The organism is Nocardia sp. NPDC088792, assembly GCF_044750615.1.
Lineage (GTDB): Bacteria > Actinomycetota > Actinomycetes > Mycobacteriales > Mycobacteriaceae > Nocardia.
The window spans coordinates 631,229-687,394 of sequence record NZ_JBIVKC010000002.1; the positions used below are offsets into that span (position 1 = coordinate 631,229).

The following is a 56,166-nucleotide window of genomic DNA, read 5'->3' on the forward strand; positions in this document are numbered from 1 at the left end:
CCGGCGTCAGCCACGCCGCCCCGAGCCGCCACTTCCGCGATAAGCAGGCGCTGCTCGACGCGCTGGCCGTCGCGGGTTTCGACCGGCTCGGCGGCGCCTTCGAAAAGGCCGCCGCCAGCGGCACTTTCCTGGAGCGGCTGCACGCCATGGCCCGCACCTACCTGCGCTTCGCCATCGACAATCCGGCGCTGCTGGCCCTCATGTTCGCGCGCAAGCACCGGCAGACCCCGGATATCGAGGCGGCCGCCGCCCGCACCCTGGCCACCCCGTTCGACATGATCGCCGACGGTCAGGAGCGCGGCGAAGTGGTGGACGGCGACCCGCGCACCATCTGCCTGTCGGCCATGGCGGCGTTGCAGGGCCTGGCCACCTTCGTCGGCTCGGGCTTCGTCCCGCCCGAGGAAGCGGACGTACTCTTCGAGGAGACCGTCCGCCATCTGCTCGACGGTTTACGTCCCCGGCGCTGATCCGCAGGCGGGTGCCGCTACCTTTGGGTGCGTGATGTTCGAGGGCCGACAGTGACGATCGAGGGCAGGCAGTACGGCGGACGGGCCGTCGCCGAACGGAAAGCCGAACGACGGCAGCGCTTCCTGGACGCCGCCATCCGGATCTTCGGCGAACGCGGCTACGCCGATTGTTCGCTCGCCGACGTATGCGCCGCCGCGGGACTGTCCAAGCGTCAGTTCTACGAGGAGTTCGAGACCCGCGAGGACGTCCTGGTCGCCGCCTACGACCAGATCCAGGACCAGGCCGCGCTCACCCTCGCCGCGGCGCTGGCCGAGCTGGGCCCCGATCCCGATCCGACCACGACGGTCACCCATGCGCTGACCGCCTACCTGGGCTCGCTCGGTTCCGATCCGCATCGGGCCAAGGTGGCCTTCGTCGAGGTGGTCGGCGTCAGCGAACGGATGGAACGGCATCGCCGGGCCCGCCGCCACGCCTGGGCCGACACCATCTCCTCGGCCATCGAACCGCTGGCCGGTCCGGGCGCCCACACCCGCGGCACCCCGGGCCTCGCCGGCAGCGCGCTGATCGGCGCGATCAACGGGCTGGCGCACGAGTGGCTGCTCTCCGATCCCCGGCCGCCGGTGGCGGACCTGGTGGATGTGCTCGTCCCCATGGCCGTTTCGCTGATCGTGCGGGACTGATTCGCCGAATCGATCCAGCCGTCGCCGCCTACATCAACTGTCGCATGAAGTAGGTGTACTCGAGGGCGCTGGTGTGCGCCTTCTCGTCATTGTTCGCACCCGAGCCGTGGCCGCCCTCCGTCTGCTCGTAGAAGTAGTAGGGATCGCCGTACTCCGCTAGTCGGGCGGCGAACTTGCGGGCATGCTGCGGGCCGACGCGATCGTCCTTGGTGGTGGTCCAGATGAACGGCTCCGGATACTTCCCGCCCTTCTTCAATTGCGCGTAGGGCGAGATGGATTCGAGGAAGGCCCGCTCGCCGGGATTCGACATCGACCCGTACTCGCCCACCCAGGACGCGCCCGCCTCGATCTGCTCGTACCGTTCCATGTCCAGCAGCGGTATCTGAATGTCCACGGCATTGAACAGTTCCGGATGCTGGGTGAACTGCACGCCCATGAGCAGACCGCCATTGGACCCGCCGGCAATGCCCAGATGCCGTGGCGTGGTGATATTGCGGTCGATCAGATCCTTCGCCACGGCGGTGAAGTCGTCGAACGCCCGCTGCCGCTCGGTCTTCAGTGCCGCGTCGTGCCAGGCCGGGCCGTACTCGCCGCCACCGCGGATATTCGCGATGACGTACACGCCGCCGTGTTCCAGCCAATCCTTACCGCGCAGCCCGTCGTAGCCGGGTGTGAGCGAGATGCCGAAGCCACCGTAGCCATTGACGATCGTTGGATTACTGCCGTCGTACTTCATATCCGCGGCATGGATGACGAAGTACGGCACCTTGGTACCGTCCGGCGAGGTGGCCTTCGCCTGCTCGACCACGAAGCGCGACGAATCGAAGCGTGCCGGTGCGGATTTCACCACGGCGAGCGCACCGGTCACCGCGTTCAGGCGCCAGAGGGTCGAGGGCGTGACCGGGGAGTTGACCGAGAGGTAGGCCGTATCCCCGTGGGAATCGGCGTCCACCGCGGCCACGGTCGCATTGTCGGGCAGCGGGACCGGTGTGCTCGACCAGCTCCCGTCGGGCTTCACGGTGTAGACCGCCGCGCGGCCGCGGACGTCGTACAGCGAGGTCACCACCACCCGGTCACGAGTGACCAGCACCTGCTGCAGGGTCTCCTGCGGCCCGGGGGCGTAGACCAGGGTGGGCTTCGGATGCGCGGGATCGGCGGTCAGTTCGTCGGCATTCAGCGAAACCAGCGCTCCCACTGGGAAAGTCGTGCCGCCGGCGGACCAGTCCTGCTGCAGCGACACCAGCACCTTGCCGCCGACCATCCCGTCCACTTCGGACTTCGCGGGCAAGGCCAGCGGGACCGGCTGCGCGCCGGTCAGCAGGCTGTACTCGGTATCGAAGAAGGACGGCTTGCGCGCCAGCACATTCAGCCGCCGGCCGGTGCCGTCATCGAGCAGGAAGGCCGCAGTGGCGAGCCCGTCGGACTGCCGGCCGCGCAGCACTTCCTGCGCCTGATCCAGCGGTTGCCCGCGATGCCAGCGCTTCACCACATACGGGTAGCCCGACGCGGTCTTCTCCCCCGGCTGCCATTCCCGCGAGACCAGCAGCGTATCGGCGTCCACCCAGGACACTTCCTGTTTGCCGCGGTCCAGCGTGAACCCGCCGTCCACGAACTTCCCCGTGGTGCGGTCGAATTCGCGCACGGTGACGGCATCCTCACCGCCGTCGGACAGCGATACCAGGCAGTGCCGGTACGTGACGGGATCGCAGTTCATGCCCTCCCACACCCAGTTCCGGCCCTCGGCCTTCGCGACCGCGTCCAGATCCAGCACGGTCCGCCACTGTGGTTGCGGTGCTTCGTAATCCGCGACCGTGGTCTCCCGCCAGATACCGCGCGGATGGTCGGCATCCTGCCAGAAGTTGCCGATCACGCCGTCGATAGAGGTCGGCACGGCCAGCCGATCCGGCGCATTCCCCAGCGCCGTCGCCTGGGCCAGATTGTCCGCGTAGCGCGGATCCTGCTGCAGCACGTTCAGTGTCTTGGTGTTCTCCGCCGACACCCAGGTCTGCACCCGTGGACTGTCGACCGTCTCGAGCCACAGATACGGATCACCCCCGCCGCTCGACCCGCCGCAGGCCGCGATCACCCCCGCCGCCAGCGTCAGCGCGGCCATCCGCAAGCCGATCCTGCTCCGACCCATGATTCCCCCGCTCGTGATCATTTCCCCGTGTTGATCAAGACCTCTCCAGCACATTACCGCCGGGCACCGACGAAATCCGCCGGAATATGTCGGTGCCCGGCGGCAAGATCGAAGCCATGACCGACGCGGACCCGCCACGACCGGTGAATCCCGATGCCACCGCGGCCTTGCGGGCCTTCCTGCGCCGCCGCAGGGCCGCCATCGAACCCGTGCTCATCGCCGCCGAGGTGGAGGGGCTGGGACCATTGGCCGCGGCCGCGCGGACATATCTCGACGCGCCGCAGGCGCCCGCCGTTCCCGAGGGCGCGGCGGCCGTCTACGCGCTCGCCCTGTTCACCAGCGCCACCGTCACTTTCGACACGGCCCGCGAGCGCGAGTTCGCCGAGCGGTTCGCGGACAGCTGGATTCTCGAGCACGGCCACGCCTTCGCCGCGGCGGCCACGGTGTGGCGGTACGCCATCCGGATCTCGCAGCACAATCCATTGCGTGGCCGCCGGACCGCCCGGCTCGAGGTCATCGCGCCCGGACACCCGGGTTCGCTCGCCGATGATCAGCTGGCACGACGGGTGCGAGCCCTGCTGGCGATCGCACCGTCCGACGATTATCAGGCGGCGGTGCAACAGCTTTCGGCCCTGTCCACCGATCCGGCGACGGCTTGGGCCGGACCGATCGTCGCGGCTCTACTGCCGCAACCGGGCGTCGCCGACTCCGCCGCGACCTCGGCGCAAGAGCCGAAATCCGTGACCACGGACCAGATTCGACGGCTCGAGGCGGCCATGGTGGACGGCCGCCGCTGGCGCGCCGATACCCACCGCACCCTGATCATCGAGCACCCGGGGCTCGGGGACCTCGCGCGGCAGCTGGTCTGGGCGATCTTCGAACCCGGCGGCAGCGTCACCGGTTCCTTCCAGGTGACGGCGGACGGCACGCTCACCGACGCCGGCGGCGCGCAGCTCGATCCAGTCGGCGACATGCTGATCGGCGTCGCCCATCCCCTGCACCTGGCCGATGATCTCGGCCGATGGCAGGACGTGTTCGCGGATCACGCACTGCGGCAGCCATTTCAGCAGCTGCGACGCAGCACGCACCGGTTCACGCCCGACGAGGCGGACTCGAATCGGTTGCCGCGCTTCACGGATCGGCAGGTGCGGACCGATCGGATCTTCGGCCTGCAGCAGCGCGGCTGGGAGATCGCGCACACCGTGCTGTCCCGCCGGGTCGGCGGCCGACACGAGGTGACCGTCACGCTGGATCCCGGCCTCGAGGGCGGCTACCGCTACCAGCCCGCCGAACAACGCATTGCCGCCGTCGAACTGCACGGCGGCACGTTCGGTGTCCTCGATCCGGTCACCGCCTCCGAACTACTACGTCAGCTGGAGCGGCTGGCCGCGTGATGCCCGGCCCGGCGGCCGAAGAACGAGCCCGCGCCGAGCTGGGTGCCGCTGGCATAGCCCTTGCCGTCCTGGGCCAGCGTGGACGAGGTCGCCCCGGCGGCATAGAGGCCCGGAATCGGTGACCCGTTGTCGCGCAGCACTTCTCCGTCGACGGAAGTCCGCAGTCCACCGAGGGTGAAGCCGGCGTAGAGCGCCTTGCCCAGCGTCAGATCGAACGCACCCCACGGGCCCTTGTCCTGCGGCGCCAGCCATTCCGCGCCCTTGTGGAAGTCCGGGTCCGTCCCCTGGGCGGCATTGGCGTTGTAGTTGTCGAGCGTGGATTGCAGTGTCTCGTAGGGAACTCCGAGCCCGGCAGCCATCTCCTCGACCGTCTCCCAGCCGTCGATGAAGGGCGCCAGCGGGAAGACGGGACGTTCCATATGCTCCGAGTCCACGATCAGGTACGCGGCCGCGCCGGGCTGATCGAGCACGAAGGCGGAGGTGCGTGCGTGATAGGAGTCCTCGGCGACGAACCGTTCCCCCTTGCGGTTCACCACGATTCCCGTCAGCAGCTGCGCGGGCGGATATACGGGCGCGGTCACGAAGGCCTGATCCATGTTCCGCGTGGCGCCGCCCGCCGAGACGCCGAGCCGGATGCCGAGCCCGTCGTCATAGGTGGTGCCGAGCACGAACGGCTTCTCGGCCAGCCACGGTACGTGCGCGGCGACCATCTCGGAGTTCATGACGAAACCACCGGCGGCGAGTACCACCGACTTCGCCTTGACGGCACCGGTTTCCCCGGGTTTGCGCCAGGTCACGCCCGCTACCGCGCCATCCGCGTCGAGCACGAGGTTGGTCACGCCGGTCTCGTAGCGGACCTCGACGCCGAGTGCGGCGGCCCGCTTCACCAGCAGTTCGATCACCAGCGCCGCGCCCTGCGTATCGCCGGGCACCGGCACCTTGTGCCCGCGCGGTGCGGGCACGGCCTGCTCGCGGTACGGCCACACCTTCTCGTTGCCGGTGTACATCAGCCCCTGGGTGCCGGGCTGGATGACGGCCTTCTCGGGGTAGTAGCTGCGTTCGAACTCGAAGCCGAGCTGTTCCAGCCAATCGAAGTGCGCGACACTGCCTTCGGCGTAGGCGCGAATCTTGTCCGGTTCCGGATCGCGCGACACCGAGAGCAGGTACTTGTACATCTCCTCGGCCGAATCGGTGTGCCCGGTCGCCTGCTGTACCGCGGTGCCGCCGCCGAGGTAGAAGTGCCCGCCGGCGAGTGCGGTGGTGCCGCCCGCCACCGCGGCCCGCTCCAGTACCAGGACGCGGGCGCCCCGGGTGGCGGCCGCCACGGCCGCGCAGCCGCCCGCGATGCCGAATCCGGCCACCACCACGTCGAATTCGGCATCCCACGCGGTAATGGCCGCCGCGGCAATGACTTCGGGTATGTCGGCTGTGCTCACTGCATATCCTTCTTCAACTGGTCGAAAAGCACTCGCATATGCGGTCCGATCTCCACCAGCTCGAGGAAGGGCACGCCCGCCGCCGCACCGTCCAGGTAGGCGAAGCGCAGCTGACCACCGATATTGCCGTCCTGCACGACGTCGATGCCCTGGGCCGCGGCCTCGCGCAGCGCGGCGTCGTAGTCGTCGGGCTCCAGGCAGATGTGATGCAACCCGGGTCCGCTGCGCTCCAGGAATTCGGTGTAGATCGAGACGCCGCTGACGGGCTGGATCAGTTCGAGCTGCATATCGCCGCGGTAGGACAAGGAGACGTGCGCGGTGTGATCCGCGGGTTCGCCTCGGTAGGTGGAGGTTTCGGGTCCGAAGTGGACGTCCGGCATGCGCGCCCATTTGCGCGCTCCGAGCAGGGTGCCCAGGAATTCCTCGGCTGCCGCGATGTCCTCGACTACCCAGGCGATCTGCATGACGGGCCCCTCGGTCACACTCATACCCGCAGTTAATCACACGTGCTTAATTTGGCAACCCCTCTTCGAGCCGCGCATTGCCCGCCAGGTTCAGCGACTTGCGGGCCCACCTGATGGTCCGGCCGGTGATCAGGAAGAGCACACCGAACGTACCGACCATGAGCACGGTGGACAGCCAGGCCATGGTGTGCACCGGCAGCTGGTAGGCCAGCACCACCCGGACCCCGGCCTCGGCCAGCAGACCGACACCCCAGACGGAGGCCAGCGCCAGGTGGATCTTCCGCACCGCGGGAACGGTCCGGTAGGACTCCGCCATGGCGGCCGCCTTGGCCGGATCCGAGCTCGCGAAGGCCTTGAGGGCCGCCGCGTAGGTCAGCGGCTTACCGATCAGCGCACTGCCCAGGAAGGCCAGGCCGATGGCCGCGGTGCTGATCGAATCACGGACGATCATCAGCCGCGCGTCCCCGCTGATGAACGAGGCGACCAGTCCGAATGCGAAGCCCACCAGGATAATCGCCGACAGCGCGTCGATGCGCCGCGCCTTGATCACCTGGTAGATCACCATCGCGCCGGAGACCAGCGCACCGGCCAGCAGGGCGGCAAAATCCGAGTACCCCGCCCAATGCAAGGCGAAGTAAGCGGCGAGCGGAACCGCGACATCCCGCGCCGTCGGGGCCAGCAGTCGCAGCATGTTCGTCCGCCCCGGTGCTGCGGCGGGAGTGCTCTGGCCGGTCGTGCCGGTGCTGTTGGCGGTCATTTCGGCAACTCCTGTTGGTTCGTGATCCGACTGTGCGCTACAGGAAATGACGTTACGGACGCGCAGACCGCACCGACTCTGCCAACCATCACCTCCTCGCCATGACAACTGTCATGCGGCGGCGGGTCGCCGCCGGCTCAGGCGACGCGCTCCACCGCCACATCGGTGGTCGCCATCTCGAAGACCGATTCGGCCAGCTCGTCCGGCGATACCCGCATGATAGGGCCGATCTCGACGTCGCCGAAGTGACCGGAATCGAAGAGCGCTGCGGCTGCACTGCGTTCGACCATGCGCGGCAGCATGGCGCGCAGTAGCCGAATCGGCGTGAGCAGATTGAGTGGCAGCCAGGTCGCCAAGGTGTCGGCATCGAGGGACAGCGCCCCGACGTGAATCCCACCGATATCGGCCTGCTGCTGTGGTCGGTGGTACGCGCCACCGAACCCATTCGCGCGACAGCACCGGGTGTCTGGCGCCGTCACCTCGCCATTCTGCTGGACGGCCTGCGCACCGAGGCGGCCCATCCACTGCCGGGCGCACCGCTCGACCCGGCGCAGGTGCGCGCGGCCATGACGCTCTGAGGCGCAATCATTGTCCGGCGGCTGCGATTACACGCGAACCGGGGCTGCGGCGGCGGCTTCCAGGTTGGCGCCCTTGGTTTCCGGTGCGCCCCAGAGGCAGATCAGGAAGCCGAGCGCGGTGAGCGCCGCCGCCGACAGGAAGGTCGGTCCCATGCCGAGGTGATCGAGCGACCACGGCAGCAGGTAGGTACCGAGCGCCGCGCCCACGCGGCTGATCGAGGTGGCGAAACCGACTGCGGTGGCCCGAATGTGGGTGGGGAACAACTCGTTCGGGTAGGTCCAGTCCAGCACATTGGGACCACCGCAGAAGAACGCGTACAGCAAAAGCATCAGGAAGGCGAGCAGTGCCGGCATGCTCGGCCAGATGCCGATGAACAGCACCGGCACGATCATCAGGCCGAAACACCAGACGATGGTGGGGCGGCGGCCGACGGTATCGATGAGCCGCATGGCCGGCAGGCAGCCGAGCAGGAACACCAGGCTGATGAGCGCGGTGCCGAGGGTGTCCATCCAGGTGCCCGCGGGCATGCCGAAGGCGGACAGGATCTGCGGGCCGAAGGTCAGCATGGCGAACAGCACCGCGACCTGGCACAGGAAGAAGCCGCTGCAGAACAAGGTCCGCTTGCGGTATTGCGGCCGGAACAACTCCCGCAATGAGCCGTGCCGCACCGGTTCCGCCGCCTCTCCGCCCTCGATCAGATCCGCCGGATCGACTCGTACGTGCAGATATTTCTCGATCATCCCGGCGGCCTTGTCGGCCTTGCCGTGCTGGGCCAGCCAGCGCGGCGATTCGGGGGCCGTGCTCTGCCGGATGATCAGGAAGAACGCGCACAACACCGCGCCGGAGGCCAATTGCCAGCGCCAGCTGCCGTTCCCGCCGAAATGCAGGAAGAGATAGCCGACCACGTACGCCAGCACCGAGCCCGCGTACCAGGCGACGATCTGGAATCCGAGTAGCTTGCCGCGCTGCTTGACCGGCAGCCACTCCCCCAGCAATGAAGTGGCGATCGGGTAGTCGGCGGAGACGGCCATGCCGAGCACGAACCGCAGAACCACGATGAGCCAGACGGATTCGGTCCAGAAGGACAGGATCGAGCACACCATCATGACCACCAGGTCGAGGGTGTACATGACCTCGCGCCCGATCTTGTCGGTGAGGACACCGAACAGCGCGCCGCCGACGAACATGCCGATCAGCGCGGAAGCGCCGATGAGCTGCTTGTCGCCGGTGCTGAGATTCAGTTCCGGAGTCATGCCGATCAGCGCGGTGCCGACGATGCTGAGGATGTAGCCGTCCAGCAAGGGCCCGCCGGAGCAGGCGATGGCGAGGCGTTTGTGGAACCCGGTGAAGGGTGCGTCGTCGATGACGGTGCTCAAACGGCCTCCTCGGCGATCCGGCAATGCACCGGATCTCTAAAACAGCGAATTCATGGCAAACAACGCGAAGGTACCCGGATCCGAGAATTCGAAACCCGGCCGACACGCACACCCGGCCGATTCGACACCGAATCCAGCCATGCAAAGAGTCTTTGCAAACACCCTTTGCACGCAGTAGGCTGGCCGACATGGCCGATCAGCCTGTCCCCCAGCCGATTACCGACGTGGCCGCCCTGCGGCTGCTCGCCCACCCCCTGCGCCGCCGCATCGAGGAACATCTGCGCGCGGGCCCCGTCACCGCGACCACCCTCGCGCAAGCACTCGGTGAGAGCACCGGGCTCACCAGCTACCACCTGCGGCACATGGCCAAACACGGCTTCATCGAAGAAGTTCCGGAGTTGGCCACCGGCAAGGAACGCTGGTGGCGGGCCGTGCCCGGCGACCGCCGCTTCCCGCCGTACAGCGAGCAGACCCCCGAGATGTGGGCGGCCAGCTCGGAAATGAACCGGAACAACCTCGCCGAACTGGTCGAACTCTACGAAGACTTCGAGCGGCACGCCCCCGAACTCGGCGAGTGGGCCGACGCATTCCTGTTCTCCCGCGCCACGATTCGCGTCGACCCGGCGCGGCTCCGGGAGTTCTTCGAGGAGTACATCCAGCTCATCTACCGCTACAGCCCCGCCGGCGACGACAGCGGTGACAACCGGAAAGCCGTGCTGCTGCGGCTTTTCGGCTTCCCCGAAACCTGATTCCGTCCCGAAAGACAACTGAACATGCACAACACTCGATCGCTGTCCCGGAAAACCCTCGGATGGCTACCGCGCCTTGCCCTCACACTCCTGCTGGCACTTCTGATACTCGCCCCGCCGTTCCTGCCTGCCGGATCAGCCGACGCCGCACCCGCGCCCGGCGCCACGGATGTCACCTTCACCGGCGGCAACGGTCTTACACTGCACGGCACCGTCATTGCCCCCGCCGCACCGCATTCCGATACGCCGGGCATCGTCCTGGTCGGCGGTTCCGGACCGGGACCGCGCGCCGAATACCGGGCAGAGGCCGACGCTTTCGCCGCGGCCGGCATCACCACATTGATCTACGACAAACGCACCACCGGCTATTCACACACGCACCGCGACTTCTCCCTGCTCGCCGACGACGCCCTCGGCGCGGTCGAAAACCTGCGCCGCACACCGGGAGTGCGGGCGGATCAGGTCGGGTTGTGGGGTTTCAGTGAGGGCGGCTGGGTCGCGCCGCTGGCCGCCTCGCGCTCGGGCGATGTCGCTTTCCTGGTGACGCTCGGCGCGCCCGGCTTCACGCCGCTGCGCACCCAGACCTGGAGTCTGGCCGAAACGCTGCGCCACCGAGGCGATACCGGTCCGCTCGCGGGAGATGTCGCCGGACCGGCGGCCCGGCTGATCGGTGAGACCGGAGTGTTCCCCGAGGCCGCCTTCGATCCGCTGCCCGCCTTGCGCGCGCTGCGCATTCCGGTCCTGGCGCTGTGGGGCGACCACGATGTGCAGGTACCGCCCGCGGAAAGCGCTGCGGTGCTGCGTAACACGCTGACGGCATCGCCCTCGGTCACCATCCGGTTCATTACGGGCGGCGCACACGGTGGCCGCATGACCGGCGACGGCTTCGATCGCCTCGGCGTCGCACCTGATCCGGGCGCGCCACCCGGGGCCTTCGCGCCCGGTTATCTCGACACCATGACCACGTGGGTGAACCAGGTCGCCGCGGGCGCGCCGCCCGCCTCCACGGCGGATCGGCCACCCGTGCAGCACGTGTCGAGTATCGATCCGGGACACGGCTGGTGGACCTCGGCGCGCACTCAGTCGATCGTGCTCGCGGCGCTGGTCCTGGCGTTCCTCGGCTACCTGCTGATGTCCTTCGGCGACCGCCGATCGCGTATTGCTCGCTGGTCCGCCCGGCTGCTCGCGGTATCCGGCCTGATCTCCCTGGTGGCGACCGTGGGGTACGTGGAGTCGATCCTCGCCACCGACGCGCAGACCGTCGGCCCGATGGCTGCTTCCCGGCCGGTGGTGTGGCTGATCCTGCAGTTACTCGCCCTGATCACCGTCGCATTGCTGGCCGTCACCGCGACGTCCGCCGTGCGCGGGCGGGGCAGCGCGGCTGCGGTACCTCGAATCAGACTGGGCGTCTTGCTGATTGCCGTATGCGCATGGGTCGCCTGGGCGATCACCTGGGGTCTGTTCGCACTCTGAACGACCGCGGCCCGCCCGGAACTATCGTGCGACGCTCTGTGCTGGTTCCTCCGCTGCCACCGCACCGGCCTGCGCCTGCGAACGCGACAGCCCGACCGCCGTGACACACATGATCAGTACCGCGATACCGGTGATCACCAGCCCGAATCCGTGCGCCTGTAGTCGTTCGTCGAGGACCGTGCGCCCGAGGAAGGCGGCCACGAGCGGCTCGGCGATCATCACCGTCGGCAATGAAGCCGACAGCGGTCCCGCCTGGAAGGCGAGCTGCTGCAGATAGACGCCCGTGATACCCGCCGCCACCAGGGTCCAGGTCTGCCAGCTGGTCAGCACGTGACCGAAGCCGTGCTCGAACAGTCCGGAAACATAGGAGGTGAGCGCCGCGGCGACACCGTAGAGGGAACCGCTCGCCACACCGAGCAGCAGCGCCCGCGGCGCGGGCCCGCTGCGCAGTCCGGCGATGACGGCGGCCACGATCAGCACCAGCAGCACGCCCATGGGCACGATCCAATCGTGCAGCGGCGCGGTCGATTTGCCCTCGGTCGGATCGCCGATCACCACGAAGCAGGCCAGTCCCGCCGTGAGCGCGACGGCCATCCCCATCTCGCGCCCGGTGACCCGCCGCCCGTTGAGCCGGGCCGCCAGCGGCAGGGCGAACACCAGCGAGCTGACCAGGATGGGCTGTACCAGCAGTACGGCTCCCAGAGCCAGCGCCGCGACCTGCATGCCGTAGCCGCCCGCATCACCCACCAGACCGGCCCACCACCGCGGGTTCCGGACCAGCGCCCCGATCAGCGCATCCCCTTCGGCTACGGCCGCCGCTGCTCGCTGTTGGGCCACTGCCGCCACGGCGAAGAGCAGGGCCGCGATCAACGCGCAGATGATGGATGCCACTGGATGGTTCGACACGTCCACCAGTCTGCCCCACGCCTCCGACTTCCGATCCTGGCAGTCCGTTCCCAGGGAAAGGAAAAACCGCCCCCGAGAGGGCGGTTTCCGTTCCGCTGAGACTTTCGCGACTCGCGCCGTGTCTACATGGTGGGCAATTGCTCGCCCTGCACCAGTTCCATATCGAGCTCGATCTTCACGGTGGTGCCGACGGCGGCGATCCCGGCCCGGACGACGGCGTTGTAGTCGATCGCGAAATCCTCGCGGTGCAGCAGGGTTTCGGCGTGGAAGGCGGCGCGCACGCCACCCCACGGGTCGGGGCCGTAGCCGCCGTAGGTGACCGTGAGTTCGACCGGGCGGGTCTGGCCGTGCAGCACCAGTTCGCCCGGCATCACCCAGGTGTCGCCGCCGGTGCGGCGGAAACCGTTGCCGGTGAAGGTGATCAGCGGAAATCGCTCGACGTCGAGGAAGTCCGAGGAGCGCAGGTGGTCGTCGCGCATGCCGATGCCGGTATCGACGGTGGCCGCCTTGATCTCGGCGAATCCGCTGGACCGCTCGAAGACTCCGGAGATGTCGAGGCGGCCGCTCACCTCCGCGAATCGCGCCTTGATCCCGGCGATGCCGAGATGCCGGGCGGTGGCCTGGACCGTGGAGTGCATCGGGTCGATGGTCCACGGTCCGGGCGGCGGTAGCGCTATCGCGTCCGCTTCCCGTTCCAGCCGGATCTCACCGAGTGCGCCCACACCCGCCGCGGAGATGCGGATGACCCGCGCGACGGGCTGATGCCCGGGCGCGGTCACCACCGCGGTGTGCATGCCCGGGGGCAGCGGCGCGGTGGCCGCCATCCCCGTTTCGCCGGCCGCCGCGCGGGCGAGCTGGCGGCCGGTCATATCGGTGACGGTGAGCACCGCCCCCGGGACCGGCCAGCCTTCCGCGCTGCGGATCTCCGCGGTCAGGCCGTTCATGGCCGGTCCGTGAACTGTTCCACGCCGGTCGGTTCGGCGCCGGCCGCGTCCAGGTCGTAGCCGAGCTCGACGCTGTGCTCGACCTGGCCGCCGCTGACGGTCACCCGGCTGGCCACCGGCGGATATCCGCGAGCGACCACCGTGTAGCCGCCCTCGACGAGGTCGGTCAGCGTGTAGCGGCCGTCTTCGTCGGTGCGGGCGGTCCCGATCGGCGTCCCGGCCGCGTCGAGCACGGTGACGAGAGCGTCGGGCACCACCCGGCCGCCGGCGACGACCGTGCCGGACAGCATGGCCATGGCGGTCAGTTCGACGTCGTAGTGCAGCAGTCCGCTGTCCGGCACGACCAGCGTGGTGGCGAACGGCCGCATGTGCTCGGCCACCGCGACCAGCGTGTAGACCCCCGACACCACGCCGTTGCACACGTAGCCGCCGTCCACTCCGGTGACGGCCGCCCCGACGACCTCGCCGCGCGGATCGGTCAGTGTGATGGTGGCGCCCGGCAGCGGTTCCCCGTGCCCGGCGGTGCGCACGGTGCCGGACAGTTCACCCGAACCCTGCAGTGTGAGGTCCAGCTGCTGGGCGTGCCCGTCGACCTTGACGTTCACCGCGGACGGCATATGCCCGCCCGCCGACGCGATCAGCACATAGTGTCCGGCGGAAGGGGTCTCGATGCGGTATGCGCCACCGCCGTCACCGAGGGCGCGCGAAACCTGATGTCCGCGTTGATCGATGAGGGTCAGTGCGACACCGGAAACCGGCCGGCCGTCCTCCCGGCGGACATATCCGCCGATCGAGGGCCCGCCCAGCGCGCCGTCCAGCGCCGCGACGATCGCGCCCGGCTGGGCGGTAGTGCGTTGTGTGCCCTGGCCATTGGCGTGCTGCCCTTCGGCCACCGCGAACTGCGTGGTCTCGGCCGCACCGTTGGTCTCGGCGGCCCCGAGGTGACCGTTGGCGGCCGCATGCTGTCCGTTGCCGGCGTACCGCCCATTGGCAACCGCGACATGACCATTGGCCTCGTGGCGTCCCATCGCGGCGGCCGCCAAGACCGGTTCGGGCTGCGAGATCACCTGTGCGGCACCCTCCCACACCTGCTCGGCGCCCCATTCGGGATCGTCGGCCGGCTCATCGGTGAGGTCGACGGGCGCGCCTTCGGCGGCAGCAGCGGCGGCGGCAGCGGCGCCCGGGTCCTGCAACGGAATCTCCTTCATGAACGCGAGCACGATGCACGCCAGCAGCGCCACGCCTGCCGCGGCCCAGAACACGCCGTGCATGGAGTTGGTGAAGCCGATCAGGATGGGATCCCGCACCTGCGCCGGAAGCGCCTGGATACCAGCGGTATTGGATTGGATGCTGTCGAGCTTTCCGGCGCTGAATCCGGGCGGCAGATGACCGCCGAAGGCGTCGGTGATCTTGTGCGGCAGCAGGTTGAACAGGATGGTCAGGAAGACCGCGACACCCAGGGTGCCGCCGACCTGCCGGAAGAAGGTCGCCGCGGCGGTCGAGACACCCATATCCGAACGGGGACCGGCATTCTGGACCGCGATGATCAGGGTCTGCATGCAGCAACCCAGGCCGAGGCCGATGATGGCGCCCCAGACCAGCGGCTGCCACAGCGGGCTGTCGTAGTGCACGGTCGCGTACAGCGCACCACCGCAGGCGATGATGAAGGTGCCGATGACCGGCAGGATCTTGTACCGTCCGGTCCGCTTGGTGACCTGACCCGAGATCAGCGATCCGGCCATCAGGCCCGCCATCAGCGGCACCATCAGCAGACCCGCCTTGGTGGGCGAGAAGCCGCGCACGACCTGCATGTACAGCGGGACCATGGAGATCGCGCCGAACATGGCGATACCGACGATGAAGCCGCCGACGATGCAGACGGTGAAGGTCGAATTCCGGAACAGCCGCAAGGGAATCAGCGCGGCTTCCTTCATCAGGTATTCGATGAGGATGAACAGCCCGAGGCCGATGAGCCCGATGAGGTAGCAGAGGATCGCCTTGCCGGAGCCCCAGCCCCAGGTGCGGCCCTGTTCGGCGACGATCAGCAGCGGCACCACGCAGATGGCGAGTGCCACCGCGCCGCCCCAGTCGACCCGGACGTTCTGCCGCTGATGCGGCATGTTCAGCACCTTGGCGACGACGACCAGCGCGAGGATGCCGATCGGCACGTTGACCAGGAACACCCAGCGCCAGCCCTCGATACCCCACAGGTGGTCGAAGCCGGAGAACCAGCCGCCGAGGACCGGGCCGGCGACGGTGGCGATACCGAACACCATCATGAAGTAGCCCTGGTACCGCGAGCGTTCCCGCGGCGGGACGATGTCACCGATGATGGTCATGGCCAGCGACATCAGACCGCCCGCACCGAGACCCTGGAAGGCGCGGAACCCGGCCAGCTCGTACATCGAGGTGGAGAAGGTGCACGCCGCCGAGCCGATCACGAAGAGCGCGATGGCGGTGAGGTAGAAGTACTTTCGCCCGTAGATGTCGGCGAGTTTGCCGTACAGCGGGGTGCTGATCGTGGCGGTGATGAGGTAAGCCGTAGTGGCCCAGGCCTGCTGGTCGAAGCCGTGCAGGCTGTTGGCGATCTTCACGATCGCGACGCTCACGATGTTCTGGTCCAGCGCCGCGAGGAACATGCCGAGCAGCAGGCCGGACAGGATGGTGAGGATCTGCCGATGGGACAATCTCGGCGGTGCACCCGCCGCCGTGATCGGCGGCGCCTCGTTGGTCGCAGTTGTCATGTCTCGAAGCCTTATTTCGAATCGGTTGAAGCGGTGGTTCTTTCCATGCCGCTGACGAATCGGTCCAGCAGGCGGATGAGGTCCGCGCGATCGGCCGGTGGCCAGTCGGCGAACAGTTCCGCGAGCCAGAGAGTGCGTTGCCTCCGGTTCTCCGTGAAGATCCGCTCACCCTCCGCGGTTGCACGCAATACGCACGCGCGGCCGTCGATGGGGTCGGCGCCGCGTTCCACGAGACCGTGGCTCACCAGGCTGCGACTCTGCCGGCTGATGGTCGAGATCTCGGCGTGCAATGTTTCCGCGAGCTTCCCCGTGCGCTGCGGTCCGTCGTGGACCAGGCAGAAGAGCATGGAGTAGGCAAGCTGCTCGAGGCCTTCCGGCCCGTGCTTGATTACCCGATGCTTCGCCCGGCCGACGGCACGCAACAGCCGAACCAGTTGAGTACCGAACAGGTCGGCATCTTCGAGTTCGGTTGTGACACTGGGATCACGGGCTGCGGTGACCATGATCGATTCCTTTACGAACCATTTACTTAGCTCATACAACTACTTGCTGTTGCCAACTATACATGCGAGCCAGGTCGGATGCCATGGGCTTGCTGCACTCCCCTGTTACGGGGAGCGGATCAGCGCTGCGGCGGCGTAATCGCCTCCACCGTTTCGTCTTCCGGAGTTTCCTCGTCGGCCATGACGGCTTCACCACGCGCCACCATGCCGGCCTGATCGGACAGCGTCAGCTGCGGAATGAACAGGGACAGAATGAAGGCCAGGATCGCGCCCGGAATCAGATACCAGAATCCGGGCACGAGGGCGTGCACGTAGGCGCCCACGATCGCATCGTGCAGGCCGCTCGGCAGGTGTTTGACCACCGACGGAACCAGGCTGCCGGCCTGCAGGTGCGCACCCATGGCGTCCTGCCAATGATCCTTGAACGCGGAGGTGAGTCCCTCGGTCAGGCGGTGCGTGAAAATCGAGCCGAAGATCGCCACGCCGACGGCGCCGCCCATTTCGCGGAAGTAGTTGTTGGCACTGGTCGCGGTGCCGATCTGGTCCGCCGACACCGCGTTCTGCACCACCAGCACGATGATCTGCATGATCAGGCCCAGTCCCGCGCCCATGGCGAACAGCATGCCACCGATGACCCACATCGGAGTGCTCGCGTGCAGCGTGGTCAGCCACAGCATGGCGCCCACCAGGATCAGCGCGCCGAGCGGCGGATAGGCCCGGTACTTACCGGTTTTGGTGATCGCGGTCATCGAGGCGATGAGCGTACCCATCATGCCGATCATCATCGGGATCAGCAGCAGCCCCGACACCGCGGCCGAAGCGCCCGTGGCCATCTGCAGGTAGGTCGGCAGGAAACCGAGCGCCGCGAACATCACCAGACCGACCACCAGGCCGATCGCGGAGGTCAGCACGAAGGTGCGATTGCGGAACAGCCACAGCGGCAGCATCGGCTCCTCGGCCCGCGCCTCCACCATCACGAACGTCGCGACCACCACGACCAGCGCCGCGATCATCGCCAGGATCACCGCCGAACCCCACGCGTACTGCTTACCGCCCCAATCGGTGATGAGGATCAGCAGCGCGGTCGCCGACGACATCAGGATGACGCCGAGATAGTCGGGCTTGGTCTTCGGACGATGCGTCGGAATCGACAGGTAGCGGAAGGCGATCACCAGCGCCGCCAGCCCGATCGGCACATTCAGCCAGAAGCAGTAGCGCCAGCTGAGCGAATCGGAGAAGAAGCCGCCCAGCAGCGGACCGGCCACCGAGGTGATACCGAAGATCGCGCCCATCGGGGCCATGTACTTGCCGCGATCCTTCGCCGGCACCACATCGGCGATGATGGCCTGCGCCAGGATCATCAGACCGCCGCCGCCGACGCCCTGCAGCCCGCGGAACACCACGAACTCCCAGAATCCGGTGGCCGCGGCCGCGCCCACGGAGGCCGCGGTGAAGACGGCGATGGCGAACAGGAACAGCCAGCGACGGCCGAACAGGTCACCGAACTTGCCGTAGATCGGCATCACGATGGTGGTCGCCAGCAGGTATGACGTTGCGGTCCAAGCCATATTGGAGATGCCGCCGAGGTCGCCGACGATGGTCGGCATGGCGGTGCCCACGATGGTCTGATCGAGGCTGGCGAGGAACATGCCCGCGATGAGCGCGGAGAAGATCAGCCAGATTCGTTTCTGAGTAAGGACTATCGGAGCCGGCGGCGCTTCAGTCGTCGCGGTCATCACTTCTCCTGTCGGCAGGGTGGTGGAACAGCCGGGCGGCCATGACGGATTGTTCGTGCAGTGCGGTGGCCAGCGACCGGTCGGGATGCGCGGCCAGCGACATGGCGGCCCGCGTGGTGAGGGCCGACATGAGTCCCGCTGTCAGGGAAACGAATTCGGGTGTGGCTGCGGCGCCCAGGCGCGCTCTCAGCAGTTCCTGGAGCGCGGCCTCGTGCTTCACGCCCGCGGCGACGAAGCCGGCCAGTACCCGGGGTTCGGTCGTGATGAGCTGGGTGACGAGCGAGATACCCTCGCGTGCTTGCTCTTCGGGCTCGTACGAGGCGCTGTACAGCGCGACCAGATCCGCGAGCAGCACCCCGGTGGGTCCGCCCGTGACGAAGACTTCCCGCGACGGCGGCGTACCGATTTCGGTCACCGGACCGACCACGGCGTCCAGTTTCGTCTCGTAATAGTTGAAGAAGGTGCGCGGCGAGACCCCCACCGCTTTGGATACGTCATCGACGTTCATGGCGTCGAGCCCGCGCTCGACGGCCAGCCGTCGCGCGGCCATGCAGATCTCCAGCCGCGTCTGCTGCTTCTTCTGCTCCCGCCATCCGACGGGCGTCTCGCCCTGCTCCACTGGGGACATACAGAGAATTTAGCAGAATCTGCAATTTTTCAGGATCTGCAATTATGTGAGCCGTGCTACACGCTCAGCGGAACCCTCCTATATCTCCCCGATCCCCGGCAGCCCGGCCACGAAATCGAAACGGCCCGAACGCATCTCGGTCGCGGCCGCCTTGAAGGCATGCAACGCGGCCCGGGACAGGCCGCCGCCGATACTGACCCGGCGCACCCCGAGCTCGCCCAGCCGTTCCAGCGTGAGCGACGGATCCGCAGTACCCATCAGGACATTCACCGGCTTACCCACCGACGAGACCACCGCGCGAATGTCCTCGGCGGTCCGCAGGCCCGGCGCGAACAGCACATCCGCCCCGGCCTCCTCGAACGCCTGCAATCGGCGGATCGTCTCGTCGAGATCACCGAACCCGTGCAGCAGATTCTCGGCCCGCGCGGTGAGCAGCAAGGGAATCGGCAGATCGTGCGCGACCTCCGCCGCCGCCCGCACCCGCTCGACCGCGAGTCCGAACTCGTAGATCGGCTGCTCGCCATTCCCGGTCGCATCCTCGATCGACGCCCCGACCGCCCCCGTCGCCGCGGCCCGCACGACCATCGCCGCCGCCGCGGCCGGGTCATCGGCGAAACCGTTCTCCAGATCCGCGTTCACCGGCAGATCCGTTGCCGCATCGATCTCCCGGCAGTTGTCCAGGATCTCCGCCGCGGTCGCCCGCGCCCGGCCCCGCGAACTGGCGACGCCGGAACTCGTCGTGGCCAGCGCCTCGAAACCCAGCGCGGCCAGAATCCGTGCCGTCCCGGCATCCCACGGATTAGGTATGAGGAACGGTTCCGGACGCTCGTGCAGGGCCCGGAACAACGCAGCTTTCTTCGCCTGATCAGTCACCTGATCCAGCGTAATGCTGTGCCACATGGTCGATATTGCGAAGAATGCGGTCCACCGGAACCGGTGTGTGCCGGTCACCATGGCCGGCATCGGGCTGCGGCAGCAGCACCAGCCGATCGACGCCGAGTTCCCGGTACTGCTCGATGACGCGCCGGTTCAACGGCCCGACCGGGGTCACGGTGATCTCCAGCGTCCCCAACTCCGGCGGGCGCTCGTATTCCCCGGCCGCCGCGCGCAGATTCCGGAGGTGCTGCCGGGTGCGCTCCACATCGAATCCGAAGCCGTACCAGCCGTTCGCCAGGGTGATGGCACGGCGTGCGGCCAGCCGGCCACCCGCACCGACGACGATCGGCGGGCCCGGCTGCAGGACGGGCCTCGGATAGGCATTGACGCCCGAAAAGCTGACATAACGTCCCTTGTAAGCAGGTTCGGGCATGGACCACAGGGCCCGCATGGCGCGAATGTAGTCATCGGTACGCGCCGCCCGCTCGGACAGCGCTACACCCACCGCGTCGAACTCCGCCGGCACGTAACCCGGTCCGATGCCGACGATGAGCCGCCCGTCCGCCACCTGGTCGAGGCTGGCCAGCTCCTTCGCCAGTACCACCGGATTCCGCAGGGGCAGCACGATGATGCCGCTGGCGATCCGCACCGTGCTGGTATGCGCCGCCACCAGCGTCAGCCCGACCACGGTGTCCAGCAGCGGCAGTGTCGGGGCGATCGGGAACCCGTCGGGGGCGGGATCCGCGAGCACGAGATGCTCACCGCTCCACAGTGATTCGAAGCCCGCCGCCTCGGCGTGCCGCGCCACTCGCACGGCGGTCCGAGGGTCACCGCAGGACCCATGGTTGATGGCAAACAGTCCGAATTTCAACGCCATCACCACAATTTATGAGCGCCCCGAGTATGCGACCAGCGAGAATCTCGCATATGCGGCATGAGCATTCCGCATGGACCGGGGCGGCACCGGATGCCCGGATCACCCGACAGGCAGCACCGGCTACCCGGCCACGAAGCGCTGGACGCGCAATAGTGGTCGTATGGGCAACAAGCCAACTGTCGCGGCCGCGTTCACGCCTTTGCTGCGACTCGCTTTCGGACCACAGCCACCGTTGCGGTTCGAGTTCTGGGATGGAAGCTCGATCGAGCCGCCGGGCGAGGTTCCGGGCACCATGCGAATCCGGTCGGAGGATGCATTGAGCCATATGATCTGGGCGCCCGGCGAACTCGGCCTGGGCCGCGCCTTCGTCTCGGGCGCCGTGGATCTCGACGGCGATATCTTCAAGATCTGCCGCGCCCTCCAGTCCGCGGTGCCCGACCAGGCCCGCCTCGGCGCCGCCGGAGTGGTGCAGGCCGCCGACGCCGCCCGCAAGCTCGGCGCGTTGAGCCGCCGTCCGAAGCCGCCGGCCGAGGAGGCGCCGCCCCTGCGCGGCCGGCTCCACACCCGGGCTCGCGATGCGGCCGCGATCAGCCATCACTACGACGTCGGCGACGACTTCTACCGCCTCGTCCTCGGCCCGAGCATGACCTACTCGTGTGCCCGCTTCGCCGCGGCGGACGGGGACGGCACCGACGTCTCCCTGGAAGACGCCCAAGCCGCCAAACACGATCTGATCTGCCGCAAGCTGGGTCTGGCCGAACGCCCCGGCATGCGGCTGCTGGATGTCGGTTGCGGCTGGGGTTCCATGGCGATGCACGCCGCCTCGGTGTACGACGCGCAGGTCGTGGGCGTCACCATCAGTGGCACCCAAGCCGATTCCGCCCGTAAACGCGTCGCCGAAGCCGGCCTCTCCGACAATATCGAGATCCGCCGGACCGACTACCGGGACCTGCGCGGCGAGAAGTTCGACGCCATCTCCTCCATCGGCATGTTCGAACACGTCGGCGCCGAGCGCACTCCCGAATACTTCGAAACCCTGCACAGCCTGCTCCGCCCGCGGGGCCGCCTGCTCAATCACGCGATCTCCTCCCGCGGCGGCTCCAAGATCAAAAACCGCTCCTTCATCGGCCGCTACGTCTTCCCCGACGGGGAGCTACAAGATGTCGGCAATGTCGTATTGGCCATGGAGCGAGCCGGATTCGAGGTCCGCGATGTCGAATCCCTCCGCGAGCACTACGCCCTGACCCTCCGCCAATGGGTCGCCAACCTGGAATCCGCCTGGCCGGAAGCGGTTTCACAAACCAGCGAGGGCCGCGCCCGAGTCTGGCGCATCTATATGGCGGCCTCGGCCCTCGGCTTCGAGGACGGCGGCCTCAACCTCCACCAAGTCCTCGGCGTCGTCCCCACTCCCGAGGGCAACGCCGCCATGCCCGCGACCCGCCGCGCCTGGCGATAACCGAGATGGCAGGCTGATCCCCATGGCCGATGAAAGAGAAGTCTCACCAGAGCATCTCGAGGGCGAAGCCACCGAGTCGCCGCAAGAGGCGACCAAACGCAAGTTCCGCGAAGCCCTCGAACGCAAGAATGGCCACGCCTCCACGGGCGGGTCCGCCCAGAATTCCGCCAAGGTCCGCGGCACCCACGCCCAGGCCGGCGGTAAGCGCACCTTCCGCCGCCGCGCCGGCGGATAACCGCAGCACCTGTCAGCTCGGCGGTTCCAGATGGTCGCCGATGAGCATCGTGCCCGGGCCGCGTCGCGCGCCCGGGCCGTGCCGCCAGTACACGTTGTCTGCCGTGAGCGGCTCTCCACACTCACGGCAGACAACCACTCCGGAAGTCTCGTGCCCGCATTCGCGGTGCACCACCAGCGCGGGCGGCCCCGCCTCCCCCGCCAGCCACTTGTCCCCCCACGCGATCAGCATGGTCAGCGCCGGATAGAAATCCCGCCCCTGCTCGGTAAGCACATACTCGTGCCGAACCGGGTTCGATTGGTATTCACGGGCTTCCACGATCCCGTACTCCTGCAAGGCCTCGAGGCGAGCGGCCAGCACATTCGAGGCGATCCCCAGATCCCTTCGCAGATCCTCGAATCGGGTGATCCCCACGAACAGGTCGCGCAGAATCAGCGGCGTCCACCGCTCCCCGACCGCGTCGAGCGTCCGCGCGATCGAGCACACCATCTCGGACAAGGCAGCTTTGGGCACCACCCCACTCTAGTCCATTGCTTTTTGCAACGGACATGCCTACCTTGATGAAATGAGCTCCGACGCGGTAACCCAGTTCCGTAAGGCCACCGAGGCCGGCGATATCGACACCATGATGAGCACCCTCGCCCCCGACGCCGAACTGATCTCCCCGGTCTCCGCCCGCCTGATCTTCCGCAGCGAGGACGACCTCCGAATCCTGCTCTCGGCGGCCTACGGCAGCCTGGCCAACCTCCGCTGGACCGACCAGATCGGCATCGGCCCCCGCCGAGTCCTCCTGGCAACAGCCACAATCGGCCCCTTCCGCGTCACCGAAGCCCTCGTCCTCGACCTCGCCGACGACGGCCGCATCCGCCGCTTCAGCCCCCACCTCCGCCCCTGGCTCCCCCTGACCCTGCTCGCAATCAAGCTGGGCCCCCGCCTCGCCCGCCACCCCGGCGTCCTCCGCCGAGCCGGCCGGCACTGACAGCCGTATCGCGAAACGAAGAAGGCCCGGTCCGCATGGACCGGGCCTTTCCCGAGTGGAGCTGCCGGGAATCGAACCCGGGTCCTCCGCCGCATTTTCAGGGCTTCTCCGTGTGCAGTTCGCTATGCCTCTGCTCGGATCTTCCGGTCACGCGAACAAGCCGGAATGACGATCCCAGTCGCTGTTGGTTGTCCCATCCGACGCCGCGACCGCGCCGGACGGTAGAGCCCTCTAGCTGATGCCAGGGACCGGGTCGAGGGCGAACCCGGGCTGACAGACACGCTTCGTTGCTTAGGCAGCGAGAGCGTAGTCGCGCTGATTGGAATCGGCGCTTATAAGGTTGCAGCGACGCTCATACGGTGGTCTCCTGCCTGCACCGACACGCTTCCCCTGAATCAACGTACGCAGTCGAAACCGTTCAGCCCCGTCTGTGTCCACCGAATCAGATGAACTACCCGGCTCGCACCGGGCCACCTACTTTAACACCGAACAAACCTTGGTTCATTCCATTAACGCGGCGCCACCGGCCGTCAGCCGCGCATGCCCTTGATCCGGCGGCCGAGCTCGCGGGTGACCTCGCGTTCCGCATCGCGTTTGGCCAGGTCCTGGCGCTTGTCGTAGTCCTGCTTACCCTTGGCCAGAGCCAGTTCGACCTTGACCTTGCCGTCGGAGAAGTACATCGACAGCGGGACCAGCGTCAGGCTGGACTCCTTGGTCTTGCCGAGCAGCTTGTCGATCTCGCGGCGATGCAGCAGCAACTTGCGGGTGCGGCGCGGGGAGTGATTGGTCCAGGTGCCGTGCCCGTACTCGGGAACGTGCAGACCGCGCAGCCACACCTCGCCGTCATCGATGGAGGCGTAGGCGTCGACCAGCGAGGCCTTGCCCTCACGCAGGCTCTTCACCTCGGTACCGACCAACGCGACCCCGGCCTCGAACGTCTCCAGGATCGAATAGTTGTGCCGGGCCTTCTTGTTGCTGGCGATGACCTTGCGCCCCTTCTCCTTCATAACGGTCAACATTAATGGCCGGAGCCAGCGATTTATTCCGCGCATGGCCCGGACGCCCCGCCCGTCGCGCGCCGGCGACGGGCGCGGGCAACGGCGAGCAGCGGATCCGACTGTGCGCGAACGACTTTCGCGCGGAATGCGGAAGGCCCCGCAACCCGATGGGTTGCGGGGCCTTCGTGGTAGTCCCGACGGGATTCGAACCCGCGCTACCGCCTTGAGAGGGCGGCGTCCTAGGCCTCTAGACGACGGGACCAGGCCGCTCACTGCGATCTTCCGACCGAAGCAGCTCCGAAAGCTTATCTTGCCGACGCTCGCCTTCCAAATCCGCAGCTATCCGGCGTGGGCCGGATCACCGGGCGGAGCGCGGCACCGGTGGCGGGGGCGGGAGCCGCCACTCGGACGGCGGGGCAGGCGGAGTGGGGTGGGGCGAGCCGTACGGCGGCAGCGCGGGTGGGACCTGACGACCCGATGGCAGTTGCGGCGGCGGATATGCGGTCTCCCACTCGGGCCGATGTCCCGGCCGGTACTCGCCGGCGCGCGCGCCCTCCGCACGATCGATGAGGAGCGGAATACCGGTGTGCTGCCACCAATGTGCCGAGATCACGCCGTCGCTCATGCCGTGACCGACCGCGAAGGCCGAAACCGGCTGCCCCGCATACCGATCCGGCACCGGATCCAGCTTTGCCCCGATGATCGCGGCAATGGCGTCTTCGACCGCGACCCGGACATCCCAGAACGTCTCCGGAATCGGCCGTCCCCGCAGTCGTTCCCGCAGCGCATCCCACAGATACGGATCACCGCGGAGTCCCCACTGCGGTGGCGTGCGTTCGAACAGTGCGTCGAATGTCGGCATATCCCCTCCGGAGTCCTGCGCACGGGGCTGCCCCGCATCGAGTCACGGACGTTCGTCGCGCCAGCCGCGCTCGAACATCACCTTCAGTTTGTCGGCGATCGCGGCATCCAGATCGATGCCGAGTTCGGCCGCCGCCAGCCAGGAGATGATGACGACATCCGCCAGCTCCGCTCGCACCTCGTCGAAGGTGCCGGTGCGACGGGCCTGCCCGGACCAGCGACGATAGGCGCCGACGAACTCACCGGCCTCTTCGGCCAGCGCCAGCACGGCCCGATTGGCCGCGCCTTCCTCCGGAAATCCGCTCTCGCGCAATCGCTCCCGGATCTCGGCCACCACCTGCGACATGGATTCCGTCACAGTGCACTCCCCTACTGGTAGTCCGGCGGCAGGTCGTCGAAGTCCGGCGGCATCTCATCGGGCCACGGCACCTCGTCGTCCGGCGCGCCCCACGTCGGATTGCCGCCGCCACGGGATGCGGGCTGCGCCGCCGTGGATGCGGGCGGCGCCGACCTGGCGGGGCGGGCCGCGGTCGAACCGGCGGGCTCCGCGAATCGAGACGTAGCGGGACGGGCCGCGGGCGCTGCCGCCGTCGGGCGGGAGATCGGTGCGGGAGCAGGGTTTTCGGCCGCTCCGGCCGGTGCACCGCCGACCGCGGCGACGACCTCGAGGACGCCCTCGCCGTATTTGGCGCGCTTGTTCTCACCGATGCCGGAGATACCGGCGAGGTCGCCGAGGGTGGCGGGTTTGCGGGCGGCGATATCGCGCAGAGTGGCGTCGTGGAAGACCACGTAGGCGGGAACGCCCTGCTCCTTGGCGGTGGCCGCGCGCCAGGCGCGCAACTTCTCGAAGAGGTCGGAGTCGCCGGGCGCGAGGTCGGCGGTGGCGAGCCGGGATCCCTTGGCGGGCTTGGCCGCCCGGGCGGCCTTGGCGCGTTCGGGCTCGCGGCGGAGCATGACCTGGCGGCCGTCGAAGAGCACCTCGTTGGAGGACTCGGTGAGGGTCAGGACGCCGTAGTCGCCGTGCACGGCGAGCAGGCCCTGGGCCAGTAGCTGGCGGACCACGCCGCGCCATTCGGTATCACGCAGGTCGGCGCCGATGCCGAAGACCTTGAGCTCATGGTGGGAGTGCTGCTCCACCTTGGGATTGCGCTTGCCGATCAGGATGTCCACGATGTGGCCGGCGCCGAAGCTCTGTCCGCGTTCACGTTTCAGGCGCAGCACGGTGGACAGCAACTTCTGCGCGGGGACCGTGCCGTCCCACGACTCGGGCGCATTCAGGCAGGTGTCGCAATTGCCGCACGCCGCCCCGGTCTGCCCGAAGTAGGCGAGCAGCTGGCTGCGACGGCACTGCACGGTCTCGCACAGGGCGAGCATGGCGTCGAGGTGCAACTGCAGCTGGCGGCGGTGCGCCGCGTCGCCGTCGGAGGAGTCGATCATCTTCCGTTGCTGCACAACGTCATTGAGGCCGTACACCATCCACGCCGTGGACGGCTGACCATCACGGCCGGCGCGACCGGTCTCCTGGTAGTAGCCCTCGACGGATTTCGGCAGGTCCAGGTGTGCGACGAAGCGCACGTCCGGCTTGTCGATGCCCATGCCGAAGGCGATGGTGGCGACCACCACCAGTCCCTCTTCCCGCAGGAAGCGGGATTGGTTCGTCGCGCGGATCCGATTGTCCAGCCCCGCGTGATACGGCACCGCCTCCACGCCATTGGCGGTGAGGAACGCGGCCGTCTTCTCCACCGAGTTACGCGACAAGCAGTAGACGATGCCCGCATCCCCGGCGTGCTCGGTCTGGATGAATGACAGCAGCTGCTGGTCGGCGCGGTTCTTGGCCTCGATGCGGTACTGGATGTTCGGCCGGTCGAAGCTCGCGACGAAGTGCTTGGCCCGCGTCAGATCCAGCCGTTCGGCGATCTCCTTGCGCGTCGCCTCGGTGGCCGTCGCGGTGAGCGCGATGCGCGGCACATCCGGCCAGCGCTCGTGCACCATCGACAGGCTGAGATAGTCCGGCCGGAAGTCGTGGCCCCACTGCGAGACACAGTGCGCCTCGTCGATGGCGAAGACGGAGATCTTGCCCCGGTCGAGCAGCTGCGCCGTGGACTCCAGTCGCAGCCGCTCGGGTGCGAGGTAGAGCACATCCAGCTCGCCCGCCACGAATTGCGCCTCGACAGTGCGGCGTTCGTCGGGGAACTGCGTCGAGTTCAGGAACCCGGCGCGCACCCCGACAGCGTTCAGCGCGTCCACCTGATCCTGCATGAGCGCGATGAGCGGTGAGATCACCACGCCCACGCCCGGCCGCACCAGCGCGGGAATCTGATAGCAGAGCGACTTACCGCCACCGGTGGGCATCAGCACCAGCGCGTCGCCGCCGGAGATCACCTGTTCGACGATCTCCTGCTGCGGCCCGCGAAAACTGTCGTACCCGAACGTCTTTCGCAGTACCTGATGCGCCGCTTCCATTCCGGCGCTCAGGTTTTCGCTGACGGTGTCGACCTCGGCTGCGCTCACCCGGGCAATCCTACGGATATCAGCCGACACCGACGAGCGCGTCGCCAACTTCGCACCCCGTTACTCACGAACGTAATAGCGAAGTGCGGCATACGCGGTGAGCGCGGCGAATCCGACACCGATCGGTGTGACGATCAACGCCACCGTCGCGATGTCGTCGCTCGAGATCTTCGGCAGCACCTGATCATTGAACAGACTGCCCAGTGCCCGATTGATCACCAGCGGCTGCGCAATGAACAAACCGCCTACTGCCAGCACCGATCCCACCAGCGCCGCAAGCACGGCCTCCAAGAGGAACGGCAACTGCGTGTACCAGCGCGTCGCGCCGACCAGCCGCATGATGCCGACCTCGGTCTTCCGCGCCAGCGCCGCGACCTGAACCATATTGGCGATCAACAACAGTGCCGCCAGCGCCTGCAGCGCCGCGAGACCGAAGGCCGCATTGCGCAATCCGACGAAGAAGCTGACCAGCCGGTCCACGATGTCCATGTCATTGAGCACCGTCATGACGCCCGGGCGTTTGGCGAAGTCGTCGTAGATGTCCCGGTACTTGGTGACATCGTCCAGCTTCACCCGGAACGAGGCCGGCAGCCCGTCCTGGCTCACCTCGTCGGCGAGGCCCGGCTGGTCCTTGAAGGTGGTCTCCTTGACCTCCTTCACCGCGTCCGCGCTGTTGACGTACTGCACGCTCGCCACATCCGCGTGCTTCTTCAGATCCGACATCAGCGTCTTGCACGGATCGGCGGTGCAGTCCGGGTCGGTCTTGGAGGTGTTGTCGTCGAGGTACAGCCGGATCTCGACCCGCTGGACGTAGTAGTCCTGGATCTTGTCGGCCATGCGCACCGCGAGCAGACCGCCACCGAGCATGGTCAGCGACACCGCCGTGGTGAGCACCATGGCGATGGTCATGGTGACATTGCGGCGCAGGCCGGTGAAGATCTCACCGAAGAGGAATCCGACGCGCATCAGCGACCCACCCCGTAAACGCCCATCTCGTCGTCGCGCACCACGCGGCCGCGGTCGAGCTCGACCACACGCCGGCGCATGGCGTCGACGATGGTGTTGTCGTGGGTGGCCATGACCACCGTGGTGCCGATGCGATTGATGCGTTCCAGCAGCGTCATGATGTCCTGACTGGTATCCGGGTCCAGGTTGCCGGTGGGCTCGTCGGCCAGCAGGACCAGCGGCCGGTTCACGAAGGCGCGGGCGAGGGCCACGCGCTGCTGTTCACCGCCGGAGAGCTCGCCGGGTAGTCGATCGGCCTTGCCTGCGAGACCGACCATGTCGAGCGCCTCGGGCACGGCGCGCTCGATGAAGGATCGGTTCTTGCCGATCACCTCGAGCGCGAAGGCGACGTTCTGGTACACCGTCTTCTGTTGCAGCAGCCGGAAGTCCTGGAAGACACAGCCGATGCGCTGACGTAGTTTCGGCACCTTGCGCCCGGGCAGGCGGTCGACTCGGAAGTCGGCGACCCAGACCTCGCCGTCGGTCGGCTTCTCGTCCTTGAGCAGCAACCGCATGAACGTCGACTTCCCGGAGCCGGAGGGCCCGATGACGAAGACGAACTCGCCTTTTTCGATATCGACCGAAACGTTGTCCAGAGCAGGCCGCGTCGACGTCTTGTAGGACTTGGTGACGTTCCGCAGGGTTATCACGGGTTGCCAGTGTAACCATTAGGTCACGATGATCGCCCCCGCCGCGCGGAAACCGAGGTCAACGTGCCGGATGGTTTGTTTCTGACGGCAGATAGTTGCTGAGCACGGTGTTCACAATGGGCGGTGTAGCCGTTTTGTCGTGACTGTCGGGTTTCACGAATAGATACAACACGAATGTGGCGACCCACACGGTGAGCAGAATCGCCGTGGACTTACGTGTTTTCACTCAAACCCTCCCGGCGCAGTGCCGCGGCCACCCGCACCCGCAGCTCCCGTCCGACTTCGAACTGTTTGCCCGGCAACGTGCGGGCCACCATCTTGATATTCATCTGGTCGACCGTGAGGTCCTCGACACCCATCACGGTGGGCTCGTCCAGCAGCAGCGCTTTCAGCTTGCGATCCGCGAATGCCTTGGCGCCCACGTCGTGCAGAATCTCGTTGACCTTGTTGATGTCGGCGGTAGCGGGTACGGGCACGTCGATGGCCGCACGCGCCCAATCCTTCGACAGGTTGGTCACTTTCACGATCTGACCGTTCGGGACAGTTATCACTTCGCCATCAGCGCTACGCAAAGTCGTGATACGCAACGTGACGTCCTCGACCGTACCCTCGGCCTCCAACGAATTACCAGTGACCGCGATCCGCACCACATCACCGAAGCCGTACTGCCTTTCGGTGATGAGGAAGAAGCCGGCCAGAAGGTCCTGTACAACGCGCTGCGCACCGAAACCCAGTGCGGCGCCGAGCACCGCCGCTGGCGCAACTAGGCCACCGAGCTGGAAGCCCAAGCGGCGCAACACTTCCAGCGATACCAGAAAATATGCGAGGGACAGGATCACCCAGGTGATGACCTGAGCCAGCGCATGCCGGTGTTTGGCCGCCTCGGACCGCACCAGCGAATCACTGGAACGGAAGCCGGCGTCGATCCGGCGCGTGATCCGGTCCCGCACAAAGGTTGTGGCACGACTGAACAGCATCGTGCCGATGATCAGCAGCACGATCTCGAGACCGCTGGACCGGGCCCAATTTCCGACGTCGGCTCCGGAACCCATGGCGAGAATCGAACTGGTGCTCATCTATTGCCTCCGCTTCACCCTGGAGTGGGCTCAGGCCTGGGTCTGCTGCTCCCGCATGCGCCAGCGGATTCCGGATTCGATGAAGGCATCGATATCACCGTCGAGCACGGCGGACGGATTGTTGACCTCGTAGTTGGTCCGCAGATCCTTGACCATCTGGTACGGATGCAAGACGTACGAACGCATCTGGTTGCCCCAGGACGCGCCCTCATTGGTCTTGAGCGCGTCCATCTGGGCGCGCTCTTCCTGCCGCTTGCGCTCGAGCAGCTTGGCCTGCAGCACGCGCATGGCCGAAATCTTGTTCTGCAGCTGCGATTTCTCGTTCTGACAGGTGACGACGACGCCGGTGGGGATGTGCGTGAGGCGGACCGCGGAGTCGGTGGTGTTGACGGACTGACCGCCCGGCCCCGACGAGCGGTACACGTCGACGCGGATCTCGCCCTCGGGGATGTCGATATGGTCGGTGGTCTCCACCACGGGCAGCACCTCGACCTCGGCGAACGAGGTCTGGCGGCGGCCCTGGTTGTCGAACGGGCTGATGCGCACCAGGCGGTGTGTGCCCATCTCGACCGACAGGGTGCCGTAGGCGTAAGGCGTCTTGACCGCGAAGGTGGCCGACTTGATGCCCGCCTCTTCGGCGTAGGAGGTGTCGTAGATCTCGACCGAGTACTTGTGGCGCTCGGCCCAGCGCACGTACATGCGCATGAGCATCTGCGCCCAGTCGGCCGCGTCCACGCCGCCCGCGCCGGAGCGAATATTGACCAGCGCCTCGCGCTTGTCGTATTCGCCCGACAGCAGGGTGCGGACTTCCATGGCTTCCACATCGGCGTGCAGGGCGGACCGCTCGGCGTCGGCGTCGGCGAGGGCCGCGGTGCGATCCGCACCCTCCTCGGCCTCGGCGAGCTCGTACAGCACGGGTAGGTCTTCCAGGCGCTGCCGCAGGTCCTTGACCCGCCGCAATTCGCTCTGGGCATGGGACAACTCGCTGGTCACGCTCTGCGCGTGCTCTTGGTTGTTCCAGAGTTCGGGATCTGCCGCCTGCTGTTCGAGCTCGTCGATGCGGCGAGCCAGCTCGTCGATATCGAGCACCGACTCGATGGTCTTCAGAGTGGTGTCGAGTTCGGCCAAGTCAGCGGAGACGTCAGGATGCACGGTGTTCAAGGCTACCGGGCTGGCCCGCCTCCCCGAAACTTCGGCGCCCGGCTAAGGATCGTGGCCTGTCGGATCGGGCGTGCCGCGGTTGGGAGCCAACCCGATTTGCCCGTACCCGACGAGTTACCCTCGCCCCCCGGAAATCAGTTGTCACGTTGCCGAGAATCAACCCGCGACGGCGCGTAATCCCCCCGGGCGGCGGCCGACCAGGCGGTCGAGGGCCTCGGCGGTGACGTCGTCGGCCGGGAGCAGGACAAGGATGAACTGGTCGTCATCGGCCGAGAGCTGCAGGGATTCGTAGGCGATGCGCAGCATGCCCGCCTCCGGATGCTGGATGCGGCCTACGCCATTGGTGTCGGCCATGCCGGGAATGCTGTCCATGCGGCGGGCGAATTCCGCGCCGCCGGTGACGAGCAGTTCGTCGATGAGCTGGGCGACCTGCGGATCCGCCCGTCCCGGGCCCTGTTTCAGGGTGGAGACGGCCTTGTCGGCCTTGTGGTCCCAGTCGGGGTAGGTCTCGCGGGCGCGCGGGTCGGTGAAGATATAGCGGACATAGCTGCTGGGCAGCCCGCCGTCGAGCAGGCCGGCGGGACCCATCAGCCGCCGGTAACCCTCGGTGCAGGCGAGGATTTCGCTGAGGCGGTTCATCAGCACCGCGGGTGCGGGCTCGAGCAGATCGAGGGTGGCCTGCACCGCGGGCCGGATCTCACGATTGGGCCCGAAACCGCCGCGGCAGTTGAAGCCCGGGTCGGAGGCCTTGGCCAGTTGCAGCAGGTGGACCCGCTCCCCGCGGGACAGCCGCAGCGCATCGGCCAGGGCCTGGGTCACCGGTGGTGAGGGGTTGCGGTCGCGGCCCTGTTCCAGCCGGGTCAGGTATTCGATGCTGACGCCGGCCAGGGTGGCGAGTTCGGAGCGGCGCAGTCCGGGCGTGCGGCGACGCGGGCCGGCGGGCAGCCCGACTTCGGCGGGCGTGACCGCTTCCCTGCGCTGCCGCAGGAACAGTCCCAGCTCGTTATCGCTCACATATTCGACCGTACCAAGCCGCGCAAGCGTGAAAGTAGCCCTCTCACTACCACTCTCACAGCGGTCTCCCTCGGCCTTCCGGTCCGCCGCAGAGTTGATCTCAGCGGCCGGACGGTCGCCCCGACCTGCAAGGAGAACCCCCATGACCAGCACGTCTCTACGCCTAGCGGTGATCATCGGCAGCGTCCGGGAAGGACGTTTCGGTCCCGTGGTGGCGAACTGGTTCGCCGATCAGGCGAAGCAGTACGGCCGCTTCGACGTGGATGTCATCGATCTCGCCGATTACCCGCTGCCGCATGCGCTGCCCGCGGTGTCGCCGCTGATGGAGCCGAATCCGGTGCGGCCCGGCAATACCCAGGAGCTGGCCGAGCGGCTGGCCGCGGCGGATGCCTTCGTGGTCGTCACCCCGGATATCAATCGCAGCTTCCCGGCGTCGCTGAAGACCGCGATCGACTGGCATTACACCCAGTGGGACCGCAAGACCATCGGTTTCGTGGGTTACAGCGGCCGCAGTGGCGGGCTGCTGGCGATCGAGGGTCTGCGGGCGGTGTTCAACGAGCTCAATGCCCATACGGTCAAGGATTACGTGTCGTTCCCGCGCTACTTCCTGCACTTCGGCCCGGACGGCACGCTGCACGAGCCCGCCGAGTTCGAGCAGTCCGCGCAGGGCATGCTGGATCAGTTGCACTGGTGGGCAACCGCTCTCAGCACGGCCCGCGCGGTGCCCGTCCCGGCCTGACGGCCTGCCCGTTTCGCCCATAACGGCGGCGGCTAACGTTTTGCGGGTGACCGCATACTCCGCTGATCTCGAACTCGCGTTGAAGCTGGCCGATGCGGCCGACGCCATCACCCGCGACCGCTTCGGCGCGCTGGATCTGAAGATCGACGCCAAGCCGGACCTGACTCCGGTGTCGGATGCGGATCTGGCCGTGGAACGCATGGTCCGGGAGGTGCTGGCGGTGGAGCGGCCGGGAGATCTGGTGCTGGGCGAGGAGTTCGGCGGGGATGCCGAATTCAGCGGCCGGCAGTGGGTCATCGATCCGATCGACGGCACCAAGAACTTCGTGCGCGGTGTCCCGGTGTGGGCTTCGCTGATCTCGCTGCTGGAGGACGGGGTGCCGGTGGTGGGTGTGGTGAGCGCTCCGGCGCTGGCCCGCCGCTGGTGGGCGGCCGCGGGCGCGGGGGCGTGGAGCAGTTTCGAAGGGGGCGAGCCACGGGCCATCTCGGTGTCCGCGGTGGCCGAGCTGGGTGCGGCGAGTCTGGCGATCTCCAGTCTGTCGGGCTGGCGGGCGATCGGGCGGCGCGCCAAGCTGATCGCGCTCACCGATGAGGTGTGGCGGGTGCGCGGTTACGGTGATTTCTTCGGTTACGCGCTGCTGGCGGAGGGTGCGGTGGATATCGTCACGGAACCTGAACTGTCCCTGTGGGATATGGCGGCGCTCGACGTGCTGATCCGGGAGGCGGGTGGCACGTTCACTTCGCTGGACGGTGATCCGGGGCCGCACGGCGGTAGTGCGGTGGCCACCAATTCGCATCTGCAGGATCAGGTGCTGGCGGCGCTGCAGGCCTGAGTTTTTCTGCGGCGCCGCAGGATTCGCCTCTCGAACGCACGAAGGCCCCCGCATCGAATGCGGGGGCCTCGCGGCTAGTAGGTGGGTGCGGGACTAGAGCGATCCCGTACTGGTGCCGCCCCCGGTGCCGCCGCCCCCGATAAGGGCGCCTACCACACCGTTGAGCAGATTGAGAACGACCGAGACGAGTCCTGTCAACATAACCGTTCCTCCTTTCGTCTCGATCAAAAACGTAGTGAGGCTTGACAGTTGGTGTGATCGGAATGAAATAACAGTAATGAACTCCGGCAATACAAGATCCGCTAGGCAGCGAATTACTGTGTGCACAACCGGTTTTCGAGAGATCTTGACGCAATGACGTTGCGGGGGCTGCGGTCCCCCGTGCGCCGGGCGCGGTCAGTGGCAGCCGGAGGCGGGACCGCTGATCGGGATGCAGGAGGAGCCGAGGTTCAGCTGCGAGTTGCCGGCTCCGGTGCCGATGCCGCTGAGGCTGAAGGCGGTTCCGGTCTCGATCGGGTCGGCCGTCTGCGGGGCGGCCTGCGGGGCCGCGGGCTGCAGCGGGATGCCGTCGGTCGAGGCGTTGGCGCTCGGGGCGGCGGCAAGGAAGAGGGCAATGGCGAACGCGCCAGTCGTGCCTACCAGCGTCTTCATGGGCAAACCTCCAAATCAGGGTTGATGCGCCGATACGGTAACGCAAGTCGTGACCATCTGAAGTGGATTTGTTTCACTGACTTCGGGAAAACTGTCCGTCCAGTCGGAACCACCGCGCTGACCTGGTGATTCGACAACCCTCGACGACAGTTCTTACTCTGAAGTAAGATAGTCTTACTCAGGAGTAAGATTGCTGGGCAGGATCACCCACCTCCTCGATAGAAAACTGGTGATTATGAGCACTCGAGACACCGCAACGAAGCGGGATACTTCCGCCGTCGGCCTCAACCCGGTGAAGCGGGACTGGATGGGCACGGCCATGCGGGTAATGACGACCATCACGGGGTCCGAACTCGCCGAGAAGTACAAGCTGCGCAAGCCGATCGAACGCCTCACCTACGAAGGCACCAAGACCGGATTCCGCACGCTCGGTGCCGCAGGTCGAGTGTTCGAGAAGGTCGCCGGCGGCGGCGCGCCGAAGCGCCTGCCCGTCAACGAGTCTCGCAAGAAGGACTACTTCGACCTCACCCCGTCCGACGAACAGCAGATGATCGTCGAGACCGTCCGTGAGTTCGCCGCCGAGATCCTGCGCCCGGCCGCCTACGACGCCGACAATGCCGCCAAGGCCCCGCGCGATCTGCTGGAGCGCGCCGCCGAGCTCGGCATCACCCTGATCAATGTGCCCGAGGAGCTCGAGGGCGCGGCCTCCGAGCGTGGCGCGGTGACGAATTCGCTGGTCGCCGAGGCGCTGGCGCACGGAGACATGGGCCTGGCGCTGCCGATCCTGGCGCCGAGCGGTGTCGCGGTCGCGCTGTCGCAGTGGGGTACCGACGCGCAGCAGAAGACTTACCTGGGCGCCTTCACCGGTGAGAACGTCCCGCAGTCCGCGGTCGTCATCTCGGAGCCGCAGGCGTTGTTCGATCCGTTCGCGTTGAAGACCAAGGCCACCCGCTCGCCCAGCGGTTACCGCATCAACGGTGTCAAGAGCCTGGTTCCCGCCGCCGGTGACGCCGAATTGTTCATCGTGGCCGCCGAACTCGACGGCCGCCCCGCGTTTTTCATCATCGAGTCGGACACCCAGGGTCTGAGTGTCGAGGCCGACCCGAGCATGGGTCTGCGCGCCGCCGGTCTGGGCCGCCTGATCCTCGACAATGTCGCGGTGCCGCAGTCCGCGCTGCTGGGTGACGCCGAGGTGGCGGAGCGCGCCGAGGATTACGCCGACGCCGTGCGGCTGGCCCGTCTGGGCTGGGCTTCGCTGGCCATCGGTACCGGTCAGGCCGTGCTGGACTACGTGATTCCGTATGTGAAGGAGCGGGAGGCGTTCGGTGAGCCGATCGCGCACCGGCAGGCGGTCGCGTTCATGGTCGCGAACATGGCGATCGAGCTGGACGGTCTTCGGCTCGTGACGCTGCGCGGTGCGTCGCGCGCGGAGCAGGGTCTGTCGTTCGCCCGTGAGGCGGCGCTGGCCAAGAAGCTGGCCACCGACAAGGGCATGCAGATCGGCCTGGACGGGGTGCAGCTGCTGGGCGGTCACGGCTTCACCAAGGAGCACCCGGTGGAGCGCTGGTACCGCGATCTGCGCGCCATCGGCGTCGCCGAAGGCATCGTCCTCATCTGACCCGACTTCTCAACGGAGAGACCATCATGATCAATCTCGAACTCCCCAAGAAGCTGCGGGCCAGCGCCAACCAGGCCCACCAGGTTGCCGCCGAGATCTTCCGCCCGGCTTCGCGCAAGTACGACCTGGCCGAGCACGAGTACCCGGTCGAGCTGGACACCATGGCCGCCATGGTGGAGGGCCTGTCGGACTCCGGCTCGCAGGACATCTCCGGTGCGACCGGCGGTCGCAAGGCCGGCGAGTCGAACGAGGGTGACTCGCACGCCACCGAGCTGCTCGGAAACTCCAACGGCGGCAATATGTCCGCGCTGATGAACGCCCTCGAAACCTCGTGGGGCGATGTCGGCCTCATGCTGTCGATCCCCTACCAGGGCCTCGGCAATGCCGCCATCGCGGCGGTCGCCACCGATGAGCAGCTGTCACGGTTCGGCAAGGTGTGGGCCGCCATGGCCATCACCGAGCCGTCCTTCGGCTCCGACTCGGCGGCCGTCACCACCACCGCCGTCCTCGACGGTGACGAGTGGGTCCTCAACGGCACCAAGATCTTCGTGACCGCGGGTTCGCGCGCCACCCACATCGTGGTGTGGGCGACCGTCGACAAGTCGGCCGGTCGCGCCGCCATCAAGTCCTTCGTCGTCCCGCGGGATGCCAAGGGCCTGACCGTGTCCCGCCTCGAGCACAAGCTCGGCATCAAGGCGTCGGATACCGCCGAGCTCCGCCTCGAGGACTGCCGCATTCCGAAGGACAACATCCTCGGTTCGCCGGAAGTCAATGTGGAGAAGGGTTTCGCCGGCGTCATGCAGACGTTCGACAACACCCGCCCCCTGGTCGCCGGCATGGCCGTCGGCGTGGGCCGCGCCGCCCTCGAGGAGCTCCGCAAGGTCCTCACCGACGCCGGCGTGGAGATCTCCTACGACAAGCCCGCCAACAACCAACACGCCGCGGCCGCGGAATTCCTTCGCCTGGAAGCCGATTGGGAGTCCGCCTACCTCCTGTCGCTACGCGCGGCCTGGATGGCCGACAACAAGAAGCCCAACTCCCTCGAGGCCTCCATGTCCAAGGCCAAGGCCGGCCGCATGGGCACCGACGTCACCCTCAAGGCCGTCGAACTGGCCGGCACCACCGGCTACTCCCAGCGCACCCTCCTGGAGAAGTGGGCCCGCGACTCGAAGATCCTCGACATCTTCGAAGGCACCCAGCAGATCCAGCAGCTGATCGTGGCTCGCCGAGTCCTCGGACTGTCGAGCGACAAGCTGAAGTAGTCCGCACCAGCGCAAAGAAACCGGTGCGAACCACGGAATGTGGTTCGCACCGGTTTTTTCTTCGGCCGCCACCGATGAATTCTCGGACAGCTCACCGTGCGGGCCGACGGAGCTACTCGCGAGTATCAATCGGCGAATTGCTTTCACCTGGTCGGATCGGGGGCGAAGGGTTGCTGTCGCGATCCGGGTGTGGCGTCGCAAAGGTGCCGCTACACTTTGAATCCATTCCGGGTCCTGAAGCGCGGCTCGCGTTCCTACTCAGTTGTGCCAAGGACCGAGGACGTCGTGATACCCGATGGAATTCCCTCACCAGACGACTCCGAATGCGGTACCGGTGATGGTCTGCTACGGCGTGCATTCGACACCGGGCTGAGATTGCGCACCCTGCGCGTCACGCTCGACGACGAGCGCGAGCCGTTCGCCGATGATGTCATCGCCGAATCGGTGATCGCCATCCTCGGCGAGCTGGACCTCCTCATCCACGACATCGTCGAACTCTCCCGGGGGTCATCCGAAGTGGGGCGGGTCAGGCGGCGGAGGTGAAGCGGAGCGCCAGTTGCGTGCGGGTGGCACAGGAGGTTTCGGCCAGGACGCGGGTCAGGTGTTTCTTCACGGTGTCCACGCCGATGAACAGTCGTTCGGCGATCTGGCGATTGGTGAGTCCGCGCGCGGCCAGGTCGGCGACCTCCCATTCGCGTGGTGTCAGTTGCCAATTCGCGGTGGCGGTGCGCCGCTCACGATCCCGGTCCAGTTGTTCGACGGCGAGCGGGGCGAGATGCCGCCGGAGGGCTTGCAGGACGGCGAGATCCCGGTCGGGGACGCGGTCGCGGTCGCAGACGGCCATGCCTACGTAGAGGACTCCGGAGGCGCCGGCGTCCACGATCATGGCGGCTTTGTCGGTGATTCCGTTGGGGCGCAGGAAGTTCGCGATGAAGTCCGAACCGCCGGCGACCTCGCCGAGACGAATGACGCCGCGGGAGAGCAGGAGTCCGCCGATGCGCTCGCTGCGCAGCGGGTCGGCGTCGATCCAGTGCGCCGCGTATTCGGTGAGGAATTGCTCGGTGTATCCGCCTTGGACGCCGCAGCCTTCGCGGATGGCGTGGGCGAGGGTGTCGCCGTGTAAGACGGCGACGCCGGTGAAACCGAACCAGGTCTGGAGGGCGCGTACCAGGCGCTCCCGGAACTCCGGAAGGTCGGCGGCGCGGTCGACGGACTCCAGGACGCCGATGAGGCGGCGGTGGTCTTCGGCGCTGAGGGGCTCGTCCGCCGGCAGGGGGCGCGGGCGGCGAACCGGATCGGTCAGGGCTCCACTCACCCGACCATATTCCACCTTCGGGCCATACCGGGCCACCGCGGCCGTCGGCAAGATTGACAGCGAGACCTCGGGGACGAACGCCCGGGGCACAGCGAGAAGGATCGACCATGAGTGCAGAGCACACCCGCCGCTGGCTGATCACGGGCGCCAACAGTGGTTTCGGCGCCGCCTTCACCCGGGCCGTACTGGCCGCCGGTGACGAGGTGGTGGCGGCGGTGCGCCGGCCCGAGAGCATGGCGGAGATCGTTGCCGCACACCCCGATCGGGTGCAGGTGGTGACCCTGGATGTGCGGGACGCGGCGGCGGCCGAGCGGGTCGTGAAGGAAGCCGGGCGGATCGACGTGCTGGTCAACAATGCCGGGTACGGGATCGTCGGCGCGATCGAGGAGACCACGGACGCGGATCTGCGCGACGCCATGGAGGTGATGTTCCACGGCCCGCTGCGCCTGACCCGGCTGGTGCTGCCGCAGCTGCGGGAGCGGCGGGCGGGTGCGATCGTGCAGGTGTCGAGCATGGGCGGGTTCATGTCGTTCGCGGGTGTCGGCGTCTACAGTGCCGCGAAGGGTGCGCTGGAGCTGGCCAGCGAAGCCCTTGCGGCGGAGGTGAATCCGCTGGGTATCCAGGTTTTGATCGTCGAACCCGGCTCGTTCCGAACGGGTTTCGCCAATCCGGCGGCACTGCGGATGACCGGTGAGATCGCGGATTACACGGCGACGGTCGGCGCGATCCGCGACGGACTGCCGGGCTCCGATCAGCAGCAGGAAGGCGATCCCGACAAGGCCGCGGCGGCGGTGATCGCCGTTGTGGGACAGCCGAATCCGCCGCTGCGCCTGGCTCTCGGCGCTGATGCGGTAGAGGCGATCCGCGGGAAACTGGCAACGGTGGCAGCGGATCTGGCCGCCACCGCCCATTTGGGTCTGACCACCGGAGTCGACGGCTGCCCGGCCGGACACTGAAAACCATCAATATCGGCGGGGCCCGCGTCAATGCCCCGTCAAGGGGGGTGGCTGCGGTCACACTCCCGGAGCGATTCTCCCAGTGCGGATCACACCTGCGATCCGCACTGAAAAGGAGATAACGATGAAGTTCTCGAAGAGCGCCGCGTATGCCGTGACCGTGGCGGCCATCAGCGGCGGCGCGGTGTTCGCCCCGGCCGCGCAGGCCGCCGTCGGCACCACCGCGACCGTCACCGCGGTCGGCTCGTCCGGTCAGGGCGACCTGTACCCGGGCTGCGGCGACTGCCACCCGGACGTCATCTGACACCCGATCCTGTCCTGAATTTCCGATGAGGCAATGGGATCCGGCCGGCGCCGGCCGGATCCCTCTTGTAGAGGATCTGTAGTGGATGAACTCGAGCAGTGTGTCGGGGATGCGGAGAGCTTCCTGAGCACCCATTGGCGGCAGGGTCCGGTGGTGCTGCGGCCGCCCGCTCCCCCGGTCGATCTGCTGTCCCTGCCCGATGTGTACGGACTGATCGACGACGGCCTGCTGAGTGGCCCGTACCTGCGGCTGTTCACCGCCGAGGGCCGAGTGCCCGCGGAACGCTTCTGCCCGCCGCGCCTGGTGTCCGGTGAACCCGTCGCCGGCTACGCGAATCCGGATGCGGTATACGAGCTGCTGCACACCGGGGGCGCGACGCTGCTGCTGCGCTATATCGACCAATGGCATTACGGTGTGCGGGATTTCGCCGCCGGGCTGGGCGAGCGCATGGGACGCCGGGTCGAGGCCTTCTTCTTCCTGTCCAGTCGCCGCCCGACCGCGCCGCATCGTGACGACGCCGATGTGCTGGCCGTGCAGGTGAGCGGCGCGAAGCGGTGGCTGATCTATCCGGGTCCGGCCGATGGCGACTGGGCCACCGGTCCGCTCCCGGCGGATCCGGGCGCACCGATTCTCGAGACCGTCCTGCGCCGCGGCGAGGTGCTCTACGTGCCACGGGGTTTCGCGCACGCCGCGGTGACCGAATCCGATACTCCCTCGGCGCATCTGACGCTCACGATTCGCGAGGCCGAAACCGAGCATCTGACCACGGCGACCCGCGGGATGCTGGCGACCGGCTTGCAGCTGCCGGCCAGGCCGCTGACCGAAGCCACGCTGACCGCGACGGCCGCGGCGCTGATCGCGCATTTCCGCGCGCGATTGGACGCGATCGCGCCCGAGGCCGTGGTAGCCGCGGCGCGCGCGATCGCCCAACCACATCGCAGCGAGGGGTGACCGATGCATCGAATAGCCGAACCCGACGATCTGCGCAGGCTGCTGCGGCGGCGCGAACCCGTCGTGCTGCGTCCACCACGGCCGCCGATCGACGTGCTGCCGTTCGCCACCGTGCTCGGATTACTCGACGACGGCCTGCTCGCGCACCCGTATATCCAGCTCGTGCGGCGCGAGGGACCCGTTGCGCCCGAACAGTTCTGCCCGCCCCGCGTGTTCCTGGACCGGATCATCGCGGGCTACGCCGACGCGGGTGCGGTGCGCCGGCTGGTCGGTGAAGAAGGCTGCACGCTGCTGCTCCGCTATGTCGATCAGTGGCATCGGGGCGTGCGGGAACTGACCGAATCGATTGCGCAGCAACTGGATCGGCAGGTGGAGGCGTTCTATTTCGTGACCCCGCCGGGGACGACGGGCCGTCCGGTGCATCGTGACGACGCCGATGTGCTGGTCGTGCAGATGGCGGGTGTCAAACAGTGGACCGTCCATGCCGGTCCGGCCGACGGCGCGTGGGAGCCCAGCCGCGTCGACGAGCCCGGACCGGTGCTGCTGGAGACCGGCCTGCACCCCGGTGAGGTGCTGTATGTGCCGCGCGGCCATGCGCATTCGGCCACCGCGGGCGCGGAGGGTGTTTCGGTGCACCTCTCGCTGACCATCCGGGAGGCCGGTGCGGCGCATCTGTTCGCCATGCTGGAGTCGGTGCTGACGCAGGAGGCCGATCTCCCGCCCCGCCCGCTCGATGACGCGGAGCTGCGGGCCACGGCGGCGGAACTGCTGGCCCGCATGCGATCCCGGCTCGACGAGGTGACGCCGCAGGGCTTGCTCGCCGCTGCCCGCGCCGCCATGCGCCCGGATCGCGGCAGCGCGGTCCCGGACCTGATGCTCGGCTGACATGACCGTGGCCCATCGGTGTCGCACCGGTGGGCCACGGTCGTTGCGTCAGGCGCTCGCGGAGACCACGGGGAGCAGGGTCAGGGCGAGGTTGGAGAGCAGTTGCAGTATTGCCATTTCGAGCCTCATCGATCTGTAGTACGGGCCTGCAGCCTGCTCGACGATTGTTTCCGGGACATGCCGGGGACATGAACAGATCGGGGCGTCGTGCAGATGACCGGGAGATGTCCGATGTGACCGGATTTGTGTAACGTCGATCACATCCCGCTGTTACGGTGACGCTACCCCGCCACCGGGTCGGTCGGCGGGCGGCTAGGTCACACGGAGGTGGTCGGAATGCCCTCGGTTCTGCATTCGGCTCAGCAGCGGCTCTCGCACACTGCGGAGGCCCTCAGGGGATTGCGCCGGCTGCGGGAGCTGGGGTTGTCGGATCCGTCCAAGCCGCTGGAGACGATCCAGTTGCTCAGGGACGCAAAGGTTTACGGACCACCGGCCACGGCCATACGCCGCGCCGGGCGAAGTTGGCCGGAGCGCCCGGCCCTCGCCGACGAGCGCGGCGAGCTCACCTACGGCGAACTCGACCGGCAGTCCGACGCCCTCGCCCGGGGCTTGCAGCGCATGGGCATCAAGCCCGGCACGGTGGTCGCCGTGCTGGCGCGGGATCACCGGGGGCTGCTGCTCACCATGGGTGCGCTGGGCAAGCTGGGAGCGCGCATGGCGCTCATGAACACCGGTTTCGCGAAACCGCAGTTCGCGCAGGTCTGTGCGCGCGAGAACGTCAGAGCGGTGCTGCACGACAGCGAATTCATCGGCCTGCTCGACGCCCTGCCGCCGGAACTGCCCCGGGTACTGACCTGGGTCGACGAGGGCGCCGAAATCCCGGACGGCGTCACCACTCTCGACGCCTTGATCGGCGCCAATGCGCAGACTCCGCTGCCCGCGCCGCAGAAGGCGGGCGGTTTCATCATCCTGACCAGCGGCACCACCGGCCTGCCCAAGGGCGCGCCGCGGGAGCGGACCGGGCCGCTGGCCACCGTGCAGATGGTGGATCGCATCGATTTCCCGCGCGGCGGCACCATGGTGATCGTCTCGCCCATCTTCCATTCCACCGGTTTCGGCACCTGGCTGACCTGCGTGGCCTTCGGCAACAAGGTGGTGCTGGCGCGCCGCTTCGATGCCGAGCAGACCTTGCGGCTGATCGCCGAGCACGGCGCGGAGATGCTGGTGGCGGTGCCGACCATGTTGCATCGCATGGTGGAACTGGATCCGGCCATCCGCGAGAAGTACGACACGTCCACGCTGAACGCCATCGTGATCGCGGGTTCGGCGCTGTCGCCGGAACTTTCGGTGCGCACCGCCGAGGTGTTCGGTCCGGTGCTCTTCAACCTCTACGGGTCGACCGAGTGCGCGGTGGCGACGGTGGCCCGGCCGGAGGATCTGACCATCGCGCCGGGTACCGCCGGTCGCGCGCCGCTGACCTGCGAGGTGGTGCTGTTCGATCAGGACGGGCGCCGCATTCTCGCCAAGAATGTGAAGGGCCGCATCTTCGTTCGCTCCGGTTCCCCGTTCAAGGGCTATACCGACGGGCGGAACAAGGAGATCATCGAGGGCTATATGTCGAGCGGCGATACGGGTCATTTCGATGAGCGCGGTTTGCTGTTCGTGGACGGCCGCGATGACGACATGATCGTGTCGGGCGGCGAGAACGTCTTCCCGCAGGAGGTGGAGAACCTGCTGCTGGAGCGTCCCGACGTCTTCGATGCGGCGGTGGTCGGCGTCGACGATGCCGAGTTCGGAAAGCGCTTGCGCGCCTTCATCGTCCCCGAGCCCGGCGCCGAGCTGGACCCGGACGAGGTCAAGGCGTATGTGAAGGGCAATCTGGCCCGCTACAAGGTTCCTCGCGATGTGTTCTTCCTGGCGGATCTCCCGCGCAATGCCACCGGCAAATTGCTGCGCAAGCAACTCGTCGAGTACGAGGCGCCCGCCGCCGGCCGCTGACGGCACACGCGCCGCGTCAGTGCGAGCCGGGCCACGACCTGGGGTTCCTATGCGTTACCCCAGGTAACGGAGACCTCGGCCACACCACCGTGCCGACTGCTTGCTAGGGTTAGCACCGCACTGGATCTCGAGGTTGCGATCCGTACGGCCGACTCGTCAGCGGCAGGGGATCGCGGAAGGTTGTACCCATGTCATTTGCCCTTCCGTCGGCTGGCACGGTTCTACGCAGGGCGGGCGATACGGCGCTCAGCGTCAACGCCATGGTCCGAGGGGGACTCTTCAATCCGTTGCGCCCGGATCACGCGGTGCGGTCGGCACTCAATGTGCTGAAGTTCGGTCCGTTCGCGGGCGCGGTCGTGCATGCGGCGCAGACCAATCCGAAGTCCGCCGCCATTGTCGATGAGCTCGGCGAGATGACGTTCGAGCAGATCGACCAGCAGTCCAACGCCTTCGCGCGCGGCCTCGCCGCTCAGGGGCTGGGCCCCGGCGATGTGATCGGCGTGCTGGCCCGCGATCACCGCGGCATGGTGCTGAGCCTGGTCGCCGCCGGCAAGCTGGGCGTGCGCGCGGTGCTCATGAACACCGGCTTCGCCAAGCCGCAGTTCGCCGATGTGGCCGAGCGTGAGCAGGTCAAGGCGGTCCTGCACGACAGCGAGTTCGTCGAGCTCATGTCGGCCATCCCGGCCGAGATTCCGCGCATTCTCACCTGGGTGGACGCCAAGGACGCGGTGGATCCGGCGATCGCGACCATCGAAACCGTCGCGGCCGGCCAGTCCACCGAGGCGCTGGCCCCGCCGGAGAAGCCGGGCGGCATGGTGATCCTGACCTCGGGCACCACCGGCACCCCGAAGGGCGCCCCGCGCGACAAGGTCAGCCCGTTCATTACCGCGCAGTTCCTGGACCGTATCCCGATCCCGCGCAACAGCACCGTGGTGATGGCCGCGCCGATCTTCCACGCGACCGGCCTGTCGCAGTTCACGCTGTCCATCGCGCTCGGTAACCGAGTCGTGTTGCAGCAGAGGCGTTTCGATCCGGAAGAGACCCTCGCGAACATCCAGAAGTACCGCGCGCAGGGCCTGACCGTGGTGCCGACCATGTTGCAGCGCATCCTCGATCTGCCCGAGGAGACCCTGGCCAAGTACAAGCCGAGCGAGACCCTGCGGGTCATCTTCGCGGCCGGTTCGGCCATCCCGCCGGATGTCGTCACCCGCACCCTCGACTACTTCGGCGAGACCCTCTACAACGTGTACGGCTCCACCGAGTGCGCGGTCATGACCGTCGCCACCCCGGCGGAGCTGCGCAAGGCGCCGAGCACCGCGGGCAAGGCGCCGGTCGGCATCCGTGTCGCGCTCTACGACGAGAACCGCAACCGGATCAGCGCGCCCAATGTGACCGGCACGATCTTCATCGAGAACGGGCACTCGTTCAAGCAGTACACCGACGGCCGCACCAAGGAGTACGTGGACGGCCTGATGTCCTCGGGCGATGTGGGTCATCTCGATGCGGACGGCCTGCTGTTCATCGACGGCCGCGATGACGACATGATCGTGTCCGGTGGCGAGAACGTCTTCCCGCAGGAGGTCGAGCACCTCATCTCCAACCGCCACGACGTGCTGGAGGCGGCCGTGGTGGGTGTGGACGACCGCGATTTCGGGAAGCGGCTGCGCGCCATCGTGGTTCCGGGCCCGGAGTCCAAGCAGGACGTCCAGGAGATCAAGGACTACGTGAAGGAGAACCTGGCGCGCTACAAGGTGCCGCGCGAGGTGATCTTCGTGGATGAGCTGCCGCGTAATGCCACGGGGAAGCTGCTGCGGAAGCCGCTGATCGAAATGTCCGTTCCCGCGGAATAACTGCCTGACTATCATCAGCGCGTGATATTCGCGTCCGGCCGGTCCACGGCGTCAACCCGCAGGGATGCTGCGGTGTTGCGCGGTGGATCGGCCGGATCCGTATCGGGCGCCTTGGCGGTCGCCGCACACGGCTGGATCTCCGGAACCGAGCCGCTGCACGCCGGTTCGCTGATGCTGCTGGTCGCGTCCTCGGCGGCGGTGGGTGGATCGGTCGCCGCCGTCGGTGCGTTGCGCACCTCTCGCATCGGTCTCGTGGCCGCCCTGCTCGGCGGGCAACTGCTCGGGCATTTCGCCATGATGTGGGGCTCACCCGGCATGAGCCACGACCCGCAGCACTCCACGTCGATGTGGAGTCCGGCCATGCTGGGCGCACACCTTGTCGCAGCGTGCGCCGCCGCTGTCGTCATTCTCGGTGCGGAGGTGGCCTACCGGATCTGTACCACCGTGCTGGCCCGGGTATTGCCGGCGCCGGTTTCGCTGCCGATCCCGCCCGGACCTCCGAAACTCGCGATCACGCACGGTGATCGCGTCATCCTGCGTGTTTTCGCCGCAGACGTCTGCCGTACCCGCGGTCCGCCCGCCTGCGTTCGAGGTTGAGCTTCCTTCTTCACCCGAACCATCGGAAGACCCCCATGACACTCACCGAAAGCGGTGCCGGTACGGCACCGCCGTCCTCCCCTACCCGAAATCCCGGGCCCGAACGCACTGCGGGCCAAGCCATTCAGGCGCTGCTGCTGCGCCTGCACTTCTACGCCGGTGTGTTCATCGCACCGTTCATCCTGATCGCCGCCGTCACCGGGGCGTTGTATGCCATCTCGCCGACGCTGGAGAACATCACCGATCGCGGCCTGCTGCACACGGATTCGACCGGGCCGGTCCGGCCATTGCGGGATCAGGTCGCCGCGGCGCTGACCATCGAGCCCGAGCTGGCGTTGAATGCGGTGGATCCGGCCCAGCGGCTGGGCGATACCACCCGCGTCCTCTTCACCGATCCGTCGCTGGGCACCTCCGAGCGGCGCGCGGTGTTCGTCGATCCGGTCACCGCGCGTCCGGTGGGCGACAGCGTCGTGTACGGCAGTTCGGGTGCGCTGCCCGTGCGCACCTGGATCGACCAGTTGCACCGGGATCTTCACCTCGGCGACTTCGGCCGCTACTACAGCGAGATCGCCGCGTCCTGGATGTGGGTGGTGGCGCTCGCGGGCCTGGTGTTGTGGATCCGCCGGGTGCGGGCCCGCCGCGACCGCCGGTCCGTGGGCTGGCTGCTGCGGCCGGACCGTGCCCGCCCGCGCGGCCGCACACTGAATTGGCATGCGGCCGTGGGTGTCTGGATCCTGCCGGTCATCCTGCTGCTGTCGGTCACGGGCATGACCTGGTCGAAGTACGCGGGTGACCATGTCGACGGACTGCGCAGCGCGCTGAGCTGGACCACCCCGTCGGTGAACGCGAAACTGCCCGGCAATACCGATATGGCCATGCCCGCCATGGGTGATCACGCCGAGCACATGGGCGGCGCGCAGTCCGGCCCGGCCTCGAATGCCGCGAACGCCATGCTGTTCGACACCGTGTACGGCGTCGCACGCGCCAATGAGCTGACCGGTCCGCTGGAGATCAGCGTGCCGAGCGGCGACGGGATGGCCTTCGTCGCGCAGGAACTGCGCAGGCCGGGGCAGTACACCCGCGATGCGATCGCGGTGAACGGTGTGACCGGTGTCGTCACCGACAAGCTGCCGTACTCGGAGTGGGGGCTGATGGCCAAGCTCACCAACTGGGGCATCCAGTTCCATATGGGCCTGATGTTCGGGCTGCTGAATCAGTTGCTGCTGCTGGCGGTCATAATCGGCCTGATCACGGTGATCGTGCGCGGTTACCTCATGTGGTGGCGGCGCCGTCCGGCCAAGGCGACCGGGTTCTCCGCGGGTAAGCCGCCGCGGCGCGGGACGCTGCGGCAGACTCCGCTGATCATTGTGGCGCCCTTGGCCGTCGCGGCCGTGGTGGTCGGCTGGTTCGCGCCGCTGCTCGGCATTCCGCTGCTGGGTTTCCTGGTGATCGATGTGCTGGTGGGTGTCGCGGCGCGGCAGCGTGTCAGTCCCGAGGCGGGCTGAGGCGCACCCAGGCCAGAAAACAAACGCCGACGGCCAGCATGGCCAGGCCGGACCAGAGGTTGATGTTCACGCCACCGGTCTTGGCCTGCTGGACCGCCGGGTCGTAAGCGTAGCTGGTGATGATCAGGATGATGCCGTAGACGCCGAGCAGGGCGCCGACAATGGTGCGGATATCGAAGAGCATCAGCGGCTTTCCTATCCGACGAAGACGTCGAGTGCGATGACGAGTCCCAGTGCGATGGCGGCGAGCGGCCCCGGCCGCTGGTACCACGGGAGGATCTCCGCATCGGGTTCGGTGCGCAGTTCCCGGGGTGTTTCGGAGTAGACCAGGCCCACCAGTTCCGTGGCGGGCCTGGGCAGCGTGTACGCGCTGACCCCGATGCTCACCACGATGTCGACCACGAAGGCGACCCCGGCCGCCACGAAACTCGTGCCCTGGCCGGACAATTCGAAGACGTTCAGTTTGCTCAGCGCGAAGATGACGATGGCGGCGACGGTGCCGCAGACCAGCCCGATCCAGCCCGCCGCCGGCGTCATGCGTTTCCAGAACATGCCGAGGATGAAGGTCGCGAACAGCGGCGCGTTGAAGAAGCTGAACAGGGTTTGCAGGTAGTCCATCATGTTCGCGAAATTGCCTGCGATGAAGGCGGTTCCGATGGCGGCCAGGGTCGCGCCGACCGTCGCGAGCCGTCCGACCGTGAGGTAGTAGTGGTCCTCACGGTCCTTGACCGCGTACGTCTGCCACAGGTCGTAGCTGAAGACCGTATTGAAGGCCGAGATGTTCGCGGCCATGCCCGCCATGAAAGCGGCCAGCAGTCCGGCCAGCCCGACGCCGAGCAGGCCATTGGGCAGGATGTCCTTCATGAGGTAGAGCAGCGCCTGGTTGTAGGTGACATCCCCTTTGTAGTTCGGGTCCGCGCTGACCCGGTCCTTGAAGTCGGCGATCTGCGGCACCAGGACCGCGCTGATCATGCCGGGGATGACGACGATGAACGGGATGAACATCTTCGGGAAGGCGCCGATGATGGGAGTGCGCTGGGCGGCGGAAATGGAGTTGGTGGCCATGGCCCGCTGCACCTCGACGAAATTGGTTGTCCAGTAACCGAAGGACAGCACGAAGCCCAGGCCGAACACGATGCCGATCACCGAGAGCACGCTGTTCGCGAAGCCGGTCAGTTCGGTACCCGGCCAGGCGTGCAGCTGGTTCACGCCGCCCGGTCCTTCGATCACCCGCACCCGCAGGCCCTCCCACCCGCCGACCTTGTGCAGGCCGACCAGGGTCAGCGGCAGCAGCGCGGCGACGATGACGAAGAACTGCAGCACCTCGTTGTAGATGGCCGCGGACAGGCCGCCGAGCGTCAGATAGAACAGCACGATGAGCGCGGCCACGGTGATGGACAGCCACAGTGGCCAGCCCAGCAGCGCATCCAGGATCGATCCGAGCAGGTACAGGTTCACGCCCGCGATGAGCACCTGCGCGATGGCGAAACTGATGGCGTTCACCAGGTGCGCGCCGGGACCGAAGCGGCGCAGCATGAATTCGGGCACGCTGCGCACCTTGGAGCCGTAATAGAACGGCATCATGACGATGCCGAGGAACAGCATGGCCGGGACCGCGCCGATCCAGTAGTAGTGCATGGTCGGCATGCCGTACTGGGCGCCGTTGGCGGACATGCCCATGATCTCGACCGCGCCGAGATTGGCGGAGATGAAGGCCAGACCGGTCACCCAGGCGGGCAGGGAGCGGCCGGAGAGGAAGAAGTCCAGGCTCGACGACACCCGCCGCCGGGCCATCAGGCCGATGCCCAGTACGACGACGAAATACAGTGCGACCATCGCATAGTCGACCGGATCGGCCTGCAATCGCAGTGACTGCCCCGCGGCCGACACCGACGCGACGGTGGTCGCGGCGGGCAGCGGCAGGCTGGCGGCGAACGGCATACGGCACTCCTGTCGAGACGATCACGAGATGACGCGGGCACGCTTGCGAGCGGCAATGCTAGTCGCGTACACCCCGCACTCCGGGGAGCTCGGGGCAATGCTCCCGCGTGTGTCCGGCAGGTGCTCCCGCGTGTGTCCTGCGGGCCGTTGAGGGCGTCCGGCAGGGCCGTTACGTGTGTCCCGCGATACCGTTGCGGGTGTCGCCACGGCCCATGTGAGGGTCCGGCACTGCACTTGTGAGGGTCCGGCAGCGGCCTTGTGAGGGTCCGGCGTACCGCTAGGCGTTTTCCGCGGGGAGGCGGTGGGCGCCTGCCGCAGGGGTCACCGAGAAGGTGCACGGTGCGTCGAAGCCATTGTCGGCGAAGGCTTTTCGGACGGAGTCGGTTACCGTCCGGGCGTTCTCGCGGTCGGTCAGGGCGATGACGCTGCCGCCGAATCCGCCGCCGACCATGCGCGCGCCATGGGCCCCGGCCGCGACCGCGGTCTCGACGGCCGTGTCCAGGGCGGGTGCGGAGACCTCGAAATCGTCGCGGAGCGAGGCGTGCCCGGCGGTGAGGATCGGGCCGATGACGCGCGGATCCGCACCGGCCCGCAGTTGCTCGACGACCCGCAGCACCCGGGCGTCCTCGGTGACGACGTGCCTGGCGCGGCGTCGCAGCACCGGGTCCGCCAGCGCCTCGACCTGCGCCGGGTCGCGTACGTCGCGCAGGAAGGGCACGCCGAGTTCCGCGGCCGCGGCGGCGCATTCGGCGCGGCGGCGCGAGTATTCGCCGTCCACCAGGTGATGCGGGCTGCCGGTGTCGAAAACCAGCAGTTCCAGGCCGAATCGGTCCAGGTCGAACGGAATCTGCCGGTACTCACCGCTGCGCACGTCGAGGAAGAGCACGTGCCCTTCGGTGCAGAGCATGGACGCCGACTGGTCGAGTACGCCGGTGGGCACGCCCACGTAGACGTTCTCCGCGGTGCGCGCGATATCGATGATCTCGGCGGTGGTCACGCTGGGCGCGAACAGGTCCCGCAGTGCGATGGCCACCGAGCAGGACAGCGCCGCGGAGGAGGAGAGGCCCGCGCCGATGGGCACGGTGCCGTCGAGATCCAGGTCGATACCGTGCATCTCGTGGCCGCGGCGCACGAATTCACGGATGACGCCGAGCGGATAGTGCGCCCAGGCAGGCATTTCCGACCAGCCGGCGACGCCGAGATCGACGGCGGTGGTCTCGACCGAATCGCCGGGCGCCTGCCGGGATCGCACCCGCACCGTACCGTCGGCGCGAGTGGTCGCGGTGCAGGTCACGCCGAGCGGAAGGGCCAGCGGCAGCACGTATCCCTCGTTGTAATCGGTGTGCTCACCGATGAGATTGACCCGTCCCGGTGCCAGCCAGCGCCCCGCTGTGGTGTCCACTCCCGCTCCTGTCCAAGAGTCGTGCAGGCCGTTCGGTTCGATTTCGCAGGGAGCATAGCGAGTCTCGCACCTCGTGATCCTGCGGGTTCGACGAACTCCGCTACGGAGAGCGACATTTCGTGCCATGATCGATCCGGTTGCCCAATTCCCCGACGGCAGCGCCGCTCCACCCGTGGATAATCCGCTTCCGGCTGGGACCTATGCTCGTACAGCAACACTCGGTTCATGATCGGCGGTGTCTTTTTCGAGTACTGCTCGAACTAAGGGGGGCTGGTGGGATCAGACACAGAACCGGCCGTGGGGTCCGGTCGGCGATTCCGGATCTGCTGGCGCACCCTGCTGTTCGGATGTGGGGTCTCGATTCTCATTCTGCCGCTCGTCGTGAACTCCCGGCTGCTGGCGTTGGTGACACTGTACGGTTCCGTCGGCATCTGCCTGGTGATGATCGGCATGGGTGTGCGCAAGTATCGGCCGCGCCATCCGCTCCCCTGGTATCTGCTCTCCGCGTCGGCGGTGCAGTTCATGATCGGGACGACGCTGCGCACCTTCGCCCAGCACCGTAATCCGTTCGACGATCTGTTCACCCTCGGCGGGTATTGCTGCATCGGCGCGGCGGCGGTGCTGTGGTTGCGGCCGCGGCACAACAGCACCGATCACGATCTGCTGCTCGACTCCGGGCTGATCGGGCTGGGCGCCTTGCTGCTGTCCTGGACCTTTCTCATCTCGCCGGTGCTGCATCATGCGCACGGCGCGGATTTCACCACGGTCACCGCGGTCGCGGATCCGGTCGTGGACGCGTTGCTGCTCACCGTGATCGTGCATTCGATGATCACCTCCGGGCGGTCGGAAACCTCGGTGCGGCTGGTGAATCTGGCCATGCTGGTGATTCTGGTGGGAGATCTGGCCTACAACCTGGAGGCCGCCGGTTCCGCGGCGCTGGGGCGCCAGATCCAGCTCATGCCACTGCAATTGGGCTATACGCTGATCGGCGCGGCGGCGCTGCATCCGAGCATGGTGGTGCTGGGCGGGCGGCGGGATATCCATTCGCATCGGTCGCGGCAGCGGGCCAGCATCATCGCCATTGTCATGATCGTGGCCTCGTTGGTGCCGATCGTCGGCTCGCGCCTGGATCTCATGGACCGGGTGGTCGTGTCCTCCTTGTTCGCGCTGCTGCTAGCCGGGGTGCTGCTACGCAGTGAGCGCGCCATCGAACGCAGCGCCCGCAGCGAGCGGCGCGCGCAGTATCAGGCCGATCACGACATGCTGACCGGACTCCTGAACCGCGCCGCCCTGCTGCGGGCGCTGCATCGTAATCGGGAGCGGTGGGGTGGGCAGCCGCTGGCCTTGCTGTTCATCGACCTGGACGGTTTCAAACGGGTCAACGACAACTACGGGCATGCGGTCGGTGACGAATTGATCGCCAATGCGGCGGCGCGCATCCGGCGCATGATCCGCCGGGACGATGCCGCGGCGCGGTACGGCGGTGACGAATTCGTCGTGCTCGCGCCATTGGCTCGCAAGCAAGCACAGCTCTTGGCCGAACGCCTGCTCGCCACGCTCGGTGAACCGTTCGAGTTGAGTGCGGCCGAGGTGCGCATCGCGGCCAGTATCGGAATCTCTTGCAGCGGAACGCGCGGGATCGATACCACCGTGTACGAGCTACTGCGCGAGGCGGATTCGGCCATGTACCGCGCGAAGGAGTACTCGCTCGGCTACGTCTTCCACGACGACCTGCAGCGCGCGCATCCGGAGTCCGGTCCGCGCGCCTGGCGCCGCGAGTCCGCGGTCTGAACAAGTCGGCGGTCTGAACAAATCGGCGGTCCGAACAAGTCCACGGTCCGAACAAACGGCCCTGCGGCGGAATCACTTCCACCGCAGGGCCGTTATGTCAGCGGCTGTGAAAACTGGGGCTGTGAGATCCGGGGCCGGGAGGTCTCAGCCCGCGAGATCGTCGAGTAGCCGACGGGCGTTTTCCAGTTCGGCCTGCAGGGCCTCGACCTTGGCGCGCTGGCTGGCGCGCACGGCGTCCAGCACCGAGTCGACGACCTCGGCGGCCTCCGGGTGCAGCAGCTTCGCGGCCTGCGAGACGGCCGAACCCGGTACGGAGATACCGCGGATGGTGCGCTTCTTGCCATTGACGACGTCGAGGGTCCATTCGCCGTCGGCGGTGCCGCTGAGCGTGATCGTCACCTCCGCTGCCTTGGGCGCCCGCGCGGCGGCGGCATTGCGCGCCGGACGGGAGGCCTTGGCGGCCTTGGCCTCGGAGCTGTCCGCCGCGGCTGCGGCGGGCTGTGCTGCCTCGGGCTTCTTCTCGGGCTCGGGGGCGGGGGTCGCCGGAGCCGGTGGGGTGGCGGGGGCGCTCGGCGCGCCGGCCGGCGCGGGGGAAGACATCGTCACGGTGGAGTCCTTCCTGGTAGCCGTTTTCGGTTTCGCGGCCGCGGTCTGCCGGGCCGGCTTGGTCAAGGTCACCTCGGTCGGGCCGAACGACAGGACGTCCTTCGAACCGGTCGGCTTCACCTGCAGAAAATCTCCCTCGGACGGATCACCGAGTGAGATCACCTTGCCGGAACGGCCTTCCGGTACACCGACCGCCGCAGCCGTGAACCACACCATCGGTGGCCGGCCCGCGTCGATATCGCTGGCGATCTGCCGAATCTCGGTATCCGACAAGGGCTGTGGCTTGGTACGGGTCGACATGAGGCACTCCGGGCGGACGGGGCGGACAGCTGCGTGCACAGAGCATGCCCCATGGCACCGACAAATACTGGCCCACCGAGCATGGCCGGCGGTCCGATCGTAGGCGGTGACCCCGGTACGCGCGCAACTTTGCCCATGAGCCCGGGCAACTTTGCGCCCTGTCAGAGTTGTTCGACCCCGTGCAGCTCGCACCGCACCGACTGCGGCCGGTCCACCGGATTCAGCTTGGTCTCGGTGGTGAAGTCCTGGGTCGTGCCCGGCGGCACCACCACATCGGTGCTGGTGCGTTCCAGTACCGCCGATTCCGGCGTCACGAAGCTGATGACCACGCGGTAGGTGTGCTCGATGGCATCGCGGTTGCTCACCACGCCGGTCGCCTCCCAGCCCGCCGCGGTACCCGAACATTCGGTCACGAAGGCGCTGCGCTGCATCTCGGCCGCTTCGGTGGCGGTGATCTCGGACTTCGAATCGGCCGCCGCGGAACAGCCCGTGAGCAGGGCCGCACATCCGGACACCAGACCGACGAGCCTCAGACAAGGGGCGATCATCAATCTCCCTTTCGACCACGCAATTCCGCCCCCGGGACCACTGTTGCCGCTGCTCAGCCACACCGTGTGGCTAATTGGCCGCGCGCACAGAGTAACGGAGGATTTCCGCGTGTCGTTCACAAACGACGCGCGTGTCGTTCTTCTGGGCCCGCGTTTCAGATCCGGCGGGAGAATTGTCGGTGCCGTTCCCTACCATCGATAGCGTGAAGGTACTGGGAGCTTGCCCGCTGGATTGCCCGGACGCGTGCTCCTGGGTGGTCACCGTGGAGGACGGCAAGGCCGTCGGCCTGCGCGGGAACAAGGAGCATCCGGTCACCCGCGGCGCCCTGTGCGTGAAAGTGAACCGGTATCTGGAACAACTGCATTCGACGGAACGCATCCGATATCCGATGCGCCGCGTCGGCCCCAAGGGTTCCGGGCAGTTCGAGCGCATCTCCTGGGACGAGGCGCTCGGCGAGATAGCCACCCGCCTCACCGGCATCATCGACGAGTACGGCGGCGAGGCCATCTGGCCGTTCCACGGCACCGGCAGCCTCGGCTACATCCAAGGGCTGGAAGGCTTCTCGGGCCGCCGATTCTTCAATGCGCTCGGCGCGTCCCTGCACGACCCCACCATCTGCTCCATCGCGGGCAGCACCGGATTGAAATACACGCTCGGCACCTCCGGCGGTATGGATCCGGAGGATCTCGCGAAGTCGAAGCTGATCCTGTTGTGGGGCACCAATCCGCTCACCTCGGGGCATCACGGCTGGAAGTTCATCCAGGACAGCGACGCCTACACGGTGGCCATCGACCCGGTGCGCTCCCGCACCGCCGAGCGCTGCGACGAACACCTCGCTCCGCTGCCGGGCACGGATGCCGCGCTCGCGCTCGGGCTCATGCACGTCGTGCTTTCGCTCGGCGCGGAGGACACCGCCTATCTGGCCGAGCACACCGAGGGCTGGCCCGAATTCCGCGCCCGCATCGAGGAGTTCACGCCCGAGCGGGTCGCCGGGATCACCGGGCTGCCGATGGAGCGCATCGTCGCGCTGGGTGAACGCATTGCCCGTACCCGTCCGACCGCCATTCGCGCCTCGCAGGGCATGCAGCGGCATGCGGGCGGCGGCATGGCGCTGCGAACGCTGGCCTGCCTGCCGGGCGTCACCGGTGACTGGGCGATTCCGGGTGGCGGCCTGCACTATTCGACCAGCGGTCACTTCGAGCTGAACCTGCCCGAGCTGGTGCGCTTCGATCTGCTGCCGCATCCGGTGCGGACGCTCTCGATGACGCGCCTGGGCGAGGCCCTGCTCGGAACGGACGATCCGCCGGTCAAGGCGCTGTTCGTGATCGCCGCGAATCCGGTCGGCTCGAATCCGCAGCAGGCCAAGGTGATCGAGGGGCTGCGGCGCGAGGATCTGTTCACCGTTGTGCTGGAACATTTCCCGACCGATACCGTCGAC

At 67.4% G+C, this 56,166-nt stretch carries 55 protein-coding genes, 1 tRNA gene and 1 other RNA gene (2 of these 57 only partly in view); 24 read left to right on the forward strand and 33 right to left on the reverse strand.

Going from position 1 to position 56,166, the window contains the following annotated elements; genetic code table 11:
- On the forward strand, positions 1-467 hold the 3' portion of the coding sequence (locus ACIP5Y_RS12130) for a TetR/AcrR family transcriptional regulator (RefSeq protein WP_400349814.1). Its footprint begins 127 nt before the window's first position; 467 of the gene's 594 nt are visible here — the last part of the coding sequence; the start codon falls outside the window, past its left edge; it ends in the stop codon at positions 465-467.
- Between the two features lie 51 nt (positions 468-518).
- Entirely contained in the window at positions 519-1,148 is a 630-nt protein-coding gene (locus tag ACIP5Y_RS12135) for a TetR/AcrR family transcriptional regulator (RefSeq protein WP_400349815.1), read from the forward strand.
- A gap of 28 nt (positions 1,149-1,176) precedes the next feature.
- Here the strand turns inward: ACIP5Y_RS12135 and ACIP5Y_RS12140 are convergent, their stop codons facing one another.
- A complete protein-coding gene (locus tag ACIP5Y_RS12140) occupies positions 1,177-3,288 on the reverse strand; it encodes a prolyl oligopeptidase family protein (RefSeq protein ID WP_400349816.1) in 2,112 nt (703 codons plus the stop codon).
- 116 nt (positions 3,289-3,404) lie between these two features.
- Between ACIP5Y_RS12140 and ACIP5Y_RS12145 the strand changes: the two genes are divergently transcribed.
- On the forward strand, positions 3,405-4,682 hold the full coding sequence (locus tag ACIP5Y_RS12145; protein ID WP_400349817.1) for a DUF4132 domain-containing protein: 1,278 nt from the start codon (positions 3,405-3,407) through the stop codon (positions 4,680-4,682).
- Here the strand turns inward: ACIP5Y_RS12145 and ACIP5Y_RS12150 are convergent.
- The 4 genes from ACIP5Y_RS12150 to ACIP5Y_RS12165 all read right to left on the reverse strand — a co-directional run bounded on the left by ACIP5Y_RS12150 (position 4,658) and on the right by ACIP5Y_RS12165 (position 7,695).
- Positions 4,658-6,118 carry an FAD-binding protein gene (locus ACIP5Y_RS12150; protein WP_400349818.1) on the reverse strand — a complete coding sequence of 487 codons (1,461 nt, stop codon included), beginning with the start codon at positions 6,116-6,118 and terminating at the stop codon, positions 4,658-4,660. The genes ACIP5Y_RS12145 and ACIP5Y_RS12150 overlap by 25 nt on opposite strands.
- Entirely contained in the window at positions 6,115-6,606 is a 492-nt protein-coding gene (locus ACIP5Y_RS12155; protein ID WP_400349819.1) for a VOC family protein, read from the reverse strand. The genes ACIP5Y_RS12150 and ACIP5Y_RS12155 overlap by 4 nt, the downstream gene beginning before the upstream one ends.
- 22 nt (positions 6,607-6,628) lie before the next feature.
- Positions 6,629-7,339, reverse strand: coding sequence for a VC0807 family protein (locus ACIP5Y_RS12160; RefSeq protein WP_400349820.1), 711 nt, complete (start codon positions 7,337-7,339; stop codon positions 6,629-6,631).
- 137 nt (positions 7,340-7,476) lie between these two features.
- Positions 7,477-7,695: a hypothetical protein gene (locus tag ACIP5Y_RS12165; protein ID WP_400349821.1), complete on the reverse strand. Its 219-nt coding sequence runs from the start codon at positions 7,693-7,695 to the stop codon at positions 7,477-7,479.
- A 30-nt stretch (positions 7,696-7,725) separates the two neighbouring features.
- On the opposite strand from ACIP5Y_RS12165, the gene ACIP5Y_RS12170 reads away from it, so the two are divergent.
- On the forward strand, positions 7,726-7,917 hold the full coding sequence (locus tag ACIP5Y_RS12170) for a hypothetical protein (RefSeq protein WP_400349822.1): 192 nt from the start codon (positions 7,726-7,728) through the stop codon (positions 7,915-7,917).
- Between the two features lie 27 nt (positions 7,918-7,944).
- On the opposite strand, the gene ACIP5Y_RS12175 is transcribed toward ACIP5Y_RS12170, so the two are convergent.
- Positions 7,945-9,294, reverse strand: a complete 1,350-nt coding sequence (locus ACIP5Y_RS12175) for an MFS transporter (RefSeq protein WP_400349823.1) — start codon at positions 9,292-9,294, stop codon at positions 7,945-7,947.
- A 188-nt stretch (positions 9,295-9,482) separates the two neighbouring features.
- Between ACIP5Y_RS12175 and ACIP5Y_RS12180 the strand changes: the two genes are divergently transcribed.
- Together ACIP5Y_RS12180 and ACIP5Y_RS12185 are read left to right on the forward strand one after the other, a co-directional pair.
- Positions 9,483-10,043, forward strand: a complete 561-nt coding sequence (locus ACIP5Y_RS12180; protein WP_400349824.1) for an ArsR/SmtB family transcription factor — start codon at positions 9,483-9,485, stop codon at positions 10,041-10,043.
- A gap of 24 nt (positions 10,044-10,067) precedes the next feature.
- On the forward strand, positions 10,068-11,516 hold the full coding sequence (locus tag ACIP5Y_RS12185) for an alpha/beta hydrolase family protein (RefSeq protein ID WP_400349825.1): 1,449 nt from the start codon (positions 10,068-10,070) through the stop codon (positions 11,514-11,516).
- 21 nt (positions 11,517-11,537) lie between these two features.
- Here the strand turns inward: ACIP5Y_RS12185 and ACIP5Y_RS12190 are convergent, their stop codons facing one another.
- From ACIP5Y_RS12190 to ACIP5Y_RS12225, 8 genes are all read right to left on the reverse strand, one after another.
- Entirely contained in the window at positions 11,538-12,422 is an 885-nt protein-coding gene (locus ACIP5Y_RS12190; protein ID WP_400349826.1) for a DMT family transporter, read from the reverse strand.
- Between the two features lie 122 nt (positions 12,423-12,544).
- Entirely contained in the window at positions 12,545-13,366 is an 822-nt protein-coding gene (locus ACIP5Y_RS12195; RefSeq protein ID WP_400349827.1) for a YceI family protein, read from the reverse strand.
- Entirely contained in the window at positions 13,363-16,110 is a 2,748-nt protein-coding gene (locus ACIP5Y_RS12200; protein WP_400349828.1) for an MFS transporter, read from the reverse strand. Before ACIP5Y_RS12200 ends, ACIP5Y_RS12195 begins: the two co-directional genes overlap by 4 nt.
- A gap of 11 nt (positions 16,111-16,121) precedes the next feature.
- Entirely contained in the window at positions 16,122-16,613 is a 492-nt protein-coding gene (locus ACIP5Y_RS12205; RefSeq protein ID WP_400349829.1) for a MarR family winged helix-turn-helix transcriptional regulator, read from the reverse strand.
- A 119-nt stretch (positions 16,614-16,732) separates the two neighbouring features.
- Positions 16,733-18,349, reverse strand: coding sequence for an MDR family MFS transporter (locus tag ACIP5Y_RS12210; protein WP_400349830.1), 1,617 nt, complete (start codon positions 18,347-18,349; stop codon positions 16,733-16,735).
- Entirely contained in the window at positions 18,333-18,977 is a 645-nt protein-coding gene (locus ACIP5Y_RS12215; RefSeq protein ID WP_400349831.1) for a TetR family transcriptional regulator, read from the reverse strand. The genes ACIP5Y_RS12210 and ACIP5Y_RS12215 overlap by 17 nt, the downstream gene beginning before the upstream one ends.
- 78 nt (positions 18,978-19,055) lie before the next feature.
- Positions 19,056-19,850, reverse strand: coding sequence for an oxaloacetate decarboxylase (locus ACIP5Y_RS12220; RefSeq protein WP_400349832.1), 795 nt, complete (start codon positions 19,848-19,850; stop codon positions 19,056-19,058).
- Positions 19,843-20,730, reverse strand: a complete 888-nt coding sequence (locus ACIP5Y_RS12225; protein ID WP_400349833.1) for a TIGR03619 family F420-dependent LLM class oxidoreductase — start codon at positions 20,728-20,730, stop codon at positions 19,843-19,845. Before ACIP5Y_RS12225 ends, ACIP5Y_RS12220 begins: the two co-directional genes overlap by 8 nt.
- A gap of 160 nt (positions 20,731-20,890) precedes the next feature.
- On the opposite strand from ACIP5Y_RS12225, the gene ACIP5Y_RS12230 reads away from it, so the two are divergent.
- Both ACIP5Y_RS12230 and ACIP5Y_RS12235 read left to right on the forward strand, forming a co-directional pair.
- Positions 20,891-22,186, forward strand: a complete 1,296-nt coding sequence (locus ACIP5Y_RS12230; protein WP_400349834.1) for a class I SAM-dependent methyltransferase — start codon at positions 20,891-20,893, stop codon at positions 22,184-22,186.
- A gap of 22 nt (positions 22,187-22,208) precedes the next feature.
- On the forward strand, positions 22,209-22,421 hold the full coding sequence (locus ACIP5Y_RS12235) for a DUF5302 domain-containing protein (RefSeq protein ID WP_397008497.1): 213 nt from the start codon (positions 22,209-22,211) through the stop codon (positions 22,419-22,421).
- 12 nt (positions 22,422-22,433) lie between these two features.
- On the opposite strand, the gene ACIP5Y_RS12240 is transcribed toward ACIP5Y_RS12235, so the two are convergent.
- On the reverse strand, positions 22,434-22,934 hold the full coding sequence (locus ACIP5Y_RS12240) for a winged helix-turn-helix transcriptional regulator (protein WP_400349835.1): 501 nt from the start codon (positions 22,932-22,934) through the stop codon (positions 22,434-22,436).
- 52 nt (positions 22,935-22,986) lie between these two features.
- On the opposite strand from ACIP5Y_RS12240, the gene ACIP5Y_RS12245 reads away from it, so the two are divergent.
- Positions 22,987-23,400, forward strand: coding sequence for a nuclear transport factor 2 family protein (locus ACIP5Y_RS12245; RefSeq protein ID WP_400349836.1), 414 nt, complete (start codon positions 22,987-22,989; stop codon positions 23,398-23,400).
- A 53-nt stretch (positions 23,401-23,453) separates the two neighbouring features.
- Here ACIP5Y_RS12245 and ssrA read toward each other — a convergent pair.
- From ssrA to ACIP5Y_RS12300, 11 genes are all read right to left on the reverse strand, one after another.
- Positions 23,454-23,826: a transfer-messenger RNA gene (ssrA, locus tag ACIP5Y_RS12250) on the reverse strand.
- A 104-nt stretch (positions 23,827-23,930) separates the two neighbouring features.
- Positions 23,931-24,407 (reverse strand): SsrA-binding protein SmpB, encoded by a 477-nt coding sequence (gene smpB / locus ACIP5Y_RS12255; RefSeq protein ID WP_397008491.1) that lies wholly within the window; start codon positions 24,405-24,407, stop codon positions 23,931-23,933.
- Positions 24,408-24,584: 177 nt separating this feature from the next.
- Positions 24,585-24,660 (reverse strand) — tRNA-Glu (locus ACIP5Y_RS12260).
- Between the two features lie 96 nt (positions 24,661-24,756).
- The gene (locus tag ACIP5Y_RS12265; protein ID WP_400349837.1) at positions 24,757-25,260 is read right to left on the reverse strand and encodes a hypothetical protein; all 504 of its coding nucleotides are present in this window, start codon (positions 25,258-25,260) and stop codon (positions 24,757-24,759) included.
- Between the two features lie 42 nt (positions 25,261-25,302).
- The gene (locus ACIP5Y_RS12270) at positions 25,303-25,617 is read right to left on the reverse strand and encodes a hypothetical protein (RefSeq protein WP_400349838.1); all 315 of its coding nucleotides are present in this window, start codon (positions 25,615-25,617) and stop codon (positions 25,303-25,305) included.
- A gap of 11 nt (positions 25,618-25,628) precedes the next feature.
- Complete coding sequence (gene recQ, locus ACIP5Y_RS12275; RefSeq protein ID WP_400351243.1) at positions 25,629-27,722, reverse strand: DNA helicase RecQ; 2,094 nt, start codon at positions 27,720-27,722, stop codon at positions 25,629-25,631.
- 108 nt (positions 27,723-27,830) lie between these two features.
- A complete protein-coding gene (gene ftsX, locus ACIP5Y_RS12280; RefSeq protein WP_397008485.1) occupies positions 27,831-28,736 on the reverse strand; it encodes a permease-like cell division protein FtsX in 906 nt (301 codons plus the stop codon).
- Positions 28,736-29,425 carry a cell division ATP-binding protein FtsE gene (ftsE, locus tag ACIP5Y_RS12285; RefSeq protein ID WP_397008483.1) on the reverse strand — a complete coding sequence of 230 codons (690 nt, stop codon included), beginning with the start codon at positions 29,423-29,425 and terminating at the stop codon, positions 28,736-28,738. Before ftsE ends, ftsX begins: the two co-directional genes overlap by 1 nt.
- A gap of 212 nt (positions 29,426-29,637) precedes the next feature.
- On the reverse strand, positions 29,638-30,477 hold the full coding sequence (locus tag ACIP5Y_RS12290; RefSeq protein ID WP_400351244.1) for a mechanosensitive ion channel family protein: 840 nt from the start codon (positions 30,475-30,477) through the stop codon (positions 29,638-29,640).
- 54 nt (positions 30,478-30,531) lie between these two features.
- Positions 30,532-31,653, reverse strand: coding sequence for a peptide chain release factor 2 (gene prfB, locus ACIP5Y_RS12295; RefSeq protein ID WP_400349839.1), 1,122 nt, complete (start codon positions 31,651-31,653; stop codon positions 30,532-30,534).
- 165 nt (positions 31,654-31,818) lie between these two features.
- Complete coding sequence (locus tag ACIP5Y_RS12300; protein ID WP_400349840.1) at positions 31,819-32,676, reverse strand: helix-turn-helix transcriptional regulator; 858 nt, start codon at positions 32,674-32,676, stop codon at positions 31,819-31,821.
- A 142-nt stretch (positions 32,677-32,818) separates the two neighbouring features.
- Here ACIP5Y_RS12300 and ACIP5Y_RS12305 point away from each other — a divergent pair, with 142 nt between their 5' ends.
- Entirely contained in the window at positions 32,819-33,415 is a 597-nt protein-coding gene (locus ACIP5Y_RS12305) for an NADPH-dependent FMN reductase (RefSeq protein ID WP_400349841.1), read from the forward strand.
- 46 nt (positions 33,416-33,461) lie between these two features.
- Positions 33,462-34,247, forward strand: coding sequence for a histidinol-phosphatase (gene hisN / locus ACIP5Y_RS12310; RefSeq protein WP_400349842.1), 786 nt, complete (start codon positions 33,462-33,464; stop codon positions 34,245-34,247).
- 396 nt (positions 34,248-34,643) lie between these two features.
- On the opposite strand, the gene ACIP5Y_RS12315 is transcribed toward hisN, so the two are convergent.
- A complete protein-coding gene (locus tag ACIP5Y_RS12315) occupies positions 34,644-34,898 on the reverse strand; it encodes a hypothetical protein (RefSeq protein WP_400349843.1) in 255 nt (84 codons plus the stop codon).
- Positions 34,899-35,127: 229 nt separating this feature from the next.
- Here ACIP5Y_RS12315 and ACIP5Y_RS12320 point away from each other — a divergent pair, with 229 nt between their 5' ends.
- The 3 genes from ACIP5Y_RS12320 to ACIP5Y_RS12330 all read left to right on the forward strand — a co-directional run bounded on the left by ACIP5Y_RS12320 (position 35,128) and on the right by ACIP5Y_RS12330 (position 38,321).
- A complete protein-coding gene (locus ACIP5Y_RS12320; protein ID WP_400349844.1) occupies positions 35,128-36,516 on the forward strand; it encodes an acyl-CoA dehydrogenase family protein in 1,389 nt (462 codons plus the stop codon).
- 26 nt (positions 36,517-36,542) lie between these two features.
- A complete protein-coding gene (locus tag ACIP5Y_RS12325; RefSeq protein ID WP_400349845.1) occupies positions 36,543-37,778 on the forward strand; it encodes an acyl-CoA dehydrogenase family protein in 1,236 nt (411 codons plus the stop codon).
- 375 nt (positions 37,779-38,153) lie between these two features.
- A complete protein-coding gene (locus tag ACIP5Y_RS12330; RefSeq protein WP_400349846.1) occupies positions 38,154-38,321 on the forward strand; it encodes a hypothetical protein in 168 nt (55 codons plus the stop codon).
- Here the strand turns inward: ACIP5Y_RS12330 and ACIP5Y_RS12335 are convergent.
- Positions 38,305-39,093, reverse strand: coding sequence for a LuxR C-terminal-related transcriptional regulator (locus ACIP5Y_RS12335; RefSeq protein ID WP_400349847.1), 789 nt, complete (start codon positions 39,091-39,093; stop codon positions 38,305-38,307). The two genes, ACIP5Y_RS12330 and ACIP5Y_RS12335, sit on opposite strands and share 17 nt — an antisense overlap.
- A 107-nt stretch (positions 39,094-39,200) precedes the next feature.
- Between ACIP5Y_RS12335 and ACIP5Y_RS12340 the strand changes: the two genes are divergently transcribed.
- The 8 genes from ACIP5Y_RS12340 to ACIP5Y_RS12375 all read left to right on the forward strand — a co-directional run bounded on the left by ACIP5Y_RS12340 (position 39,201) and on the right by ACIP5Y_RS12375 (position 48,139).
- Complete coding sequence (locus ACIP5Y_RS12340) at positions 39,201-40,049, forward strand: SDR family NAD(P)-dependent oxidoreductase (RefSeq protein ID WP_400349848.1); 849 nt, start codon at positions 39,201-39,203, stop codon at positions 40,047-40,049.
- Positions 40,050-40,173: 124 nt separating this feature from the next.
- Positions 40,174-40,353 carry a hypothetical protein gene (locus tag ACIP5Y_RS12345; RefSeq protein WP_400349849.1) on the forward strand — a complete coding sequence of 60 codons (180 nt, stop codon included), beginning with the start codon at positions 40,174-40,176 and terminating at the stop codon, positions 40,351-40,353.
- Between the two features lie 81 nt (positions 40,354-40,434).
- Positions 40,435-41,304, forward strand: coding sequence for a JmjC domain-containing protein (locus ACIP5Y_RS12350; RefSeq protein ID WP_400349850.1), 870 nt, complete (start codon positions 40,435-40,437; stop codon positions 41,302-41,304).
- Between the two features lie 3 nt (positions 41,305-41,307).
- Positions 41,308-42,189, forward strand: a complete 882-nt coding sequence (locus ACIP5Y_RS12355; RefSeq protein ID WP_400349851.1) for a JmjC domain-containing protein — start codon at positions 41,308-41,310, stop codon at positions 42,187-42,189.
- A 336-nt stretch (positions 42,190-42,525) separates the two neighbouring features.
- The gene (locus tag ACIP5Y_RS12360) at positions 42,526-44,187 is read left to right on the forward strand and encodes an acyl-CoA synthetase (protein ID WP_400349852.1); all 1,662 of its coding nucleotides are present in this window, start codon (positions 42,526-42,528) and stop codon (positions 44,185-44,187) included.
- A 188-nt stretch (positions 44,188-44,375) separates the two neighbouring features.
- Positions 44,376-46,037, forward strand: coding sequence for an acyl-CoA synthetase (locus ACIP5Y_RS12365; protein ID WP_400349853.1), 1,662 nt, complete (start codon positions 44,376-44,378; stop codon positions 46,035-46,037).
- 72 nt (positions 46,038-46,109) lie between these two features.
- Complete coding sequence (locus ACIP5Y_RS12370) at positions 46,110-46,634, forward strand: hypothetical protein (RefSeq protein ID WP_400349854.1); 525 nt, start codon at positions 46,110-46,112, stop codon at positions 46,632-46,634.
- A 35-nt stretch (positions 46,635-46,669) separates the two neighbouring features.
- Positions 46,670-48,139 (forward strand): PepSY-associated TM helix domain-containing protein, encoded by a 1,470-nt coding sequence (locus ACIP5Y_RS12375; protein ID WP_400349855.1) that lies wholly within the window; start codon positions 46,670-46,672, stop codon positions 48,137-48,139.
- Here the strand turns inward: ACIP5Y_RS12375 and ACIP5Y_RS12380 are convergent.
- From ACIP5Y_RS12380 to galK, 3 genes are all read right to left on the reverse strand, one after another.
- Positions 48,120-48,323, reverse strand: coding sequence for a hypothetical protein (locus ACIP5Y_RS12380; protein ID WP_400349856.1), 204 nt, complete (start codon positions 48,321-48,323; stop codon positions 48,120-48,122). The genes ACIP5Y_RS12375 and ACIP5Y_RS12380 overlap by 20 nt on opposite strands.
- A gap of 11 nt (positions 48,324-48,334) precedes the next feature.
- Complete coding sequence (locus ACIP5Y_RS12385) at positions 48,335-49,975, reverse strand: sodium:solute symporter family protein (protein ID WP_400351245.1); 1,641 nt, start codon at positions 49,973-49,975, stop codon at positions 48,335-48,337.
- A gap of 382 nt (positions 49,976-50,357) precedes the next feature.
- The gene (gene galK / locus ACIP5Y_RS12390; protein WP_400349857.1) at positions 50,358-51,482 is read right to left on the reverse strand and encodes a galactokinase; all 1,125 of its coding nucleotides are present in this window, start codon (positions 51,480-51,482) and stop codon (positions 50,358-50,360) included.
- Positions 51,483-51,755: 273 nt separating this feature from the next.
- Here galK and ACIP5Y_RS12395 point away from each other — a divergent pair, with 273 nt between their 5' ends.
- Positions 51,756-53,273, forward strand: a complete 1,518-nt coding sequence (locus tag ACIP5Y_RS12395) for a diguanylate cyclase domain-containing protein (RefSeq protein WP_400349858.1) — start codon at positions 51,756-51,758, stop codon at positions 53,271-53,273.
- 144 nt (positions 53,274-53,417) lie between these two features.
- Here the strand turns inward: ACIP5Y_RS12395 and ACIP5Y_RS12400 are convergent, their stop codons facing one another.
- Together ACIP5Y_RS12400 and ACIP5Y_RS12405 are read right to left on the reverse strand one after the other, a co-directional pair.
- On the reverse strand, positions 53,418-54,179 hold the full coding sequence (locus ACIP5Y_RS12400; RefSeq protein ID WP_400349859.1) for a DUF6319 family protein: 762 nt from the start codon (positions 54,177-54,179) through the stop codon (positions 53,418-53,420).
- Between the two features lie 161 nt (positions 54,180-54,340).
- On the reverse strand, positions 54,341-54,727 hold the full coding sequence (locus ACIP5Y_RS12405; RefSeq protein WP_400349860.1) for a hypothetical protein: 387 nt from the start codon (positions 54,725-54,727) through the stop codon (positions 54,341-54,343).
- A gap of 203 nt (positions 54,728-54,930) precedes the next feature.
- On the opposite strand from ACIP5Y_RS12405, the gene ACIP5Y_RS12410 reads away from it, so the two are divergent.
- On the forward strand, positions 54,931-56,166 hold the 5' portion of the coding sequence (locus tag ACIP5Y_RS12410; protein WP_400349861.1) for a molybdopterin-dependent oxidoreductase. The gene runs 738 nt beyond the window's last position; only the first 1,236 of its 1,974 coding nucleotides appear in the window; its start codon is at positions 54,931-54,933; its stop codon lies off the right edge, out of view.

What these genes read in the sequence shown, in the direction of transcription:
- ACIP5Y_RS12180 (WP_400349824.1), top strand. Translation starts at nt 9,483, where the DNA reads ATGGCCGATCAGCCTGTCCCCCAGCCGATTACCGACGTGGCCGCCCTG.
- ACIP5Y_RS12215 (WP_400349831.1), bottom strand. Translation starts at nt 18,977, where the DNA reads ATGTCCCCAGTGGAGCAGGGCGAGACGCCCGTCGGATGGCGGGAGCAG.
- ACIP5Y_RS12365 (WP_400349853.1), top strand. Translation starts at nt 44,376, where the DNA reads ATGTCATTTGCCCTTCCGTCGGCTGGCACGGTTCTACGCAGGGCGGGC.
- ACIP5Y_RS12380 (WP_400349856.1), bottom strand. Translation starts at nt 48,323, where the DNA reads ATGCTCTTCGATATCCGCACCATTGTCGGCGCCCTGCTCGGCGTCTAC.
- ACIP5Y_RS12355 (WP_400349851.1), top strand. Translation starts at nt 41,308, where the DNA reads ATGCATCGAATAGCCGAACCCGACGATCTGCGCAGGCTGCTGCGGCGG.
- ACIP5Y_RS12385 (WP_400351245.1), bottom strand. Translation starts at nt 49,975, where the DNA reads ATGGTCGCACTGTATTTCGTCGTCGTACTGGGCATCGGCCTGATGGCC.
- ACIP5Y_RS12140 (WP_400349816.1), bottom strand. Translation starts at nt 3,288, where the DNA reads ATGGGTCGGAGCAGGATCGGCTTGCGGATGGCCGCGCTGACGCTGGCG.
- ACIP5Y_RS12155 (WP_400349819.1), bottom strand. Translation starts at nt 6,606, where the DNA reads ATGAGTGTGACCGAGGGGCCCGTCATGCAGATCGCCTGGGTAGTCGAG.
- ACIP5Y_RS12160 (WP_400349820.1), bottom strand. Translation starts at nt 7,339, where the DNA reads ATGACCGCCAACAGCACCGGCACGACCGGCCAGAGCACTCCCGCCGCA.
- ACIP5Y_RS12145 (WP_400349817.1), top strand. Translation starts at nt 3,405, where the DNA reads ATGACCGACGCGGACCCGCCACGACCGGTGAATCCCGATGCCACCGCG.
- recQ (WP_400351243.1), bottom strand. Translation starts at nt 27,722, where the DNA reads ATGGAAGCGGCGCATCAGGTACTGCGAAAGACGTTCGGGTACGACAGT.
- ACIP5Y_RS12315 (WP_400349843.1), bottom strand. Translation starts at nt 34,898, where the DNA reads ATGAAGACGCTGGTAGGCACGACTGGCGCGTTCGCCATTGCCCTCTTC.
- smpB (WP_397008491.1), bottom strand. Translation starts at nt 24,407, where the DNA reads ATGAAGGAGAAGGGGCGCAAGGTCATCGCCAGCAACAAGAAGGCCCGG.
- ACIP5Y_RS12375 (WP_400349855.1), top strand. Translation starts at nt 46,670, where the DNA reads ATGACACTCACCGAAAGCGGTGCCGGTACGGCACCGCCGTCCTCCCCT.
- ACIP5Y_RS12245 (WP_400349836.1), top strand. Translation starts at nt 22,987, where the DNA reads ATGAGCTCCGACGCGGTAACCCAGTTCCGTAAGGCCACCGAGGCCGGC.
- ACIP5Y_RS12265 (WP_400349837.1), bottom strand. Translation starts at nt 25,260, where the DNA reads ATGCCGACATTCGACGCACTGTTCGAACGCACGCCACCGCAGTGGGGA.
- ACIP5Y_RS12325 (WP_400349845.1), top strand. Translation starts at nt 36,543, where the DNA reads ATGATCAATCTCGAACTCCCCAAGAAGCTGCGGGCCAGCGCCAACCAG.
- ACIP5Y_RS12400 (WP_400349859.1), bottom strand. Translation starts at nt 54,179, where the DNA reads ATGTCGACCCGTACCAAGCCACAGCCCTTGTCGGATACCGAGATTCGG.
- ftsX (WP_397008485.1), bottom strand. Translation starts at nt 28,736, where the DNA reads ATGCGCGTCGGATTCCTCTTCGGTGAGATCTTCACCGGCCTGCGCCGC.
- ACIP5Y_RS12405 (WP_400349860.1), bottom strand. Translation starts at nt 54,727, where the DNA reads ATGATCGCCCCTTGTCTGAGGCTCGTCGGTCTGGTGTCCGGATGTGCG.
- ACIP5Y_RS12225 (WP_400349833.1), bottom strand. Translation starts at nt 20,730, where the DNA reads ATGGCGTTGAAATTCGGACTGTTTGCCATCAACCATGGGTCCTGCGGT.
- ACIP5Y_RS12340 (WP_400349848.1), top strand. Translation starts at nt 39,201, where the DNA reads ATGAGTGCAGAGCACACCCGCCGCTGGCTGATCACGGGCGCCAACAGT.
- ACIP5Y_RS12235 (WP_397008497.1), top strand. Translation starts at nt 22,209, where the DNA reads ATGGCCGATGAAAGAGAAGTCTCACCAGAGCATCTCGAGGGCGAAGCC.
- ACIP5Y_RS12360 (WP_400349852.1), top strand. Translation starts at nt 42,526, where the DNA reads ATGCCCTCGGTTCTGCATTCGGCTCAGCAGCGGCTCTCGCACACTGCG.
- ACIP5Y_RS12210 (WP_400349830.1), bottom strand. Translation starts at nt 18,349, where the DNA reads ATGACCGCGACGACTGAAGCGCCGCCGGCTCCGATAGTCCTTACTCAG.
- ACIP5Y_RS12345 (WP_400349849.1), top strand. Translation starts at nt 40,174, where the DNA reads ATGAAGTTCTCGAAGAGCGCCGCGTATGCCGTGACCGTGGCGGCCATC.
- ACIP5Y_RS12195 (WP_400349827.1), bottom strand. Translation starts at nt 13,366, where the DNA reads ATGAACGGCCTGACCGCGGAGATCCGCAGCGCGGAAGGCTGGCCGGTC.
- ACIP5Y_RS12305 (WP_400349841.1), top strand. Translation starts at nt 32,819, where the DNA reads ATGACCAGCACGTCTCTACGCCTAGCGGTGATCATCGGCAGCGTCCGG.
- ACIP5Y_RS12290 (WP_400351244.1), bottom strand. Translation starts at nt 30,477, where the DNA reads ATGGGTTCCGGAGCCGACGTCGGAAATTGGGCCCGGTCCAGCGGTCTC.
- ACIP5Y_RS12185 (WP_400349825.1), top strand. Translation starts at nt 10,068, where the DNA reads ATGCACAACACTCGATCGCTGTCCCGGAAAACCCTCGGATGGCTACCG.
- ACIP5Y_RS12200 (WP_400349828.1), bottom strand. Translation starts at nt 16,110, where the DNA reads ATGACAACTGCGACCAACGAGGCGCCGCCGATCACGGCGGCGGGTGCA.
- ACIP5Y_RS12205 (WP_400349829.1), bottom strand. Translation starts at nt 16,613, where the DNA reads ATGGTCACCGCAGCCCGTGATCCCAGTGTCACAACCGAACTCGAAGAT.
- ACIP5Y_RS12230 (WP_400349834.1), top strand. Translation starts at nt 20,891, where the DNA reads ATGGGCAACAAGCCAACTGTCGCGGCCGCGTTCACGCCTTTGCTGCGA.